The sequence below is a fragment of the Achromobacter sp. ACRQX genome, assembly GCF_022346505.1.
In the GTDB taxonomy this organism is placed as follows: domain Bacteria; phylum Pseudomonadota; class Gammaproteobacteria; order Burkholderiales; family Burkholderiaceae_B; genus Achromobacter; species Achromobacter animicus.
On record NZ_JAKRML010000005.1, the window covers coordinates 1 to 56,296 of the forward strand.

The 56,296-nt window shown below is 65.3% G+C and carries 53 protein-coding genes (1 of these 53 cut by a window edge); 18 read left to right on the forward strand and 35 right to left on the reverse strand.

Annotation, left to right across the window (positions count from 1 at the left end; all coding sequences use genetic code 11):
* The first annotated feature begins 69 nt into the window (after positions 1-69).
* Positions 70-1,002, forward strand: coding sequence for an Hsp33 family molecular chaperone HslO (hslO, locus tag MHZ91_RS06515; RefSeq protein ID WP_175184269.1), 933 nt, complete (start codon positions 70-72; stop codon positions 1,000-1,002).
* A 98-nt stretch (positions 1,003-1,100) separates the two neighbouring features.
* Positions 1,101-1,853, forward strand: a complete 753-nt coding sequence (locus MHZ91_RS06520) for a TadE/TadG family type IV pilus assembly protein (protein ID WP_370647790.1) — start codon at positions 1,101-1,103, stop codon at positions 1,851-1,853.
* Between the two features lie 37 nt (positions 1,854-1,890).
* Here the strand turns inward: MHZ91_RS06520 and ftsB are convergent, their stop codons facing one another.
* From ftsB to MHZ91_RS06540, 4 genes are all read right to left on the reverse strand, one after another.
* Complete coding sequence (ftsB, locus tag MHZ91_RS06525; protein WP_175122908.1) at positions 1,891-2,388, reverse strand: cell division protein FtsB; 498 nt, start codon at positions 2,386-2,388, stop codon at positions 1,891-1,893.
* A gap of 66 nt (positions 2,389-2,454) precedes the next feature.
* A complete protein-coding gene (gene eno, locus MHZ91_RS06530; protein ID WP_054429546.1) occupies positions 2,455-3,741 on the reverse strand; it encodes a phosphopyruvate hydratase in 1,287 nt (428 codons plus the stop codon).
* A gap of 4 nt (positions 3,742-3,745) precedes the next feature.
* Positions 3,746-4,030 carry a DUF1330 domain-containing protein gene (locus tag MHZ91_RS06535; RefSeq protein ID WP_056322046.1) on the reverse strand — a complete coding sequence of 95 codons (285 nt, stop codon included), beginning with the start codon at positions 4,028-4,030 and terminating at the stop codon, positions 3,746-3,748.
* Positions 4,031-4,233: 203 nt separating this feature from the next.
* On the reverse strand, positions 4,234-5,886 hold the full coding sequence (locus MHZ91_RS06540; protein ID WP_175122909.1) for a CTP synthase: 1,653 nt from the start codon (positions 5,884-5,886) through the stop codon (positions 4,234-4,236).
* 220 nt (positions 5,887-6,106) lie between these two features.
* On the opposite strand from MHZ91_RS06540, the gene MHZ91_RS06545 reads away from it, so the two are divergent.
* Positions 6,107-7,105: a hypothetical protein gene (locus MHZ91_RS06545; protein ID WP_175184267.1), complete on the forward strand. Its 999-nt coding sequence runs from the start codon at positions 6,107-6,109 to the stop codon at positions 7,103-7,105.
* A gap of 89 nt (positions 7,106-7,194) precedes the next feature.
* On the opposite strand, the gene MHZ91_RS06550 is transcribed toward MHZ91_RS06545, so the two are convergent.
* From MHZ91_RS06550 to MHZ91_RS06590, 9 genes are all read right to left on the reverse strand, one after another.
* Positions 7,195-8,985 carry an aminopeptidase P family protein gene (locus MHZ91_RS06550; RefSeq protein WP_239213019.1) on the reverse strand — a complete coding sequence of 597 codons (1,791 nt, stop codon included), beginning with the start codon at positions 8,983-8,985 and terminating at the stop codon, positions 7,195-7,197.
* Positions 8,986-8,999: 14 nt separating this feature from the next.
* Complete coding sequence (locus tag MHZ91_RS06555) at positions 9,000-9,833, reverse strand: M55 family metallopeptidase (protein ID WP_175122912.1); 834 nt, start codon at positions 9,831-9,833, stop codon at positions 9,000-9,002.
* Positions 9,834-9,852: 19 nt separating this feature from the next.
* Positions 9,853-10,947: a P1 family peptidase gene (locus tag MHZ91_RS06560; RefSeq protein ID WP_175122913.1), complete on the reverse strand. Its 1,095-nt coding sequence runs from the start codon at positions 10,945-10,947 to the stop codon at positions 9,853-9,855.
* 145 nt (positions 10,948-11,092) lie between these two features.
* On the reverse strand, positions 11,093-11,992 hold the full coding sequence (gsiD, locus tag MHZ91_RS06565; RefSeq protein ID WP_239213021.1) for a glutathione ABC transporter permease GsiD: 900 nt from the start codon (positions 11,990-11,992) through the stop codon (positions 11,093-11,095).
* Between the two features lie 7 nt (positions 11,993-11,999).
* Positions 12,000-12,920 carry a glutathione ABC transporter permease GsiC gene (gsiC, locus tag MHZ91_RS06570; RefSeq protein WP_056322028.1) on the reverse strand — a complete coding sequence of 307 codons (921 nt, stop codon included), beginning with the start codon at positions 12,918-12,920 and terminating at the stop codon, positions 12,000-12,002.
* An 89-nt stretch (positions 12,921-13,009) separates the two neighbouring features.
* Positions 13,010-14,563, reverse strand: coding sequence for a glutathione ABC transporter substrate-binding protein GsiB (gene gsiB / locus MHZ91_RS06575; RefSeq protein ID WP_191576724.1), 1,554 nt, complete (start codon positions 14,561-14,563; stop codon positions 13,010-13,012).
* Between the two features lie 37 nt (positions 14,564-14,600).
* On the reverse strand, positions 14,601-16,487 hold the full coding sequence (locus MHZ91_RS06580) for a dipeptide ABC transporter ATP-binding protein (protein WP_175122916.1): 1,887 nt from the start codon (positions 16,485-16,487) through the stop codon (positions 14,601-14,603).
* A 44-nt stretch (positions 16,488-16,531) separates the two neighbouring features.
* Positions 16,532-17,512 carry an isoaspartyl peptidase/L-asparaginase family protein gene (locus MHZ91_RS06585; protein ID WP_175122917.1) on the reverse strand — a complete coding sequence of 327 codons (981 nt, stop codon included), beginning with the start codon at positions 17,510-17,512 and terminating at the stop codon, positions 16,532-16,534.
* Complete coding sequence (locus MHZ91_RS06590) at positions 17,509-18,384, reverse strand: MurR/RpiR family transcriptional regulator (RefSeq protein ID WP_175122918.1); 876 nt, start codon at positions 18,382-18,384, stop codon at positions 17,509-17,511. The genes MHZ91_RS06585 and MHZ91_RS06590 overlap by 4 nt, the downstream gene beginning before the upstream one ends.
* Positions 18,385-18,586: 202 nt before the next feature.
* Between MHZ91_RS06590 and MHZ91_RS06595 the strand changes: the two genes are divergently transcribed.
* Positions 18,587-19,048 carry a GNAT family N-acetyltransferase gene (locus tag MHZ91_RS06595; protein ID WP_175122919.1) on the forward strand — a complete coding sequence of 154 codons (462 nt, stop codon included), beginning with the start codon at positions 18,587-18,589 and terminating at the stop codon, positions 19,046-19,048.
* Positions 19,049-19,078: 30 nt separating this feature from the next.
* On the opposite strand, the gene MHZ91_RS06600 is transcribed toward MHZ91_RS06595, so the two are convergent.
* From MHZ91_RS06600 to MHZ91_RS06620, 5 genes are all read right to left on the reverse strand, one after another.
* Positions 19,079-19,486, reverse strand: coding sequence for a hypothetical protein (locus MHZ91_RS06600; protein ID WP_175122920.1), 408 nt, complete (start codon positions 19,484-19,486; stop codon positions 19,079-19,081).
* Entirely contained in the window at positions 19,462-20,478 is a 1,017-nt protein-coding gene (locus MHZ91_RS06605) for a PAAR domain-containing protein (RefSeq protein ID WP_239213023.1), read from the reverse strand. The genes MHZ91_RS06600 and MHZ91_RS06605 overlap by 25 nt, the downstream gene beginning before the upstream one ends.
* A gap of 216 nt (positions 20,479-20,694) precedes the next feature.
* Positions 20,695-21,348, reverse strand: a complete 654-nt coding sequence (locus MHZ91_RS06610; protein WP_056567942.1) for a CoA transferase subunit B — start codon at positions 21,346-21,348, stop codon at positions 20,695-20,697.
* Positions 21,349-21,360: 12 nt separating this feature from the next.
* Complete coding sequence (locus MHZ91_RS06615) at positions 21,361-22,059, reverse strand: CoA transferase subunit A (RefSeq protein WP_175122922.1); 699 nt, start codon at positions 22,057-22,059, stop codon at positions 21,361-21,363.
* Positions 22,060-22,344: 285 nt separating this feature from the next.
* On the reverse strand, positions 22,345-22,797 hold the full coding sequence (locus MHZ91_RS06620; RefSeq protein ID WP_255596284.1) for a thioesterase family protein: 453 nt from the start codon (positions 22,795-22,797) through the stop codon (positions 22,345-22,347).
* Positions 22,798-22,906: 109 nt separating this feature from the next.
* On the opposite strand from MHZ91_RS06620, the gene MHZ91_RS06625 reads away from it, so the two are divergent.
* From MHZ91_RS06625 to MHZ91_RS06635, 3 genes are all read left to right on the forward strand, one after another.
* Complete coding sequence (locus MHZ91_RS06625; RefSeq protein WP_239213024.1) at positions 22,907-24,553, forward strand: electron transfer flavoprotein-ubiquinone oxidoreductase; 1,647 nt, start codon at positions 22,907-22,909, stop codon at positions 24,551-24,553.
* A gap of 76 nt (positions 24,554-24,629) precedes the next feature.
* A complete protein-coding gene (locus MHZ91_RS06630; RefSeq protein WP_239213025.1) occupies positions 24,630-25,481 on the forward strand; it encodes an NAD-dependent epimerase/dehydratase family protein in 852 nt (283 codons plus the stop codon).
* Between the two features lie 193 nt (positions 25,482-25,674).
* The gene (locus MHZ91_RS06635) at positions 25,675-26,019 is read left to right on the forward strand and encodes an antibiotic biosynthesis monooxygenase (protein WP_239213026.1); all 345 of its coding nucleotides are present in this window, start codon (positions 25,675-25,677) and stop codon (positions 26,017-26,019) included.
* A gap of 38 nt (positions 26,020-26,057) precedes the next feature.
* Here the strand turns inward: MHZ91_RS06635 and ltaE are convergent, their stop codons facing one another.
* The 6 genes from ltaE to MHZ91_RS06665 all read right to left on the reverse strand — a co-directional run bounded on the left by ltaE (position 26,058) and on the right by MHZ91_RS06665 (position 34,064).
* Positions 26,058-27,068 (reverse strand): low-specificity L-threonine aldolase, encoded by a 1,011-nt coding sequence (ltaE, locus tag MHZ91_RS06640; RefSeq protein ID WP_239213027.1) that lies wholly within the window; start codon positions 27,066-27,068, stop codon positions 26,058-26,060.
* 42 nt (positions 27,069-27,110) lie between these two features.
* Entirely contained in the window at positions 27,111-27,959 is an 849-nt protein-coding gene (locus tag MHZ91_RS06645) for a DMT family transporter (RefSeq protein ID WP_239213130.1), read from the reverse strand.
* Between the two features lie 167 nt (positions 27,960-28,126).
* A complete protein-coding gene (gene acs, locus MHZ91_RS06650; protein ID WP_175122928.1) occupies positions 28,127-30,106 on the reverse strand; it encodes an acetate--CoA ligase in 1,980 nt (659 codons plus the stop codon).
* A gap of 327 nt (positions 30,107-30,433) precedes the next feature.
* Positions 30,434-31,774, reverse strand: a complete 1,341-nt coding sequence (locus tag MHZ91_RS06655; protein WP_175122929.1) for an MFS transporter — start codon at positions 31,772-31,774, stop codon at positions 30,434-30,436.
* The gene (locus MHZ91_RS06660) at positions 31,771-32,178 is read right to left on the reverse strand and encodes a heme-binding protein (protein ID WP_056567970.1); all 408 of its coding nucleotides are present in this window, start codon (positions 32,176-32,178) and stop codon (positions 31,771-31,773) included. The genes MHZ91_RS06655 and MHZ91_RS06660 overlap by 4 nt, the downstream gene beginning before the upstream one ends.
* Positions 32,175-34,064 carry a propionate--CoA ligase gene (locus tag MHZ91_RS06665; protein WP_239213028.1) on the reverse strand — a complete coding sequence of 630 codons (1,890 nt, stop codon included), beginning with the start codon at positions 34,062-34,064 and terminating at the stop codon, positions 32,175-32,177. The genes MHZ91_RS06660 and MHZ91_RS06665 overlap by 4 nt, the downstream gene beginning before the upstream one ends.
* 287 nt (positions 34,065-34,351) lie before the next feature.
* On the opposite strand from MHZ91_RS06665, the gene MHZ91_RS06670 reads away from it, so the two are divergent.
* Positions 34,352-35,011, forward strand: coding sequence for a C40 family peptidase (locus MHZ91_RS06670; protein WP_175122931.1), 660 nt, complete (start codon positions 34,352-34,354; stop codon positions 35,009-35,011).
* Positions 35,012-35,200: 189 nt separating this feature from the next.
* On the opposite strand, the gene MHZ91_RS06675 is transcribed toward MHZ91_RS06670, so the two are convergent.
* The 4 genes from MHZ91_RS06675 to MHZ91_RS06690 form a co-directional block, all read right to left on the reverse strand.
* Positions 35,201-35,524 (reverse strand): DUF2325 domain-containing protein, encoded by a 324-nt coding sequence (locus MHZ91_RS06675; RefSeq protein WP_035212827.1) that lies wholly within the window; start codon positions 35,522-35,524, stop codon positions 35,201-35,203.
* 219 nt (positions 35,525-35,743) lie between these two features.
* A complete protein-coding gene (locus tag MHZ91_RS06680) occupies positions 35,744-36,688 on the reverse strand; it encodes a CysB family HTH-type transcriptional regulator (protein ID WP_008161940.1) in 945 nt (314 codons plus the stop codon).
* Between the two features lie 95 nt (positions 36,689-36,783).
* Positions 36,784-38,277 (reverse strand): CoA-acylating methylmalonate-semialdehyde dehydrogenase, encoded by a 1,494-nt coding sequence (locus MHZ91_RS06685; protein WP_218345215.1) that lies wholly within the window; start codon positions 38,275-38,277, stop codon positions 36,784-36,786.
* A 93-nt stretch (positions 38,278-38,370) separates the two neighbouring features.
* Positions 38,371-39,588 carry an ABC transporter substrate-binding protein gene (locus MHZ91_RS06690; RefSeq protein WP_175137348.1) on the reverse strand — a complete coding sequence of 406 codons (1,218 nt, stop codon included), beginning with the start codon at positions 39,586-39,588 and terminating at the stop codon, positions 38,371-38,373.
* 214 nt (positions 39,589-39,802) lie between these two features.
* Here MHZ91_RS06690 and MHZ91_RS06695 point away from each other — a divergent pair, with 214 nt between their 5' ends.
* Positions 39,803-40,723 carry a LysR family transcriptional regulator gene (locus tag MHZ91_RS06695; RefSeq protein ID WP_175122934.1) on the forward strand — a complete coding sequence of 307 codons (921 nt, stop codon included), beginning with the start codon at positions 39,803-39,805 and terminating at the stop codon, positions 40,721-40,723.
* A 27-nt stretch (positions 40,724-40,750) separates the two neighbouring features.
* Here the strand turns inward: MHZ91_RS06695 and lptF are convergent, their stop codons facing one another.
* Positions 40,751-41,854 (reverse strand): LPS export ABC transporter permease LptF, encoded by a 1,104-nt coding sequence (gene lptF, locus MHZ91_RS06700; protein WP_175122935.1) that lies wholly within the window; start codon positions 41,852-41,854, stop codon positions 40,751-40,753.
* 57 nt (positions 41,855-41,911) lie between these two features.
* Between lptF and MHZ91_RS06705 the strand changes: the two genes are divergently transcribed.
* The 9 genes from MHZ91_RS06705 to MHZ91_RS06745 all read left to right on the forward strand — a co-directional run bounded on the left by MHZ91_RS06705 (position 41,912) and on the right by MHZ91_RS06745 (position 50,794).
* Complete coding sequence (locus MHZ91_RS06705; protein WP_218345216.1) at positions 41,912-43,420, forward strand: leucyl aminopeptidase; 1,509 nt, start codon at positions 41,912-41,914, stop codon at positions 43,418-43,420.
* Positions 43,421-43,442: 22 nt separating this feature from the next.
* Positions 43,443-43,904: a DNA polymerase III subunit chi gene (locus MHZ91_RS06710; protein ID WP_191576738.1), complete on the forward strand. Its 462-nt coding sequence runs from the start codon at positions 43,443-43,445 to the stop codon at positions 43,902-43,904.
* A gap of 52 nt (positions 43,905-43,956) precedes the next feature.
* Entirely contained in the window at positions 43,957-44,424 is a 468-nt protein-coding gene (locus tag MHZ91_RS06715; RefSeq protein ID WP_239213029.1) for a hypothetical protein, read from the forward strand.
* Between the two features lie 145 nt (positions 44,425-44,569).
* Positions 44,570-45,280, forward strand: coding sequence for a Bax inhibitor-1/YccA family protein (locus MHZ91_RS06720; protein WP_175122939.1), 711 nt, complete (start codon positions 44,570-44,572; stop codon positions 45,278-45,280).
* Between the two features lie 130 nt (positions 45,281-45,410).
* A complete protein-coding gene (locus MHZ91_RS06725; protein ID WP_218345219.1) occupies positions 45,411-46,328 on the forward strand; it encodes an aldo/keto reductase in 918 nt (305 codons plus the stop codon).
* 4 nt (positions 46,329-46,332) lie between these two features.
* Positions 46,333-47,622, forward strand: a complete 1,290-nt coding sequence (locus MHZ91_RS06730; RefSeq protein WP_239213030.1) for an NTP/NDP exchange transporter — start codon at positions 46,333-46,335, stop codon at positions 47,620-47,622.
* A gap of 90 nt (positions 47,623-47,712) precedes the next feature.
* The gene (locus tag MHZ91_RS06735) at positions 47,713-48,669 is read left to right on the forward strand and encodes a tripartite tricarboxylate transporter substrate binding protein (RefSeq protein ID WP_239213031.1); all 957 of its coding nucleotides are present in this window, start codon (positions 47,713-47,715) and stop codon (positions 48,667-48,669) included.
* 31 nt (positions 48,670-48,700) lie between these two features.
* Complete coding sequence (locus tag MHZ91_RS06740) at positions 48,701-49,690, forward strand: succinylglutamate desuccinylase/aspartoacylase family protein (RefSeq protein WP_239213032.1); 990 nt, start codon at positions 48,701-48,703, stop codon at positions 49,688-49,690.
* Positions 49,691-49,693: 3 nt separating this feature from the next.
* Positions 49,694-50,794: a pyridoxal-phosphate dependent enzyme gene (locus tag MHZ91_RS06745; protein WP_239213033.1), complete on the forward strand. Its 1,101-nt coding sequence runs from the start codon at positions 49,694-49,696 to the stop codon at positions 50,792-50,794.
* Positions 50,795-50,802: 8 nt separating this feature from the next.
* On the opposite strand, the gene MHZ91_RS06750 is transcribed toward MHZ91_RS06745, so the two are convergent.
* The 6 genes in view from MHZ91_RS06750 to lepA are tightly spaced (at most 22 nt apart) and all read right to left on the reverse strand, a layout consistent with a single transcriptional unit that may run on beyond the window.
* Positions 50,803-51,711: a LysR family transcriptional regulator gene (locus MHZ91_RS06750; protein WP_175184247.1), complete on the reverse strand. Its 909-nt coding sequence runs from the start codon at positions 51,709-51,711 to the stop codon at positions 50,803-50,805.
* A 16-nt stretch (positions 51,712-51,727) separates the two neighbouring features.
* Complete coding sequence (recO, locus tag MHZ91_RS06755; protein WP_239213034.1) at positions 51,728-52,315, reverse strand: DNA repair protein RecO; 588 nt, start codon at positions 52,313-52,315, stop codon at positions 51,728-51,730.
* On the reverse strand, positions 52,308-53,198 hold the full coding sequence (gene era, locus MHZ91_RS06760; RefSeq protein WP_056321933.1) for a GTPase Era: 891 nt from the start codon (positions 53,196-53,198) through the stop codon (positions 52,308-52,310). The genes recO and era overlap by 8 nt, the downstream gene beginning before the upstream one ends.
* On the reverse strand, positions 53,195-53,956 hold the full coding sequence (rnc, locus tag MHZ91_RS06765; RefSeq protein WP_175122947.1) for a ribonuclease III: 762 nt from the start codon (positions 53,954-53,956) through the stop codon (positions 53,195-53,197). The genes era and rnc overlap by 4 nt, the downstream gene beginning before the upstream one ends.
* Before the next feature lie 2 nt (positions 53,957-53,958).
* Complete coding sequence (gene lepB / locus MHZ91_RS06770; RefSeq protein WP_175122948.1) at positions 53,959-54,846, reverse strand: signal peptidase I; 888 nt, start codon at positions 54,844-54,846, stop codon at positions 53,959-53,961.
* A 22-nt stretch (positions 54,847-54,868) separates the two neighbouring features.
* Positions 54,869-56,296: the 3' portion of a translation elongation factor 4 gene (gene lepA, locus MHZ91_RS06775; protein WP_175122949.1), read on the reverse strand. Its footprint extends 366 nt past the window's final position; the window shows 1,428 of its 1,794 coding nt (coding positions 367-1,794); its start codon lies off the right edge, out of view — the gene reads right to left on this strand; the stop codon is at positions 54,869-54,871.

The window sequence follows — 56,296 nt, forward strand, 5'->3', positions numbered from 1 at the left end:
CCCCGCAAGTGCCCCAACCCCTGCTGCCAGCAGGGGGAATACCCCCCCACGATCGGCTAACATTCCGCTATGACCGATCAGCTCAAAAAATACCTTACCGAAGACCGCAGCGTCCGCGTCCAAGCGGTGCGCCTGTCTGACACGTGGAAGGCCGTCCAGGCCAACCACGATTACCCGCCCGCCATCACCGACCTGCTGGGTGAATTGGTGGCGGCATCCACCCTGCTCGCCGCCAACATCAAGTTCGATGGCTCGCTGGTGCTGCAGATCCAGGGCGACGGCCCCATCGCCCTGCTGGTGGTGGAATGCCGCTCGGACCTCAGCCTGCGCGCCACCGTCAAGATGCGCGAAGGCCACGAGGTACCCAGCACCGGCGACATGCAAAGCCTGTTGAACCCCGGCGGCAATGGACGCTTCATCGTGGTGCTGGACCCGCAGCGCAAGCTGCCCGGCCAGCAGGCCTACCAAGGCATCGTGCCGCTCGAAGGCGAGACCGTCGCCGAAGCCCTGCAACACTACATGAAGGCCTCGGAGCAGCTGGATACGCGCCTGTGGCTGTCGGCCGACGCCGACCACGCGGCCGGCATGCTGCTGCAGCGCCTGCCGCACCACGGCGGCGGCGAAACCGACCGCGCCCTGACCGAACAGGTAGCCGCCGAGACCTGGGAACGCATCAACGCCCTGGCCGGCACGCTTAAGCGCGACGAGATCCTGGCCACCGACATCGACACGCTCATCCATCGCCTGTTCTGGGAAGAAACGCTCATCGCCTTCGACCCCCAGCCGGTGAGCTGGCACTGTCCCTGCACTCGCGAGCGCGTGGCGAACATGCTGCGTTCGCTGGGCGAAGCAGAGGTCAACAGCATCCTGGAAGAGCGCGGCCAGGTCGACGTGGCCTGCGATTTCTGCGGCAAGCCTTACAAGTTCGATACGGTCGACTGCGCGGCGCTGTTCTCGGCGAGCCAGACGTCTTCCGGAGATGAGCCTCCCACCGTGCATTGATGATTGATGCGTCCCGGCGGCAAGCCCGCCGGAACGTTTTTGTCACGCCGGATTGTCCTTATCGACAGGCGGTCATGGGCGCGCCACACTGCGCAGCCATGACCGCCTTAATTTTTTCTTGCGACTTACGCGCCGTACGCCGGCAACACGGTGCCGCCGCCCTCGAGTTCGCCGTGGCAGGCGCCATCGTGCTGCTGCTGGGCCTGCTGTGCGTCGAGGCCGCGCGGTGGCACGGCGCGCGCCAGATGGCGCACCTGGCGCTGATGGAAGCGGCGCGCGCCGGCGCCACGGGCCATGGCGACCCGGCCCGGCTGCGAGCTGCCTTTCTGCAGGCGCTGCTGCCGCTGCATGCGAGCGCCAGCGGCCCGGCCGGCGCCATTGAACGGCGGGATGGCGCGATGGCAGCACTGAAGGCATTGATGGGGGCCCCGCCCTGGCGCATTGAAGTGCTGCGGCCCGACGACCAGTCGTTCCGCGAGCACGGGCGGCCGGACCTGCAGGTGGCTGGCGCGCCGGGCCTACGGACCATCGATAACGGCTACCAGGATCTGCAGCATGCCCGCCGCCCGCCACGCCCGGGCGGCCAGGACATCTTCCTGGCCAACACGCTCAAGCTGCGCCTGACGTATCTGCACAAGCCACTGCTGCCGCCGTTGCGGGCGCTGCTTGCCTTGCTGGACCGGCAGGATGGCACGTATATCGGCCACGCGCTGACCCAGGGCCTTCTGCCCATCGTGGTCGAACTGGAACACGAAATGCACACGCATCCGGTCGACTGGGCGCGCAAGCGGCCCCATCCGGAAGGCGTGGTGTACGGGGAGTGCAGGCAGTTGCGCTGCGGCTCAGGATAGGCGGGGACGCCGCGCGGTCAAAAAAAACCGCCGGGCATCACTGCCGGGCGGTGGAGTTGGAATTGTTGGCGCCGGTCGTGGCGGCGGGTCTGGCAGGCGTTGCCGACGCGGGCCGGGGGGTGGCCGTCGTCGAAGCAGGCCGGGTCGTGGGCGCGGCCGACGCAGGCCGGGCAGCCGGCGCATTTGCGCGCGCCGGGGTGCCGGTTACGGCAGGTTTGGGCGGCGCTTCGGCGGAAAGCGAGGCGCCGGCGGGCGGCTGGGTATTCTGGGGCAGGATGTGCACGAACACTTCGCCGTCCCGCATCATGCCCAGCTCTCCGCGCGCCCGCTCCTCGATGGCTCCCGATCCGCCTTCCAGATCGCGCACTTCGGCCTCAAGCGCGGCATTGCGCGCGCGCAGGCCTTCGTTGGTCTCGCGCTGCTCCGCCACCTGGCGTTGCAGATCCCAGACCTTGAACCAGCCGCCCTTACCCAGCCACAGCGGGTATTGGATCAAGCCTAGCAGCACGAACAGCACCAGGAACAACAGGCGCATACGCGGGAACCTCAACTGTCGTGGCGTGGATGCGGCCCTGGCAAGACGCCGGGGCCGCGCTTCTTATCAACGCAGGTTGTAGAAAGCTTCCAGGCCGGGGTACGACGCCACTTCAGCCAGCTCTTCTTCGATGCGCAGGAGCTGGTTGTACTTGGCCATGCGATCCGAGCGCGACAGCGAGCCGGTCTTGATCTGCATCGCGTTGGTCGCCACGGCGATGTCGGCGATGGTCGAGTCTTCGGTTTCGCCCGAACGGTGCGAGACGACGGCGGTGTAACCGGCGCGCTTGGCCATTTCGATGGCGGCAAACGTTTCGGTCAGCGTGCCGATCTGGTTGATCTTGATGAGGATCGAGTTGGCGACGCCCTTCTGGATGCCTTCACGCAGGATCTTGGTGTTGGTGACGAACAGGTCGTCGCCCACCAGCTGAACCTTCTTGCCGAGCTGGTCGGTCAGGAGCTTCCAGCCTTCCCAGTCGTTTTCGGCCATGCCGTCTTCGATTGAGATGATCGGGTACTTGTCGCACCACGTGGCCAGCAGGTTCGTGAACTCTTGCGAGGACAGCGAGATGCCGCCTTCGCCGGCCAGCGTGTACTTGCCGTCGCGGTAGAACTCGGAGCTGGCGCAGTCCAGACCCAGGGCGATCTGCGTGCCCGGCTCGTAGCCGGCTTCGGTGATGGCCTTCAGGATGAGCTGGATGGCGGCTTCGTGGCTGGGAACGTTGGGCGCGAAACCGCCCTCGTCGCCCACGGCGGTGGACATGCCCTGGCCGTGGATCAGCTTCTTGAGCATGTGGAAGACTTCAGCGCCCCAGCGCAGGGCTTCGCGGAAGCTGCCGGCGCCCACCGGCAGGATCATCAGTTCCTGCAGGTCCAGCGTGTTGTTGGCGTGCGCGCCGCCGTTGATGACGTTCATCATCGGGACGGGCATGCTCATGGGGCCGCTGCCGCCGAAATAGCGGTACAGGGACAGGCCCGATTCGTCGGCGGCGGCGCGGGCCACGGCCATGCTGGCTGCCAGGATGGCGTTGGCGCCCAGGCGCTCCTTGGACTCGGTGCCATCCAGTTCGATCAGGGTGCGATCGACGAACGTCTGTTCCTGCGCGTCCAGGCCCATCAGGGCTTCGGAGATTTCGGTATTGAGGTTTTCAACGGCGCGCAGCACGCCCTTGCCCAGATAACGGCCCTTGTCGCCGTCACGAAGTTCGATGGCTTCGCGGGCGCCGGTGGACGCGCCCGACGGCACGGCCGCACGGCCCATGGCGCCGGATTCCAGCAGCACATCGCATTCCACGGTGGGGTTGCCGCGCGAATCCAGAATCTCGCGGCCGATGATGTCGACGATTGCACTCATGACTTTACATTCCCTGAACGATAAACATATTCATGACGGCCGCGCCTTCGCGGGCATTGCGGGCACGGCGGTACTGCCAGGAATCGTAGAACGCCTGCGCCGCGGCCATGGACGGAAATTCCATGACGACGGTACGGCCGGGTTCACGCCCCTCAAGGTGCTTGGATTCGCCGCCGCGCACCAGGATCTTGGCATCGTACGCGCGCATCGCGAGCGTGGACAGACGCTTGTAGTCCTCGTACTGCGCAGGCTTGGTCACTTTGACGTCGGCGATGAGATAAGCACTCATGGGGTTCCTTCAGAGCAGTTGCGTTGGTTGGGGGCTGACGCCGGATACAACGCCGCCGCCAGTGTCGCGCAAGGCGCACGGGCGACGCATATCCGATGCTAATCGGTTGTATCCGAAAGAAGCGCCGCCGTATAGGGCGGCGCTGGGGAAACGGCCCGCGGCCCCGAGGATCCGCTTACGGAACTCAGGACCGCGGACGCGCATCAGGCCTCCTGGCCGCGGCGAGCCTTCTGCTCGATGGCGGCGCGGATGTAGCTGGAGAACAGCGGATGGCCGTCGCGCGGGGTGGACGTGAACTCCGGGTGGAACTGGACGCCGACGAACCACGGGTGGTTGGGCAGTTCCATCATTTCGGGCAGGTTCTCGGTCGGCGTGCGGGCGCTGATCACCATGCCGGCTTCTTCCAGGCGCGGCACGTAGACGTTGTTGACCTCGTAGCGGTGACGGTGACGTTCGTTCACTTCGTCGCCATAGATGGTCTGCGCGCGGGTGCCGGCCTTGATCGGCACGCGTTGCGCGCCCTTGCGCATGGTGCCGCCCAGGTCGGACGAGTTGTCGCGCTTTTCGACCTTGCCTTCGCGGTCCATCCATTCGGTGATGAGTGCAACCACCGGGTGCGGTGCGGAGGGATCGAATTCGGTGCTGTTGGCGCCGCCCAGGCCGGCGACGTGACGCGCAAATTCGATGACCGCCAGCTGCATGCCCAGGCAGATGCCCAGGTACGGCACGCCGTTTTCACGGGCGTAGCGGATGGCGGCGATCTTGCCTTCGGTGCCGCGCTTGCCGAAGCCGCCCGGAACCAGAATGGCGTCCAGGTGCTTCAACTGGTCGGTGCCGCGGGTTTCGATGTCTTCCGAGTCGATGTACTCGATGTTGATCTTCGAGCGCGTGTGGATGCCGGCGTGAACCAGGGCTTCCGTCAGCGACTTGTACGACTCGGTCAGGTCGACGTACTTGCCGACCATGCCGATGGTGAGCTGGTGCTCGGGGTGTTCCAGCGCTTCGACCAGGTTGTCCCACATGGACAGGTCGGCCGGCGGCGGGGTCAGGCCCAAGGCTTCGCAGACGATGTTGTCCACGCCTTGCTTGTGCAGCATGGCGGGGATCTTGTAGATGGAATCGGCGTCCCAGACGGAAATGACCGCGTCCAAGGGCACGTTCGAGAACATCGAGATCTTGGCGCGCTCGTCGTCCGGAATGCGGCGGTCGGCGCGGCACAGCAGCGCGTTCGGGTAGATGCCGATTTCGCGCAGTTTCTGCACCGAGTGCTGCGTGGGCTTGGTCTTCAATTCGCCGGCGGAGGCGATGAAGGGCACCAGCGTCAGGTGCACGAAGGCCGCGTTGTTGCGGCCCATGCGCAGGCTCATCTGGCGGGCGGCCTCGAGGAACGGCAGCGACTCGATGTCGCCGACCGTGCCGCCGATTTCGACGATGGCAACATCGGTGTTGCCATTCCAGCCGGCTTCGGCGCCACGGGCGATGAAGTCCTGGATTTCGTTCGTGATGTGGGGAATCACCTGGACGGTCTTGCCCAGGTAGTCGCCACGGCGCTCCTTGCGCAGCACGGATTCGTAGATCTGGCCGGTGGTGAAGTTGTTCACCTTGTGCATGCGAGCGGAAATGAAGCGCTCGTAGTGGCCCAGGTCCAGATCGGTTTCGGCGCCGTCTTCAGTGACGAACACTTCACCGTGCTGGAAGGGGCTCATCGTGCCCGGATCGACGTTGATGTAGGGGTCGAGCTTCAGCATGGTGACCTGCAAACCACGCGACTCGAGAATGGCAGCAAGCGACGCAGCGGCGATGCCCTTGCCCAGGGAAGACACCACACCGCCGGTGACAAATACGTATTTGGTCATCGTAATGAGCACCCGGGACGAGCGGGCGCGTGCGGGAAATTTGGATTATAGCCGGGCGACGCGACTTGTTTGGGTTTTCCCCTAGCGCCGTGCGGGTAACAATTGGCTGCACTCGGCAAGGCAACGCTGCGAGCCGCGCCGCGCGCACGTGCTATGGTCGCTCCCTATTTTTCGACCGCCGCCTTCCCGGCAGCGCCCTCCGTTCTTCACCCTCGCGCTGATGACCGACTCCACCCGTCCTGCCTATTCCCTTGCCTGGCGCATCGCTGTCGCCGCCGTTCTGCTGCGGCTGGCTTATTCCGTGCTGGTGCAGGCCTACACGTTGATGACGCCGTTGCCCTACGGCGACCAGATCCGCGCGAGCTACATGCAGCCGCCGGTGCTGGCCCCGCTGCTGGCCACCCTGGTGTCGACCCTGCTGGTCGTGGGCCTGACCGCCTGGTGCACGACGCGCCAGTGGCTCGCCCGGCACGATGCCGCGACCGTGAATCAGCCCGGCAGGATGCTGGCTACGTTCCTGGCCCTGCAGGCGCTCTACACGCTGTGCCTGTCCAGCGGCGTCGGCATTGCACAGAACGTGCTCATGATCGGCACGTTCAAGAGCGGCTCCTGGCTCGAGGAAGTGTTTGGTCTGGGCATCGTGGGCCGGTCCATCGCGATCAACCTGATGATCCGCGCCGTCACGATCGTGCTGGAGGTCGTCGGCATCTGGGTGGCGTTGCGCATTGCCGCGTGGACGGCAGGGCCCACCGGCCCCGGCGCCGGCCTCACGCTGACGCGGCGGCATGTGGCATGGATTTGCGGCCTGACCGTCCTGATCTGGCAGACCAGCTTCTCCATCATGCTCGGCGGCTTTCTGCAGATGCAGACGCTGGAAGCGGGATGGGCCGAGTACGCGCTGGGCTATTGGGTATTGCCAGTCGCGCTGCTGGCGCTGGTCACGATCGTGTGCCTGAAGCTGCTACCCCGCGCCTTTGAATACGCCGGCACCGGCCGGGCCGTGGCGCTGGGCAGCCTTGCGTTCTGGTTCGCGCAGGTACTGGGCCTGGGCGCCGGTCTCATCATCCTCAAGTCCATGACCTGGGAGCAGTTGGCATGGGCCGCCCAATCACCGGCGTCCGCCGCGCTGGTGCTGCTGGCCTACGGCGCATTGCTGTCGCTGGGTTGCCTGGTGGCCACGCGCCTGCTCTACCGCAATCAAGGCGGGTCCGTGCGATAGCCTCAACCGCGCGCCATGAAAAAAGGCCACGGCGTCATGCGTCGTGGCCTTTCTGCTTTGCGCCGGGCGCCGCCGGCATCAATGCAACGTCAGATCGCTGCGCAACGCAGCGTCAACCACGCCAGCGCATCACCCTCGACCAGCGGCGACAGGCGTTCGAACACCGTCTTGTGATAGTCGTTCAGCCAGTCGATCTCGTCCTCGCGCATCAGCGAAGGCTCGATGCAGCGCGTGTCGATCGGGCACATCGTCAGCGTTTCGAAGCACAGGAATTCGCCCAGCTCCGAGGTCAGCCAGCTGCGGTTGGCGACCAGGTTCTCGATGCGCACGCCCCAGCGGCCCGGACGGTAGATGCCCGGCTCGTTGGATGTGATCATGCCGGGTTCCATGGCTGTGTGCGGGCCCGGCATCGCGCGGTACGAGATGACCTGCGGGCCTTCGTGCACGTTCAGGAAATAGCCCACGCCGTGACCCGTGCCGTGTCCGTACTCCGCGCCGCCTTCCCAGATGGGCGCACGCGCGATGGCATCCAGCATGGGCGACGGCGTGCCACGCGGGAACGATGCGCGCGACAGCGCGATCATGCCCTTGAGCACCAGCGTGAAGTCGACCTTCTGGTCCGCGCTGGGCGTACCAACCGCCACCACGCGCGTGATGTCGGTGGTGCCGCCCCGGTACTGGCCGCCCGAGTCGATGAGCAACAGGCCGTCGCCCTCGATCGTGGCGTGCGATTCGGGCGTAGCGCGGTAATGCGGCATCGCGCCGTTGGCGTTGAAGCCCGCGATGGTGGCGAAGCTGGGGCAGACGTAGGCGGGACGGCGCGCGCGGGCGGCCGTGATCTGCTCGTCGATGGTCAGTTCGGTAATGGTTTCTTTGCCCAGCGCGCCTTCGAACCAGGCGAAGAATTCGCACAGCGCGGCGCCGTCCTGCGCCATCGCCTGGCGCACGTTGGCCAGCTCTGCGTCGGTCTTGCGCGACTTGAGCAGCGTGGACGGGTTGATGGCTTCCACGCGCGGCACAGCCGGGTCCATGGCATGGAACACGCCGCAGGTGACGCGGGCCGGATCGATCAGCAGCTTCTGATCCTGTTCCAGCGAAGCCAGCGCATCCGCCGCCTGGGCATAGTCCGCCACTTCGACGCCGTCCGCGGCCAGGATGGCGCGCAGGTCGTCGTCAATCTTGCCATCGGCCACGAACAGCGTGGCGTGATCCAGGCCCACCAGCGCATGGCCGACGAAGACGGGGTTGTAATCCACGTCCGCGCCGCGCAGGTTGAACAGCCAGGCGATGTCGTCGAGCGTGCAGATGAAATGCACGTCCGCGCCGTGCTTGCGCATCGCGTCGCGCACCTGCGCCAGCTTGTCGGCGCGCGTCACGCAGGCTTCGGGCGCCACGTGTTCATAAATTTTGGCGTCGGGCAGGCCGGCGCGGTCGTTCCAGACTTCGTCCAGGAGGTCTTCGCGGATTTCCAGCACGGCGCCGGACGTTGCCGCTGCAGCCGACAAGGCGCGGAAGGCGCCCAGGCCCAGCACCGCGCCGTCCACGCCGATAACGTCGCCCGCGCCGGTATTGGCGGCCAGCCAGTCGACATGGCCAGGCGTCGATGCCAGCGCAATCTTCATCAGCTGCACGCCGGTGCCGGAGAGCTGCGCTTCGGCCTGCACCCAGTAGCGGCTGTCCACCCACAGACCAGCGAAGTCCGCTGTGACCACCAGCGTGCCCACCGAGCCCGTGAAACCCGACAGCCAGCGCCGCCCTTGCCAGCGGGCCGGCAGGTATTCGGACAGGTGCGGGTCCGAGGAAGGTACGACGTAGGCGGTCAGACCGCGGCGGCTCATGGCCTGCCGCAATTGGGCAATACGGGCGTCGGTGCTAGACATGGGAGATGGGATCCTTAGCGCAACATGAAAGACATGGCGCCCAGGCTGTTCAGCGTACGGATGGCGGACTGCATGCTATCCGTGGTGAATCGCAAGGTGACGCCGTCCACGCGTTCGAGCGTGGGCCACATGCAGAACAGGTCGGCCAGTGCCGCGCTCTGCGTCTGCAACCGGCATTCTATAGGCGCGGGAATGACGAAAGGAACGGCTTTCTTGTCGCCGCCGCGCTTGAAGTTGCGCACGGCGGTTTCGGCGGCCGCGGCAATCGCGCGGCGTGACGCGGCGGGCGACAGCGTTACGCCGCTGCCCTGCCCGTGCGCGACTTTGGTCTGCACCCATTCGGCGCCGGGGAACGTATCGCGGGTTTCCGCGATAAACACATCGTCGCCGGTGCCCAGGATGACGGGCACGCCCAGTTCGCCGGCCAGCGCGCCGTACAGGCCCGCTTCGCCCAGCTCCATGCCGTTGATGACGACGCGGGCGAACGCGAAGCTGTTGATGGTGTGGGCCAGGATGCCGCGCCCCTGCGAGCGCGAGTGGTAGCCGATCATGAAGACGGCGTCGCACGCTTCTTCCAGCCCGCCCATCATGCCCAGGTAGCGCGGCTTGCCCAGCACCAGTCGGGCGCGCTCGTCCAGGCCGTCGGGCAGCAGGTTGCGAAAGCCGCCGTGCGAATCGTTGACCAGAATCTCTTCGGCGCCGCCCGCAATGGCGCCCTGCACGGCCGCGTTGGCCTCGGCGGTCATCCAGGCGCGCGCGCGCTCGTATTCGCCATTGCCGGCGCGGACCTGCTCGGGATGGAAGACGCCGGCGACGCCTTCGATATCGGTGGAAATCAGGATCTTCATGAGTTGGCCTTCAGGATATTCAGAATTCGGTAGCGGACAGCCACTGGCGCCAATCGGGCGCGGCATGGCGGATGGAATCGCGGTGATGGCCGTCGCGGCCGGTCACGCTTTCTGCGTGCCACAGCGCGGCAATGATGGCTTGCTCGCAGGACTCGGCGGCGGCTTCGAACAGCGGATCGATGCGGGCCTCATGCAGCATGGCAATCGCGGGCATGGGCGACTCGGCCAATTGCGGAATCGTGTATGCCGTGGAAAACGCCAGCGCGATGTCGCCGCTGCCGTGCCCGAACACCGAGCCGGTTCGCGCCAGGCCGGCGCCGGCGCGCAGCGACAGACGGCGCAACTGGCGCGAATCCAGCGGCGCGTCGGTGGCCACCAGCAGGATGATCGAGCCCTTCTCGGGCGCGATCACGGCGTTCTCGCCCTGCTGCGCAAGCCCTTGGTCAAGCTGGCTCGCCAGACGGCGGCCGAACGGCCTGCCCGCGACCGTCAGGTTGGGCAGGCGGCCGAAGTTCGACAGCACCAGCGCGCCCACGGTGTACTGCGGCCCGTCCTTGATCTGCGCCACGCGCGAGGCCGAGCCGATGCCGCCCTTGAACGAGAAACTGGACATGCCGCGGCCGGCGCCCACGGCGCCCTGCGCGAACTGCTTGCCGGCGGCGGCCAGCGCCGCGGCGTAATGGGATTCCTGGACTGCCAGCGCCTGGATGTCGTTCAGATAGCCGTCGTTGCACTCGAAGACCAACGGATTGACCGTGGCCATGCCGCGGCCGATGCCCGGGTTGGCGGCGACCGCCGCGCGGATCTGCGCATTGGCCACGGTGCCCACGCCGAACGTGTTGGTCAGCCCGATCGGCGTTTCCAGCACGCCCAGTTCCTGCACCTGAACCAGGCCGGTGCTTTTGCCGAAGCCGTTCAGCACGGTGGCCGCGGCCGGCGTCTTGTCCAGAAAGGCGTCGCCGCCATGCGTGCGCACGACGGTCACGCCGGTCTGCAGCGGGCCCTCGGCCAGCGTGCAATGGCCAACGGTGACGTCGCCCACGTCGCAGATCGAGTCCAGCGGCCCCGACGGCAGTACGCCGATACGCGGAATGTCCAGCGCTTGTTTGTCCATGTTCGTCTACGTGTCGCCACGCTCCAGAATGCAAAACGCCGCCACCCTGGGTCCGGGGCACGCGCTGGCAGGCGCGTGGCGGACGGAGGCGGCGGCGGAAAAATCGCCCTCCACGCCGGCCCTCGCAAGAGGCCCGGCGGCAGGTTTACTTGCGGTCGATCTTGGGATCGAGCGCGTCGCGCAGGCCGTCGCCCAGCAGGTTGAACGCCAGCACCGTCAGGAAGATCGCCAGCGCCGGGAAGATCGCGACGTGCGGTGCGATGACCATGTCGGCGCGCGCTTCGTTCAGCATTGCGCCCCACTCCGGCGTGGGAGGCGAAGCGCCCATGCCCAGGAACGACAGGCTGGCGGCCGTGATGATCGAGGTGCCGATCCGCATCGTGCCGTACACCACGATCGGCGAGATCGTGCCGGGCAGGATGTGGCGCATGATGATCGTCCAGTCGGACGCGCCCACGCTCTTGACGGCTTCGACGTACGTCATCTGCTTGATCGACAGCGTGTTGCCGCGCACCAGGCGGGCAAACGCGGGCACGCTGAACACGGCCACGGCCACGATCACGTTGACCATGCTGGAACCCAGGATGGCGACCACGCCGATGGCCAGCAGCATGCCGGGGAACGCCAGCAGCACGTCGGAGATACGCATCGTGATGCGTTCCCACCAGCCTTCGTAGTAGCCGGCCATCAGGCCCATGAAGGTGCCGACGATGGCGCCCATGGCGACCGACAGGAAACCTGCGGCCAGCGAGATGCGCGCGCCCATGACGATGCGGCTGAAGATGTCGCGGCCCAGCGAATCCACGCCCAGCCAGTGCGTCAGCGACGGACCGGCGTTCAGCGCGTCGTAGTCGAAGAAGTTCTCCGGGTCGTACGGCACGATCCACGGCGCGAAGACCGCGACGATGACCAGCAGCAGGACGAAGAGGCCCGCGCCGACGGCAAGCTTCTGCTTCTTGAATTTGCGCCAGAACTCGGTGGCAGGCGTGCGCACGTCGTTCTTGGGAACGGCGGCGATGGTTGCGGCGGGTGTCGTATTGCTCATGGCCGCCTCACTTGTAACGGATGCTGGGATTGATGACGCCATACAGCACGTCGACAATCAGGTTGATCAGGATGAATTCCAGCGAGAACAGCAGCACGAGGCCCTGGATCACCGGATAGTCGCGCTGGGTCACGGCGTCCACCAGCAGGCGGCCAAGGCCGGGCCAGTTGAACACGGTCTCGACCACAATCGAGCCGCCCAGCAGGAAGCCGAACTGCAGGCCCATCATGGTCACGACGGGAATCAGCGCATTGCGCAGCGCGTGCTTGATGATCACGCGGCGCTCGGACAAGCCCTTGGCGCGGGCGGTGCGCACGAAGTCTTCCTGTACGACTTCGACGAACGAGGCCCGCGTGAAACGCGCCATCACGGCAGCCACCGCGGCGCCCAGCGTGATGGAAGGAAGAATGTAGTGTTGCCAGGTCGATGCGCCCACGGTGGGGAGCCAGCCCAGGTTCACCGAGAAGATCTGCATCAGCATCATGCCCAGCGCGAACGCGGGGAACGAGATGCCGGACACCGCCAGCGTCATGCCGAGACGGTCAGGCCAGCGATTGCGCCATACCGCCGACACGATGCCGATGATCATGCCGAAGCCGACTGACCACACCATGCTCGCAAGGGTGAGCCACAGGGTGGGCATGAAACGGTCGGCGATTTCGGTCGAGACGGGGCGCTTGGTGCGCAGCGAGGTCCCGAGGTCGCCCTGCAGCATGTGGCTGAAGTAGCGCACGAACTGCTGCGGCAGGGGCAGATCCAGCCCAAGTTCCTTGCGCACGAGCTCGACGGTTTGCTGGTCGGCCTCGGGGCCAGCGGCCAGCCGTGCCGGGTCGCCCGGAAGCATGTGCACAAACAGGAACACGACCACCGCTACCAGCAGCAGCGTGGGGATCATGCCCAGAAGACGTTTGACGATGTAGGTCAGCATTGAAATTCCTGCAACATCGGCGGGGACACCGCGTCCCCGCCGTATGTGGCCTTACAAGGGCCCGAAGGCCCCAAGAGTTACTGCTTGGTTTACTGCTTCAGGTCGATGTCGCCGAACCAGAACGAGGTGTCCGGCTCAACGTACACGCCCGACAGGTTCTTCGACTTGACGTACAGGTTGTTCTGGGTCACCAGGAAGGCCCACGGGGCGTCCTTCCAGATGGTTTCCTGAACGTTCTTGTAGATCTCGGTCTTCTTCTCGCGGTCCGTGGTGGCCAGCGCTTGCTGGACGCCTTCGTCAACCGACTTGTTCGAGTAGTACGACACGTTGTTCAGCACCGGCGGGAACGCGGCGGTGGTCAGCAGCGGACGCAGGCCCCAGTCGGCTTCACCGGTCGAGGACGACCAGCCGGCGTAGTACATGCGGACCTTGGCGTCTTCAGGCTTTTGCACCTGTTGGACGCGCTGCACGCGCTGGCCGGATTCCAGGACTTCCACGGAAACCTTGATGCCGACCTGGGCGAGCTGCTGCTGCAGGAACTGAACGACCTTCACCGAGGTGCCGTCGTTATAGGCGGACCACAGCGTGCTTTCGAAGCCGTTGGGGTAGCCGGCTTCGGCCAGCAGGGCCTTGGCCTTCTTGATGTCGTAGGGCCATGCGCCGATCTTGTGCGCGTAGTCCACGCCTTGCGGCACGACGCCGTCGATGACGGTGGCGTAGCCCGAGAACGCGACCTTGGCCAGGGCGTCCTTGTTGATGGCGTAGTTGATGGCTTCACGCACCTTGACGTTGTCGAACGGCTTTTGCTGCGTGTTCATCGACAGGTAGCGGGCCATGATCGAGTTCTTGTGATCGACCACGTCCAGCTTGTCGTTCTTCTTCAGCACGGCGGCCTGCTCGAACGGCACCGGGAAGGCGAAGTGCGCTTCACCCGTCTGCACCACGGCGGCGCGGGTGTTGTTGTCGGTCACGGTGCGGAAGGTCAGCGTGTCGACCTTCGGGTAGCCTTGCTTCCAGTAGCCGGCGAACTTCTTGACCTTCAGGTACTCGGCCGGCTTCCATTCGACGAATTCGAACGGGCCCGTGCCGACCGGGTGGAAGCCGATTTCCTTGCCGTACTTGGCCAGGGCGGCCGGCGAGATCATCATGGCGGCCGGGTGAGCCAGCGCGTTGATGAAGGCCGAGAACGGCTTCTTCAGCGTGATCTTGACGGTCATCGGGTCGACCACTTCGGTCTTTTCGATAACGCTGAACTGGATGTAGCGCGACAGGCGGTTGTCCGGATTGGCCGGACGGTCGAAGTTGACCTTGACCGCTTCGGCGTTGAAGTCGGTGCCGTCATGGAACTTCACGCCGGGACGCAGCTTGAAGGTGTAGACCAGGCCGTCTTCGCTGACCGTGTAATCGGTCGCCAGCACCTTCTGAACCTTCAGGTCCTTGTCGAATTCGAACAGGCCTTCGTAGTAGGCCTTGCCAGCCGCCTGGTTCAGCGTGCTGTTCGTGTTGTACGGGTCCAGCGTTTCCAGCGCGATGGAAACGGCAAACGTCACGTCCTTGGCGGCGTGGGCCATCGGCGCGGTGAGCACGCCGAAGGCCAGCGCGGCAGCGGCCATCAGCTTGGTGGGGCGCAGAACTTTCATCATTGCAACTCCTGGTTCCAAAAAAAGGTCAACTACTGAGTCAATACGCGCCGCCGACGGGATGGCGGGCTACAAAATGATCCGTACCGACCTGAACCAGCGGCTGCACCACCGGTTCGTCGTTCAGTTTGCGGATCGGGCTGGGGATTTCATCGGACAGCAAGGTGCGCTTCAGGTGACGGCGCGCCGGATCGGCGATCGGCACGGCGGACATCAGCTTCTTGGTGTACGGGTGCTGCGGATTCTCGAAGATGGCACGGCGCGGGCCGATTTCAACGATCTGGCCCAGGTACATCACGGCCACGCGGTGGCTGACGCGTTCGACCACGGCCATGTCGTGCGAGATGAACAGGAACGAAATGCCCATGTCGCGCTGCAGGTCGATCAGCAGGTTCACGATCTGCGCCTGGATCGACACATCGAGTGCCGACACCGATTCGTCCGCGATCACGACCTTCGGGTTCAGGGCCAGGGCGCGCGCGATGCAGATGCGCTGGCGCTGGCCGCCGGAGAATTCGTGCGGATAGCGCTGCGCCATTTCCGGCGGCAGGCCCACGCGCTCGAGCAGTTCGGCGACGCGGCGCTCGGCATCCTTGCCCTTGGCCACGCCGTGCACGAGCAGCGGCTCCATGATCGAGAAGCCCACGGTCACGCGCGGATCCAGCGACGCAAACGGGTCCTGGAACACGAACTGGATGTCGCGGCGCAGGGATTGCAGTTCGTTGTTCTTCAGGCGCACGATGTCGCGGCCGCCGAAGCGGATCTCGCCGCCCTGGCTTTCCACCAGGCGCAGCAGCGAGCGGCCCGTCGTGGACTTGCCGCAGCCGGACTCGCCGACCAGCGACAGCGTCTCGCCCGGATACAGGTCGAAGCTGACCTTTTCCACGGCGTGCACGCGGCGCTGCACGCGGCTCATGATGCCGCCGCGCAGGTCAAAACGCGTCACCAGGTTGCGCACGCTCAGGATGGGTTCGCGTTTGGCGTTGGGCACTTCCTGCGTGCTGACGGCGCCGGGCTCGGCCACCGGCTGGGCCTGGCCTTCCACCTGCAGCAGCGGGAAGCGCGCGGGCAGGTCCGTGCCCTGCATGGCGCCCAGCTTCGGCACGGCCGACAGCAGCGCCTTGGTGTAGCTGTGCTGGGGCGCGGCGAACACTTGGTCCGACGGGCCTTCCTCGACCTTGTCGCCGCGGAACATCACCAGCACGCGGTCGGCCACTTCGGCCACCACGCCCATGTCGTGGGTGATGAACACCACGCCCATGTGCATCTCTTCCTGGAGCTGACGGATCAGTTGCAGGATCTGCGCCTGGATGGTCACGTCCAGTGCGGTGGTCGGCTCGTCGGCGATCAACAGCGCCGGCTTGCAGGCCAGCGCCATGGCGATCATGACGCGCTGGCGCATGCCGCCCGACAGTTGATGCGGGTAGCGGTCCAGCACCGATTTGGCTTCGGGAATGCGGACCTGTTCCAGCATGCGCAGCGCTTCGGCGCGCGCCGAGGCGCCGTCCATGCCCTGGTGCTCGCGGATCGATTCGGCGATCTGGTCGCCGGCCGTGAACACCGGGTTCAAGGAGGTCATCGGCTCCTGGAAAATCATCGCCATGTCGGCGCCGCGCACGTCACGCATGACGCGCTGGCTGGAATTGGCCAGGTCGATCACGGAACCGTTGCGGCGGCGCAGGGCCATGCGCCCCTGGGCGATGCGGCCGCCGCCGTGTTCCACCAGACGCATCAGCGCCAGCGACGTCACCGATTTGCCCGAACCCGATTCGCCCACGATGGCCAGGGTTTCGCCCCGGTCCACATGGAACGACAGGTTGCGCACGGCTTCGACCGTGCGCTCGGAGCCCACGAAGCGCACCGTCAGGTCGTCGACCTGGACCACGCGGTTATCCGGCAGCGCCAGGCTGTTTGCGCGATCAACCATCTCTTCTCATTCCCAAAATAAACCTACTGATCCAAACCCGCCGCTCATCGGTAGATGGCGGTCACCGGCTTTTCGCCAACGCGGGCGTAACCCCGGTACATGCCTTCCGTGTTGAACGGCAAGGCCACATTGCCCTGGGCGTCGACGGCCACGAGGCCGCCCTTGCCGCCGATGGTGGGCAGTTTTTCCATCACGACGCGGTCCGCCGCCGTTTCCAGCGAGGCTCCGCAATACTCCATCTGGGCCGCCACGTCGTACGCGGCAACCATGCGGATGAACATTTCGCCCGTGCCCGTCGTGGACACGGCGCAGGTCTTGTTGCTGGCGTAGGTGCCGGCGCCGATCAGCGGCGCATCGCCCACGCGGCCGACCTGTTTGTTGGTGATGCCGCCGGTGGAGGTGGCAGCCGCCAGGTTGCCCTGCGCATCGACGGCCACGGCGCCCACGGTGCCGAACTTCTTGTCGGCGTCCAGCGGATCGGCCGGTGCAGGCTGGCCGCGCGCGACCATGGCCTGGCCGTCGTGATCCAGCACGGCGGCGTCCGGCGTTTCGCGCTGCACGCGCAGCAGCTGCTCGCGGCGGGCTTCGGTCGAAAAATACGACGGGTCGACGAGTTCCACGCCTTCCTGAGTGGCGAAGGCTTCGGCGCCCTCGCCCACGAAGAAGACGTGCTTGCTGTTTTCCATGACCTTGCGCGCGGCAAAGATCGGATTGCGCACGCGGTTCACATTGGCGATGGCGCCGGAACGCAGCGTCGCGCCGTCCATGATGGCGGCGTCCAGCTCATGGGTGCCGGCGCTGGTGAACACGGCGCCGTGGCCGGCGTTGAACAGCGGGCAATCCTCGAGCAGGCGCACGGCCTCGGTGACGGCGTCCAGGGCGCTGCCGCCCTTGGCCAGCACGGCTTGGCCGGCGGTCAGGATGGACTCCAGGGCCGCCAGGTATTCCTGTTCTTTCTCGGGAGACATGGCCGCGCGGGACATCGCGCCGGCGCCGCCGTGAATGGCAATCACGGGCTGAATCATCGTTTACCTACTCCATGTATGAGCCACGGCATGACGGACTGGGTCACCCCAGCGGCGGCCGCGACGGAATTTTTGGCGCGATAGGCCACCGCCGCGGACAAGGCTTCAATGAGCCCGAGCGCGGCGGTTTCGGAATTGGGAATGAGCTGGCGTGCCGAGAAGGCATACAGCACGACGGAGGCCGTGGGCGCCAGCGGCGACGTGGGCTTGTCCGTCAGCACCAGCACCGGGACGCCGGCCTGCTTGGCCGCGCCGGCCAGCGTCACGGTGTCGGCCAGATAGCGCGGAAAACCGATGGCGATCACCAGGTCTTTGCTGGTCATGCGCGACATCTGCCGCGCCGCGTGCGACACGCCGCCGGGACCGGCCAGCGACTCGACGGAATGCAGGTGCATGCACAGGCCGCGCTGCAAGAGGCCCGCGAGGAACCCGCTGGCGCCGAAACCGATGATGAAAACGCGTTCGGCGGCCAGGATCGTGTCGACCGCCTTTTCACAGGCGTCCGAATCCAGGGCCTGCAGGTTGCGCTGCGCGTTGCGGATATCTTCTTCGAGCGTCGCGGCGAAGATCTGGACGGCGCTGGCCGAGTGGGCCAGTTCGGTGCGCAGCTTCTCGACCGGTTCCAGCGCGGCTTCAAAGCCGCGCGCCAGCTCGGCACGGAATTGCGGGTAACCCGGCAGATCCAGGGCACGCGCAAACCGGTTGGCGGTGGCCACCGACACGCCCACTGCCACTGCGAACTCGTCGATGGTCATGGTGGCGACGCGGAATTGATGCGCCAACACGTACTCGGCCATCTTGTGCTGGGTCCGGCTCAGCGCGGGCTGGGCCCGGGCGATCCGATCAGCGATCGTAATGGCGGACTTGGTCATCGAACAGCGTGGTGGAAATCAGGCGGCGGGTTTATGTAAATCTGTTTACACACAAATTTTAGTTAAGAAAATAGATTTTCATACTAAGGGTATACCCGTGAATAGATGTAACAGTCCGGCTCTAAAAATCGGGGCCGGGTTGCGTTACGCTTGGAGCCCTTACAGAATTGCCCACCTTGTCCCGATATCTGGAATGACCCGCATGACGCCCGCCTGGACCTGCAAGCCCCACGCCGATCTGACCCCCGCCGAGCTTTACGCCATCCTGCGGCTACGTTCCGAGGTATTCGTGGTGGAACAGAACTGCGTGTTTCTGGACATGGACGGCAAGGATCTCAAGGGGCAGACCGAACACCTCATGGCGTGGCACGAGGGCGAACTGGTCGCCTATTGCCGCCTGCTGGAGCCGGCCCTGAATGACGGCCGCGCCATTATCGGCCGCGTGATCACCGCCCCGGCCGCGCGTGGAACAGGATTGGGGCATGAGCTGATGCGCCGCGCAAAGGAAGAAGTGCAGCGGTTGTGGCCGGGTCAGCCGGTTTATTTGGGCGCGCAGGCGCGGCTCAAAGGCTATTACGGCGGCCACGGCTTTGTGCCGGTGACTGAGGAATACATGGAGGACGGCATCCCGCATGTGGGGATGCTGCTGAGCGAATCGGCCTGAACCGCCGAAACACATTCTGCGGTCATCGCATCAGCCGCCGGGCTCAAGAAACCGCGCAAAGAAGCCATGGCGAATTTCCGTACGATCGATTTTTCCGCCCGTGGCGAAGTAAACGTCGATTCTGCTAAACGGTTTGGTGATCTCCAGGGTGTCGCCCTTCTCGCGTGGGGTTGAGATCAGCATCCACATATCAGATGCCGGGAACATCGCGGTCGGTGATGACACAGACTGCCCGGGAGCCAGGAGAAATCGGGTCGTGTCGTGATTGTCATTGAAAAAGACAAGAAGGTCGGCCTGGGCATCCTCCGCGTAGTGCAAAGCGACCACGGGCCTGCAAAAGTACAGGAAAAGCACCCAGAAAATCGGCGCTGCACACAGAAGTATTGCAGCCAATCTGACGCCACGGGGCGCCGTTAATTTTTTGGCTCTCTTCTGCATGTGTGCGGTTCTTTGGCGACATCCTTTCCATACCCCCAGGGTAGAGGCACGGCGCTGACACGGTGGAGAAGCATGTTGGCCGTCAGTTCATGAGGCTTGGCTGCCCCATATAGATCGATTCCCAGCTTGATGGAAATGTGATCCGTCACGTCGTCCGCGCTCGCCGGCCACGGGCCATTCTGCGGGTGATTCTGTTGCGGTTTCCGCTTCCAGGCATCAAGTGCGGCCTGCGCCAAGCCCGCCCCCTTGATCAGCTCGGCAGCGGTAAATCCTAGTGCAATTCCCACGTATCCGAAGTGGATGTTGGACCAGATGTCAAAGTAGTAGTCGAAGTCGCCGTACTTTTGCCAGCCGATATTGAAGTGTTCGCCCAGCATTTGCCGCAGTACAGGCTTGTGGTCCCAGGGGCGGTTCGGCCCGATGATATCCGCGAAAAGCGCGTAAGCGTGCAGCTTCTTCTCGGCCAGCATTTGCGCGTAGGTATTCCGTCCTGAGAGCTTCGTGTACCACGCAGCACGCTCCCAGTCTTCGTTGTACGCCTTGAAGTCGTAGTGGTTGGCATCATGGATCTCGCGTCCCTGCCTGGAGAAGGGATTGGTCTTCATCTCCCGTACGATGAACTCGGCCAGCGGCACAGCCGTGTCGGCATGGGTGCAGCCGGGCTCGCGCAGGCTATTGGCCAACAGACCGGTATTGGACGATGTCCGCGCGACATCACCCGGTCCGGGATCCAGCACCGCTATGTCCTGACTGGCGATCAGCGTGGCACCGCAGGCTGTCTTCATGCCTTCAATTGCCACAAGACCATCATCGACGATGAAGCTGGAAACACCTTCGACGATGGGATACGTGCCCTTGCACTGCGGACAGGCCACCAGGTGGCCCATTCCCGCAGCGGCCCTGCCCTCGATCGTGTACTGGGGGAACCCCTGCGTCACGGTCCCCCCGTGCGATGTCTTGTCGCCGATTCGAACAACGGCGCGTCCTGCCATGCTGCGGCTCCTGACATTTTTCGGGTGCGCTTGAGTCTACGTATCGCAGACCACCAATCAATCAGAAAAGTCGGAAACCACAGTCGTGAAATAGCCCAGCCTTTGACGGTGCGGGGAGATTGGCGGACAGTCGCCTCGCCACGCAAAAAGACCCCCGAAGGCCGGATCTCGTCCAACCTTCGGGGGTCAATTCATGCAAGGTGAAGCGGGTGCGGCCTACTGCACCGCCGACACGTCCAGCTTCGCCGCCGTCTTGGACTTGATCTCGTCCACCGTCACGCCGGGCGCCGTTTCCAGCAGCTTCAGGCCGTTTTCGGTGACTTCCATCACGCCCAGGTCGGTGATGATGAGGTCAACCACGCCCACGCCGGTCAACGGGAGGTTGCATTCGGGCAGCAGCTTGATGTCTTCCGAGCCGTCCTTCTTCTTGGCGACGTGCTCCATCAGCACGACCACGCGGCCGACGCCGGCCACCAGGTCCATTGCGCCGCCCATGCCCTTGACCATCTTGCCCGGGATCATCCAGTTGGCCAGATCGCCTTTTTCGGAGACCTGCATCGCGCCCAGGATCGCCAGGTTGATCTTGCCGCCGCGGATCATCGCGAACGAGTCGGCCGACGAGAAGATCGACGAGCCGGGCAGCGTCGTGACCGTCTGCTTGCCGGCGTTGATGAGGTCGGCGTCGACCTGATCGTCGGTGGGGAACGGGCCGATGCCCAGCAGGCCGTTTTCGGATTGCAGCCACACTTCCACGCCTGCGGGGACGTGGTTGGCGACCAGCGTGGGCAGGCCGATGCCCAGGTTCACATAAAAGCCGTCTTGCAGCTCGCGCGCGGCGCGTGCCGCCATTTCATCGCGGGACCATGCCATGTCGTCTTCTCCTTAGGCCGGGCGAGTGGTGCGTTGTTCGATGCGCTTTTCGGGCGTGGCGTTCACCACGATCCGTTGCACATAGATGCCGGGCAGATGGATCTGATCCGGGTCCAGGCTGCCGGTGTCGACGATCTGTTCGACCTCGACGACCGTGAACTTGCCCGCCATGGCGACGTTCGGATTGAAGTTACGCGCGGTCTTGCGGAACACCAGGTTGCCGCTGCGGTCGGCGATGTGCGCCTTGACCAGCGACACGTCCGGCACCAGCGAACGCTCCATCACGTACTGATGGCCGTCGAACTCGCGGATTTCCTTGCCCTCGGCCACGATGGTGCCCACGCCGGTGCGGGTGAAGAACGCCGGAATGCCGGCGCCGCCGGCGCGCAGCTTTTCAGCCAGCGTGCCCTGCGGCGTGAATTCAAGCTCGAGTTCGCCCGACAGATACTGGCGTTCGAATTCCTTGTTCTCGCCGACATAGGACGCGATCATCTTGCGCACCTGGCGCGTGTTGAGCAGCTGGCCCAGGCCAAAGCCGTCGACGCCCGCGTTGTTGCTGATGCAGGTGAGATCCTTGACGCCCGAATCGCGCAGTGCGGCGATCAGCGCCTCGGGAATACCGCACAGGCCGAAACCGCCCACGGCGATCATCTGACCGTCCTTGACGATGCCTGCCAGCGCCTCCTGGGCGCTTGCATAAACCTTGTCCATCGCTCCAACTCCTAGTTAAGGTCTAACCAAAGTGAGCCCGCCCCGCCGCTACCCGCGCACGGGTCCCGGAAAAATTGGGGAATCGGGACAAGCCCAGTCGTTCCTTGGGGCGCGGCTGTTGGCGCAGGCTACGCGGGCATCGCGGCGAGGCCCGATTTCCGTGAAGCAGTGGCGCCGAGGGTGGCGCGCCCTCATTGCTTTTCTGATTTTGCGCTAGATTTTACCGACATGACCGGTCAAAGCACGCGCTATTTTGGCCGGTATGCGGCCCGCGGCCGCGCGTGCTCATTGGGCCGGCGTGAACTGCGTGGCCATTTGGGCCAGGACTTCGGGCGGCCACGGCGCGGACGTATTGGCTACGTAATCCATCCATACCAGCACATTCCGGCCGCGCGCATAGGGGCCCGCGTCGTCACCGACCTTCTCGAGCAGCAGCTCGAATTCGGCGCTGGAGCGGCCGATGCGCGTCACCTTATGCGTCACGCGGACGGTGGCTGGATACGTCAGCGGACGCAGGAAATCGCACGACGCGTGCGCCAGGATCGCGCCATCGTCGGCCGGCAGCTTGAAGCCCGCGTTATACAGAATCTGCATGCGAGCCTCTTCCATGAGGCGGAAATACAGCGTGTTGTTCAGATGGTTCAAGGCGTCTGAATCGCCCCAGCGCAAGGGCAATTCGAGCTGATGGGTGTCGCCCACCGAAAGCAGCCGCGCAGACAGGTTGTCCGGGTTCACCAATAACTCCTGAAGGCTAAAAGAAATGCGAAGGGGTACAGGACCCTCGCCTGCAATACAATCGCCGATAATACTTCCAGCCATATATGGAATACATACGGGGAGCTTTGCAATGTCTGAACGCGAGTCGATGGAATATGACGTGGTCGTGGTTGGCGGTGGTCCCGCCGGCCTGGCCACAGCAATCCGTCTGAAGCAGCTAGCCGCTGAGAAGAATCAGGAGATCGGCGTCTGCGTACTGGAAAAAGGCGCGGAACTTGGCGCGCACATCCTGTCCGGCGCCGTCATGGACCCGCTGGCGCTGACTGAACTCATCCCCGACTGGAAAGAGAAAGGCGCGCCGCTGAACGTGCCCGTCACGCAGGACAAGTTCCTGTTCCTGTCCGAGACCGGCGCGCGCGCCACGCCGAACTGGCTGCTGCCCCCGTGCTTCCACAACGAAGGCAACTACATCGTCCGTCTGGGCGACGTCGTCAAGTGGATGGGCGAACAGGCCGAAGCGCTGGGCGTGGACATCTTCCCCGGCTTTGCGGCCGTTGAAGTGCTGTACGACGAAAACGGCGCCGTCCGCGGCGTGGCCACGGGCGACATGGGCGTGGCCCGCGACGGCAGCCACACCGACCACTACCAGCCCGGCATGGAACTGCATGCCCGCTACACGGTGTTCAGCGAAGGCTCGCGCGGCCAATTGGGCCGCCAGCTCATCGAACGCTTCAAGCTGGACGACGGCCGCAACCCCCAGTCCTACGGCATCGGCATCAAGGAAATGTGGGAAGTCGATCCGGCCCAATCCAAACCCGGCCTGGTGATCCACACCGCCGGCTGGCCGCTGGATGCCGACACCTACGGCGGCTCGTTCCTTTATCACCTGGACAACAATCTGGTGGCCGTGGGCATGATCGTCGGTCTGGACTACGCCAATCCGTGGCTGTCGCCCTTCGACGAATTCCAGCGCTACAAGACCCACCCGGCCATCCGCGGCACGTTCGAAGGCGGCAAGCGCATCGCCTACGGCGCGCGCGCGATCACCGCCGGCGGCCTGCTGGCGCTGCCCAAGCTCACGTTCCCGGGCGGCGTGCTGGTCGGCTGCGAAGCCGGTTTCCTGAACGCCTCGCGCATCAAGGGCAGCCACGCCGCCATCAAGTCGGGCAAGCTGGCCGCCGAAGCCGCCTTCGACGCCCTCGTTGCCGACCGCCGCCAGGACGAACTGACCGCCTACCCCAAGGCCTTCGAAGCCTCCTGGCTGCACGAAGAACTGAACAAGGCGCGCAACTTCAAGCAGTGGTTCAAGAAGGGCCGCACGGTCGCCACGCTGATGACCGGCATCGAACAGCTGCTGCTCAAGGGCAAGATGCCCTGGACACTGCGTCACAACAAGCCCGACCACGCCTGTCTGCAACCGGCGTCGCAATGCGCGCGCATCGACTACCCCAAGCCTGACGGCAAGCTCACGTTCGACAAGTTGAGCTCGGTGTTCATTTCCAACACCAACCACGACGAGAACGAGCCCGTCCACCTGACCCTCAAGGATCCGTCCGTGCCGGTGAAGGTGAACCTGGCCAAGTACGGCGGCCCCGAGTCGCGCTACTGCCCGGCCGGCGTGTACGAGTTCGTCAAGGACGACCACGGCGAGGACCGCTTGCAGATCAACGCGCAGAACTGTGTGCACTGCAAGACCTGCGACATCAAGGACCCCACGCAGAATATCGTCTGGGTGGCGCCGCAAGGCGGCGAAGGACCGGTCTACAGCGGCATGTGACACTAAGGGCGCACCGCGCCCGCCCGGAAGGCGCCCCGCGGGGCGCCTTTTTTTTCCGACTGCCTGGAGCGACAACATGAGCGAACGCGTACTTCTGATCGGCTGCGGTGACCTGGGCCTGCGCGCGGCACAGCGCTTTCTGGCGCGCGGCGACGAGGTCCATGCGCTGCGCCGCCACCCGCCCGCCGGCGATGCCAGCGGCGTTCAATGGCTGCAGGGCGATATCACGCGCCCGGACACGCTTGCCTCGCTACCGCGAGGCGTCACGCGGCTCATTCACCTGCCCTCGCCCGGCGCGCGCGATCCGCAGGCGTACCGCGGCGTGTTTGTGGATGGCCTGGCCAACGTGTTGCAAGCGATGGATAGATCCGCCTTGAAGCGCATCGTGTTCGTATCTTCCAGCGCTGTGTACGGCGAACATCACGGCGGCTGGGTGGACGAAGACACGCCGCCCGCGCCGCAAGGTTTCAATGGGAAAGTGCTGCTCGAAGCCGAGGCCGCGCTCGCCGCACAGCCGGTTTCCTCGGCGGCGCTGCGGCTCGCGGGCCTGTACGGGCCAGGCCGAATGCAGCTCATCGAGCGCCTGCGCAGCGGCGCGGCAGGGGCGCCCGTGCAGCCCGAGCATTGGGCCAACCGCATCCACATCGACGACGCGGCCGCCGCGGTGGTGCACCTGGCGCTGCTGCCAGAGGTTGCGCCGGTGTACATCGGCTGCGACGACACGCCCCTGCCTTTGCACGTCCTGTATGCCGAGCTGGCCCGGATGATCGGCGCCCCGGCCCCGCGCGAGGCGCCTGCGCCCGCCAACGTGGGCAGCAAGAAGCTCAGCAATGCGCGCCTGCGCGCCAGCGGCCTGTCGCTGCAATGGCCCGATTCACGGCAGGGCTACGCGGCGTTGCTGGCCGACGGCGACGCGGCGCAGGCATAGTTCGGCTCACACCGAATCGTTGCCTGCGGGGCTGGCGGATACTGGCGGCCGAATCCCGCATCGGTCACCGCCCACCCGCCATGCCGCCCCCCATCCCCTGGACGCCGTCACGCATCCAGACCCACGCGATTGCGCTATCGCGCGCTCCCCAACGCGCGCATGCCCAGTTTGATTATCAAAAGGACAGCAACCCATGATTGCCGTGATATTCGAAGTCGAGCCCGCCCATGGCGACCCCGCCCCGTATCTGGAGATCGCCGCCGGCCTGATCGACGAACTGCGCACCATCGACGGATTCATCTCCGTCGAACGCTTTCAAAGCCTGTCCACGCCCGGCAAGCTGCTGTCGCTGTCATTCTGGCGCGACGAGGCCGCGGTGCTGCGCTGGCGCTCGCTGGAATCGCACCGCCGCGCGCAAGAGGCCGGGCGCGGCGGCGTGTTCCAGAACTACCGTCTGCGCGTGGCCCAGGTGCTGCGCGACTACGGCATGCAGGAGCGCGACGAGGCGCCCGCGGACAGCCGCGCGCACCACGGCTGAGCTCGCGGCGACGGCGCGATTGCGATCGCCGAGGCGGCTCAACGCAAATGCCGCCCCACGGCCTCGACCACGCGCCGCACGTCGTCGGCCGACACGTTCAGATGCGTGACCAGGCGCGTCGGACCGCCATAGACGGCGCGCATCAGGATGTCTTCCTTGCCCAGCGCCGCCGTCAGCGCATCGCAGCGTGACGGCTCGAATTCCACGAACACCATGTTGGTGTCCTGGCTCAGCACCTTGACGCCGGCAATGCCCCGCAGGCCTTCGGCCAACAGGCGTGCGTTCTCGTGGTCCTGCGCCAGCCGCTCCACGTTGTGTTCCAGCGCGTACAGGCAGGCGGCCGCCAGCACGCCGGACTGGCGCAGGCCGCCGCCCAGCATCTTGCGCCAGCGATGCGCGCGGCCGATCAATTCCTCGCTGCCGACCAGCACCGACCCGACCGGCGCGCCCAAACCCTTTGAAAAGCAGATGGACACCGAGTCGAAGGGCTGGCAAAGCTCGGCCACGGGTTTGCCGCTGGCGACGGCCGCATTGAATACGCGCGCCCCGTCCAGGTGCGTGGCAAGGCCCTGCTCGCGCGCCCAGGACGTCGCGGCCTGGATGTACGCGGCCGGAATCAGCTTGCCGTGGAAGGTGTTTTCCAGCGCCAGCAGGCGCGTGCGCGCGAAGTGCGGGTCGCCCTTGGGCTTGAGCGCCGCGGCAAGTTTTTCCAGCGGCAACGATCCATCCGGCGCGTGTTCGATGGGCTGGGGCTGGATGCTGCCCAGCACCGCTGCGCCGCCGCCCTCGTATTTGTAGGTGTGCGCAAGCTGGCCGACAAGGTACTCGTCGCCGCGGTCGCAATGCGCCATGAGCGCGGCCAGGTTGCTTTGCGTGCCCGACGGGAAGAACAGGCCGGCAGCCTTGCCGGTGCGCTCGGCCAACGTCTTTTGCAGGCGGATCACGGTGGGATCGTCGCCCATCACGTCATCGCCCAGCGGGGCATTGGCCATCGCCTGCAGCATGGCCGCATCGGGACGGGTGACGGTATCGCTACGCAGATCAATCATGAAAGTTTCCAGGGGATTGGAGAGGACAGGAATTCGGAAAGGTCATTCGGCGCGCGCGGCCGGCGCGGCACGGCTCACCACAAAGATGCCAGCCAGGATCAGCACCATCCCGCCTGCCTCGACGGGCGTGGGACGCTCGGACAGGATGGCCCATGCCAGCAGCATGGCCACCACGGGTACGCCCAGGCTCGACAGTCCCGCGATCGACGCGGGCACGCGGCGCACGACCTGCAGCCACAGCAGCCAGCCCGCCGCAGTGGCGATCAGCACAATGTAGGTCATGCCGGTCCAGAGCGGCCAGCCCCATTGGGCGGTCATCTGCGGCACCAGATAGGCGATGGGCACCATGACCAGGCCGCCGAACAGCATCTGCCACGCGGTGAACGTCATCACGTCCGGCGCATGGCGGTCAAACATGCGCTTGGACAGCACCGTGCCCACGCCCCAGCACAGGCCGCTTCCCAGGCCCAGCAACACGGGGCGGATGTCGCCCAGCCCGTTCCAGGGTTCGACGAAACAGATCAGGCCGACGGCGGCGAGCGCGATGCCGGCCGCGTGCCGGGCCGTGGGCCGCTCGCCCAGCAACCACCACGCGAACAACACGACCCAGAACGGCATGGTGTAGGCCATGAGGGACACCTTGCCCACGCCCCCGTCCACCAGCGCGGTCTGGACGAAGCCCTGAAAGCCCGCCGTCTGGGTCAGGCCGATCAAGAGGGTCAGTTTCCAGGGCGGCATTGCCAGCGGCCGGCGCGTGGCGAACGCGAGCGCGAAAAGCACCAGGCTGCCCGTCACGTAGCGCAGGGCCACGAAGTCGAACGGTCCGATGTAGGGCACGATCAGCTTCATCGCGATCCAGCTTCCCGCCCAGACCAGGATGGTGCTGAACATCAGGGCAAGCCCTGCGCGATCGAAACTGCTGCTCACGGGTGCGGCTCCATGCGAAGAAATTTGGCAATCCAGGAATGACGACGCCCGTGCCGCTACATGCCGGCACGGGCGTCGTCATTATGCGCCTGTCGCGCTGCAAACGGCCGGTGTAATCCGGCCGGTTGCATTTACAGCGGCTTGGCGAGCTGCTCCAGGATGGCGGGGTTTTCCAGCGTGGACACGTCCTGCGTCACTTCCTCGCCCTTGGCGACCACGCGCAGCAGGCGGCGCATGATCTTGCCCGAACGGGTCTTGGGCAGGTTGTCGCCGAAACGGATGTCCTTGGGCTTGGCGATGGGACCGATCTCGCGGGCCACCCAGTCGCGCAACTGCTTGGCGATGGCCTGGGCCTCTTCGCCTTCCGGACGCGAGCGCTTGAGCACGACGAAGGCCACAACGGCCTCGCCGGTCGTGTCGTCGGGACGGCCCACGACGGCGGCCTCGGCCACCATTTCGTGCGCCACCAGCGCCGACTCGACTTCCATCGTGCCCAGGCGGTGACCCGAGACATTCAGCACGTCGTCGATACGGCCCATGATCCAGAAGTAGCCGTCGGCGTCGCGCTGCGCACCGTCGCCCGCAAGGTAATAGCCACGCAGTTCAGACGGGAAGTAGCTCTTCTTGAAGCGTTCCGGATCGCCCCAGATGTTGCGGATCATGGCGGGCCACGGACGCTTGATGACCAGGAAGCCGCCATTGCCCTTGTCCACGTCGCCGCCGGTCTCGTCGACGATGGCAGCGGCAATGCCCGGCAGGGGCAGCGTGCACGAACCCGGCTTGGTGGGCGTGGCGCCCGGCAGCGGCGTGATCATGTGCCCGCCGGTTTCGGTCTGCCACCAGGTATCCACAATGGGGCAGCGCTCGCGGCCGACGTTCTTGTGATACCACATCCAGGCTTCGGGGTTGATGGGCTCGCCCACCGTGCCGATGATGCGCAGCGAGTCCAGATCGTAGTTCTTGGGATGCGCGTCGGGTGTGGCTTCAGACGCCTTGATCAGCGAGCGGATCGCGGTCGGCGCCGTATAGAACGTGGTGACCTTGTGGCGCGCGATCATGTCCCAGAAGCGGCCGGCGTTGGGGAACGTGGGCACGCCTTCGAAGACGATCTGCGTCAGGCCAGCAGCAAGCGGGCCGTAGGTGATGTACGTGTGACCGGTAACCCAGCCCACGTCGGCGGTGCACCAGTAGACGTCGTCCTTGCGCGCGTCGAAGGTCCACTTGACGGTCAGGAGCGCCCACAACAGGTAGCCGGCGGACGAATGCTGCACGCCCTTGGGCTTGCCCGTGGAACCTGAGGTGTACAGGATAAAGAGCGGGTGTTCGGCGTTGACGGGCACCGGCTCGCAGGTGTCCGGCTGGCCGGCCTCGACGTCCTGCATCCAGAGATCGCGGCCTTCGTTCCACTGCACCTTGCCGCCCGTGCGGCGGTACACGACGACCTTGGTGACGGCTTCGCAGCCGCCCATCGCGATGGCTTCTTCAACGGCGGGCTTGAGCGGAATGGTCTTGCCGCCGCGCACCTGTTCGTCGGCGGTGATGATGAGCGATGCGCCCACGTCGACGATGCGTTCCTGCAGGCTCTTGGCCGAGAAACCGCCGAACACCACCGAGTGCGTCACGCCCAGGCGCGCGCAGGCCTGCATGGCGACCACGGCTTCGATGGACATGGGCATGTAGATGATGGCGCGATCGCCCTTCTTGTAGCCCAGCGCCGCCAGCCCATTGGCGAAGCGGCAGACGCGCGCCAGCAGTTCGCGATAGGTGACCTTGTCGACCTTGCCATCGTCGGATTCGAAGATGATGGCGGTCTTGTCGGCGTTGCCGTTGGTCAGGTGTACGTCCAGGCAATTGGCCGAGACGTTCAGTTCGCCGTCGCCGAACCAGCGGTAGAACGGGGCATCGGACTCGTCCAGCACCTGCGTGAAGGGCTTGGTCCACTGCAGATTGTCGCGGGCCTGTCCGGCCCAGAATCCGTCGAAGTCGTTCTCGACCTGCGCGCACAGCGCGTTGTAGGCGTCCATGCTGGAAATCGCGGCGCCCTGCGCGGCGCGCTCGGGCGGCGGAAACACGCGGTTTTCCACCAGTACGGACTCAATAGCGTTCGACATGATCTTGTCTCCAATCGGTGATTCTGTTGTTTATGCTGCTTTTTTATTACCCACCTGCAACCGTATCGCCGCGCTCTTACGGGCACCTTACGCAAAATGCGGGCCGGAGCCCGCAGATTGACGAGGCCCAAGGCGATGCGTCTGCGCCGGATCCGGGCAGGAAGACGCCGCAAGGCGCCAACCGGGCAGCATGCACAAGCCAACGACGCGCCGCACTGCGGCGCGCCAACAATGCCAAGCAATCAGCATATGCCGCCGCATCGGGACGCGGCGGCACAAGGCAGTCCATAAGGATAGCAGCCGCTTCCCGCTTGGCGTATACCGCATTCAGGCGGCCTGCCGGGCGAGGCCGCGCTTCATGTCCACCCGCGACAACAGGACCAGTCCGCCGACGAAGAACAGCCCCGTCACGAGGATGGCCAGCCGATGATTGCCTTCCGTGGCCCACGTCACCAGCCCGTACGTCAACGGGCCGATCACGGCGGCCAACTGCACGGAAAAGGTCCACAGCGAATAGAACTCGGCCAGCCGGCCCGCCGGCGCCAGCGCGCCGGTCATGGCGCGGCCCGCGCTCTGCGTCGTGCCCATGCACAGGCCGGCCAGCACCGCCGCCACCCAGAACACCGGCGCGGTCACGGCCGCGTAAGCCGTCAGCACCATCACGATCCATCCGACCAGCGTGATGGCCAGCGCCGGCTTGTGGCCGATGCGGTCTTGCACGTAGCCGAACGAAAACGCCCCGGCCGCCGCGCCGATGTTCACGGTGAACACCAGCAGCATGATCTGCGGCGTAGTGAAACCCATGACTTCCGAGGCATACACCGCGGCCAGCGTGATCACGACCGAGATGCCGGCCTGGTAGCAGGCAATGCACATCAACAGGCGGCGAAATTCCGGGAAGTGCAGGCCCGTTTCGCGCCAGGCATAGGCCAGCCGCTTGAGCATGTGCAGTGCGGGCGGATTGCCCTGCTGCGGCTTGGCGCGCTCGCGCAGCATGAAGAACGACGGCAGCGCGGCCAGCGCAAATACCGAGGCTGTCACCACAATGACCCAGGGCACGAACTGCTCGGCGGTCTCGCCTCGCCCTTCGGCCAGCGTCACCACGACAAGCGACAACCCCAGCGTCAGCATGCCGCCGAAATAGCCAAAGCTCCATCCCCAACCCGAGACGCGGCCCAACGCCTGCGGCTTGGCCAGTTCAGGCAGGAACGCCGCGACCACGGATTCGCCAACGCAATAGCAGTAGTTGGACACGACGATGGCGGCCAGCGCCAGCCAGACGTCGCCCGGCCCCGCTTGCGTCAGGACCAGCGTGCCCGCCACGCAGCCGGCCGTGCTGGTGTAGAGCAGCCGCCGCTTGCTGGCCCGGGCATCGGCGCGAGCGCCCAGCGTAGGCATGGTCAGCATGATGACGAGGTACGACAGCGACAGCGCGGACGTCCACGCGAGCGTGGCCCATGTGGCACGCCCGGCGACGACACCGACGAAATAGGTGCTGAAAACCGCCGTGAGGATCACGGTGGTGTATCCGGAGTTCGCGAAGTCGTACATGGCCCAGGCCCAGACTTCGCGCCGTTTCACGCCGGGGTTCAGCGGACCGCTGTCCGCCCCCCGGGTGTCCTGCGCGGAAACGCCAGCCGGCGTTTCCGGCGGCAGCGCCTGGCTCATAGGCCCAGCGCGGCGATGCCTGCTTGCGCGATCTGCACGTCTTCGGTCGACTTGACGCCCGAGACGCCCACCGCGCCGACGACCTGGCCGTCAACGACGACCGGCACGCCGCCCTCGAGCATGCCTTCGATCAGCGGCGCCGACAGGAACGAGTAGCGGCCGTTGTTGATCAGTTCTTCGTAGATGCGCGATTCGCGGCGGCCCAGCGCGGCCGTCTTGGCCTTGGCGGGCGCGATGTGCGACGAGATCGGCGCCGCATCGTCCAGGCGCAGCATGCCCAGCAGATGGCCGCCATCGTCGGTCACGGCGATGGTGACGGCCCACTTGTTCTGCAAGGCGTGTGCTTCGGCCGCGGCCAGGATCTTTTTGACGTCGTCGGCGCTCAGCACGGGTTTGGTTTTCATTGCAGTGACTCCTTGATCTGTTCGAGGGCGTTAGGGTCTTCCATGGTGGTCAGGTCGCCGGGATCGCGCGACTCGCATACCGCGACGATCGCGCGGCGCAGCACCTTGCCGGAACGGGTTTTGGGCAGGGCGCCCACGAACCGGATCCTGGCCGGCCTTGCCACCGCCCCAAGCTGTTCTTCCACCAGCCGCATGATATCCGCTTCCAGCGCCTTTGCCGCTTCCGGCGTGTCGGCGCCGGCGGGATTCTTCAGCACGGCAAACGCCATGGCGACCTGCCCCTTGAGGGGGTCGGACACACCCACCACCGCGCATTCCGCGATGCCGGTGTGGCTGTTGACCGACTCCTCGATCTCGCGCGTGCCCAACCGGTGGCCCGCTACATTGATCACGTCGTCCGTGCGGCCCAGGATGAACCAGTAGCCATCGGCGTCCACCCGCCCCCAGTCGAAGGTCGAATACACCTGCCGGCCAGGAATCGACGTGAAGTAGGTTTCGACGAAGCGCGCGTCGTCGCCCCAGATGGTGGACATGGCGCCGGGCGGCAGCGGCGGCACGATGGCGACCACGCCCTTCTCGTCCGGACCCAGGTCTTCGCCGGTGGATTCGCTGACGATGCGCGCGTCAAAGCCGTAGACCGGGAACGACGGGCTGCCGAACCGGGTGGCGACCTTTTCCACGCCCGGCTGCGCCGACAGGATCGGCCAGCCGGATTCCGTCTGCCAGTAGTTGTCGATGATGGGTTTGCCCAGGCCTTCCGAGATCCATTGCGCCGTGGGCTCGTCGAGCGGTTCGCCGGCCAGATAGACGGCGCGCAGCGTGGACAGATCGTGCCGCCGCAAGAGATCGGGATCCTGGCGCTTGAGCACGCGCACCGCCGTCGGCGCCGAAAACAGCGTGTTCACGCCGAATTGCTCGACCAGCTTCCAGAGAATCGCGCCGTCCGGGCGCACGGGTGTTCCCTCGTACAGGATGGTCGATTGCCCGCCGATGAGCGGTCCGTAGACGATGTAGGAATGCCCCACCACCCAGCCGATGTCGCTGGTGCAGAAATAGGTGTCGCCGGGCTTGCCATCGAACAGGTATTCCATGGACGACGCCAGCGCCACGGCGTATCCGCCCGTGTCGCGCTGCACGCCCTTGGGGCGGCCGGTGGTTCCGGAGGTGTAGAGGATGTAGCTGGGCTCGGACGATTCCAGCCACTCGACGGGCACCCGCGCGCCGCGGTGGCGTTCACGCAGCGTCGCGTAATCCAGGTCGCGACCCGCCACCGGTTCGAACGGGGCCAGGCCGCGGTCGAACACCACCACCGAGGCCGGCGGCGACTTGGTCAGGCTCAAGGCGCGATCCAGGAGCGGCTTGTACGGCACGACCTTGCCGGCCCGCGAGCCGCCGTCCGTGCACACCACTACCTTGGGCGACGCATCGTCGATGCGCTGCGCGAGGTTCACGGATGCAAACCCGCCGAACACCACCGAATGCACTGCCCCGATGCGCGCGCAGGCGAGCATGGTGAACACGGCTTCCGGCACCATCGGCATGTAAAGCAGCACCCGGTCGCCGCGTTCCACGCCCAACTCGCGCAGCATGGCGGCTGCCGCGTTCACTTCCTCGAAGACGTCCTGCCGCGTGTAGACCTGCTCACGGTCCACCTCGGTGGACACCCAGATCAGCGCCGGCTTGTCCGCCTGAGTCGGCAGCCAGCGGTCCACGGCGTTGTAGCAAAGATTGGTGCGCCCGCCCACGAACCACCTGGCGAAAGGCGGACGCGAGAAGTCCAGCACATTGTCAAAAGGCGTTTCCCAGTGGATGCGCGTGGCCTCTTCACGCCAGAAGGCGTCGCGGTCATTCACCGAGCGATAGTGGAAATCCCGGGTTCTTTGCATGTCTGTCTCCTGGTATTGTTCATAGGCCTTAAGGCTGATTGATTTTTTGTCTAATCATTTCGGTCATTCTGGTAGGCAAACCTTGCACGAGACTTGCCGCACGTCAAAAAATTCTTCCAGATGTCCACGCTGCATGGATATTTAGGGCCGATACGTAACGAACCGGCACTAAAAGTTTGGTAGAATCCCCGCGAAGTTGCACATAATTGTTGAATTTGCTGACATCTCGGCCCCAACCGCGGCTAATGCGCGGTTTTTGCTGTGTTCAGTGAATCATCCCCAGGCGAATGCATCGACACTCCATACCCGCGCGATTCAATTCAACCACTGGCCTTGCAAAGCGCGGTCTGCGCATGCTCGCGTTGGTTGCATGCTTTGCGGGTCTGGCGGGTTGTGCAAGCACTAGCCAAAAGTCAACCGCCCATACGTCCGAGATCGATCCTTACGAAACGGAGTGGGTTGCCACCGCCGATGATCCCATCGGCATGCTGGTGGTCCAGAAATTCAAGCGTGAACGCCAGCGCACCCATTCGGGTGTCGGCACCGACAACGGCATGGTCAGCGAAGCCCTGAATCACCTGGGCATCCGCTACCGCTTCGGCGGCAGCTCCCCCGACACCGGCTTTGACTGCAGCGGCCTCGTCGCTTACTCGGCCGAACGTGGCCTGGGGCTCAAGCTTCCCCGCAATGCCGCCGAAATCGCCCAGCAAGGCGTGGCCGTCGCCAAGAACGAACTGCAGGCCGGCGACCTCGTCTTCTTCAACACCATGGGCCGCCGTTACTCCCACGTTGGCATCTACCTGGGCGACGACCGCTTCGTGCATTCCCCCAGCGCCGGCGGCGTGGTGCGTGTCGAAAACATGACCATGGCCTACTGGTCCAAGCGCTACAACGGCGCCCGCCGCCTCGACAACACCCTGATGGCATCGGCCCGCGCGGCAAACTGACCGCCCTGCCCTGTCCGCACTCAAGGCAACATAGTCGCACGCAGGCCTACCCGCCGCCATCGTCCAAAATGCAAAACGCCGCCAGACTTTCGTCCGGCGGCGTTTTTGTTTGTTCTCTTCGCGGCGTTCAGACCGCAGGCCGTATCGGCCTCCCCAGTTTGTCGTGGATGCGCGGCAAGACGCGTCCCATCAATGAACGGTACCGGCGCGCGGGCACAGGCCGCATTGCTGCAGCGCCTGCTGCATGCTGCACACGGAACGGCGACAAGCGACGACCCGGATGCCACCGCGCTGCGCGGCGTTGCGGAACGTCTTCATGACGTTGTGGCCAAGAAAATCGGTAAGCAGGATGACCAGTTGCGTGCCCGAGGGCAGTTGCAGGGTCTTCTTCTGATGTGAAGGATCGCGCCCGCTGATGTGGTGCGTGATCGAGATGTTGTGTCCTTTGAGCAGATCGGGAATATTGCCGAGGCGGTCGGCGCCCACTACCACTGCACTAAGTCCTGCCGTCATGATTTACCTCACTGGGTCGTTGAGCCTGGATGTAATGATAATGATTCCTATTTTTTCGTCAACTCAAATGAGATCGGTTCTTATTTAATTATTTTTATGAGCTTATGGAAAGGGATAGCCGTCTCACGCTTTCCCCAAGGTCATCGGGCAAAAAAAAAAACGCGACGTCGTGAGGACGTCGCGCGTTGTCGAGGCAGGCGCCGGGAGCCGGCAGAGAGGCTATTTCGGCGCGCCCTGCACCGCATCGGTCACCACCGCCCGGGTCAGCGAAGGCGCCAGCATTTCCAGGAAGGTGTAGACGTAATCGCGCAGGAACACGCCCGCCTTCACGCCCACGCGGGTCGTATGCGTGCCGAACAGGTGTCCCACCGGCAGGCCGACCAGATTGGAATCACGTCGCGGGTCATAGGCGACGCCCGCGATGATGCCGATGCCCAGGCCCACGTCCACATACGTCTTGATCACGTCGGCGTCGATGGCTTCGAGCACGATGTCCGGATGAATGCCCTGGTTGGCAAAGATCTCATCGATCGTGCTGCGGCCGGTGAAGGCGCGATCGTAGGTCACGATGGGGTATTCAGCCAGTTGCGCCAGCGACAGGCGCTTGGCGGCGCTGGAGGTCAGTTCGGCCAGCGGATGATCGGGCCGCACCACTACGGTGTGTTCCCACGCATAGACCGGCAAGGTGGCCAGGCCCGGCGTCAACGCCAGCGATTCGGTGGCCAGCGCCAGATCAGCCTGTTCATGCAGGACCATTTCGGCAAGCTGGGCGGGGCTGCCCTCGGCCAGCGACAGGTGAACTTTGGGGAATTGCTTGCGGAACGCGGGAATGACGCGCGGCAGCAGATAGCGCGCCTGCGTGTGGGTGCAGGCAATGACCAGGCCGCCTTCATCGCGGCGCGCGAATTCGTCGCTGACTTTCTTCAGGTTGTCGACTTCGCGCATGATGCGGTCGATCACCTGCGACACAGCAAGACCCGGCTTGGTCAGCCCCTTGATGCGCTTGCCGTGGCGTTCGAAGATCTTGATGCCCAGCTCGTCTTCGAACTCGATGATGGCCTTGGAAACGCCGGGCTGCGACGTGTAGAGCATCCGGGCGGCTTCGGTCAGGTTGAAGTCGCGCCGGATGGTTTCACGCACGAAACGAAATTGCTGGAGGTTCATTAATTGGCCCCTGATAGACGGGCCAATTATAAGTAATAAGAACGCCTTGCTATATGAATTATTCGTATAAGCTTAGGAGCAAGGCGTCCCCTCTTTTAGCGCATCGAGATCGTGGTGTTGACGGTCTTGGCGTGCGCCGACCAGCGTGCGGTGACCGTCTTGGTCTGCGTCCAGAACTGCACAGCCTGCTTGCCGTTGGGGCCCAGGTCGCCCAGCTTGGAACCGCGCGAACCCGTGAAGCTGAACCACGCCACCGGCACCGGAATCGGCACGTTGATGCCGACCTGGCCCACGTCGATGTTGTTCTGGAAGTAGCGCGCGGCGCCCCCGTCCTGCGTGAACAGGGCGACGCCGTTGCCGTTGGGGTTGCGGTTGATGAATTCCACCGCGTCTTCCAGCGTCTCGACGCCAACGCAGCACAGGACCGGCCCGAAGATCTCCTCGGTGTAGATCGTCATGTTCTCGGCAACGCCGTCGAACACGGTGGGGCCGACGAAGTTGCCTTCCTCGAAACCCGCCACCTTCAGGTTGCGGCCGTCGAGCAGCAGCTTGGCGCCTTCGTCCACGCCCTTCTGGATCAGGCTTTCCACGCGCTTTTTCGCATTGGGCGACACCAGCGGACCCAGGTCGGCCTGGCGGTCCGTGCCGGCGTTGACCTTGAGCTTCTTGGCGCGTTCGACGAAATCGGGCAGCCAGTTGCGGGCCTCGCCCACCAGCACGGCCACGGACGACGCCATGCAGCGTTGGCCGGCCGCACCGAAGGCGGCCCCGAGCAGTTGGTTCAATGCGACTTCCGGATCAGCGTCCGGCAGAACCACGCAGTGGTTCTTGGCGCCCATCATCGACTGGCAGCGCTTGCCGGCGGCCGATGCGCGGTTGTAGATCTCGGTGCCCACGCGGGTCGAGCCGATGAACGACACCGCCTTGATGTCCGGATGCTCGCACAGGCCGTTGGCCGTTTCCGGGCCGCCGTGCACCACGTTGAGCACACCGGGCGGCAGGCCGGCTTCCAGCGCCAGTTCCGCCAGGAACAGCGACGAGGTCGGATCCTGCTCGGAGGGCTTGAGCACGAACGTATTGCCGCAGGCCACGGCGATGGGGAACATGAAGCACGGCAGCATCACCGGGAAATTGAACGCAGTGATGCCCGCGCACACGCCCAGCGGCTGGATCAGCGTGTAGACGTCGATCCCGGACGCCGCGTTTTCCGCGTATTCGCCCAATTGCAGGTTGGCGATCGAGCAGGCGTGCTCGACCACTTCCAGACCGCGGCCGACTTCACCCTCGGCGTCCGGCAGCGTCTTGCCGTGTTCGCGGGTAATCATCTCGGCCAGCTTGCCGGTATTGGCACGCAGCAGCTCCTGGAACTTGAGCATGACGCGCATGCGTGCGCCCTGCCCGGCGTTGCGCCAGGTCTTGAAAGCCTCCTTGGCGTTGGAGACGGCCAGGTCCAATTCTTCGCGCGTGGCGAAGGGCACCTTGGCGACGACCTCCTGGGTGGCGGGGTTGATCACGTCTCGCCATTCGGTGGTTTTGGACTGCACAAGCTTGCCGCCGATCAGTAGCGGAACGCGCGGGACTTCACTCATTTTGATGCTCCTCACACTGCGTAGTCGATGCGGATGGTCATCCGCGTTCTTGGATCGAACCGGGCCCGCGGGACAACGCCCGCGGGCCTCGGATTATTTCTTCACCAGCGGGCAGCTCGAATCGGCCAGGGGCTGGAAGGCTTCGGCCGCCGGAATGGTGGCCACCAGCTTCGAATAGTCCCAGCCGCCCTTGGAGTCCGCGGGCTTCTTGACTTCGTACAGGTACATATCGTGGATCACGCGGCCGTCCGGGCGGATGGACGCGTTGCGCATGATGGGATCCTTGATGGGAATCTCGCGCATCTTGTCGGCCACGACCTTGCCATCCGTGCTGTTGGCGGCGGCCACGGCGCGCAGGTAATGCAGCACGCTGGAATACACGCCGGCCTGCGTCATGGTGGGCTTCAGGCCGCGGAAGGCCTTCTCGAAACGGCCGGACCACTCGCGCGTGGCGTCGTCGTAGTCCCAGTAAAAGCCGTCCACGTAGGACAACCCTTGGGCGTTCTCCAGGCCGAGCGCACGCAGGTCGGACAGGAAGATCAGCAGCGAAACCAGGCGCTGGCCGCCGGCCACGATGCCGAACTCGCGCGCCTGCTTGACCGCGTTGACGGTGTCCTGGCCGCCGTTGGCCAGCGCCACCACCTGCGCCTTGGAGCTTTGCGCCTGCAAGAGATAGGACGCGAAGTCGGGTGCGTTCAGCGGATGCCGCACGCTGCCGGCCACCGTGCCGCCCAACGCTTTCACCGCCTTGGCCGTGTCGGCCTCCAGCGAGTGGCCGAACGCATAGTCGACGGTGATGAAGAACCAGGACTTGCCGCCCTCGCGCACGGTGGCTTTGGCGCCGCCCGCCGACTGCGAGTAGGTGTCGAACATCCAGTGAAAGCCGACCGGCGAGCATTCCTTGTTGGTCAGGGCCGTGGTGGCCGGACCGGAGAACATCACGACCTTGTTCTTTTCGCGGGCGATGCCCTGCACGGCCAGCGCCACGGCGGAATTGGTGAGGTCGGCGATCGCGGTGACGCCGTCGCGGTCGAACCATTCACGGGCGCGCGCGGCGCCGACGTCCGCCTTGTTCTGGTTGTCCGCGGACACCAGGTCGATCTTCATGCCTTTGCATTCCGCCGCAAGGCAGTCGTCGATAGCCAACTGCGCCGCGGCGACCGAACCTGCGCCCCCCATGCCGGCATAGGTGCCGGACATATCCGTCAGAATGCCGATCTTCACTGGCGGCTTATCCGCCGCATGGGCCTGCCCAAGCAAACCGGCGCCCAGACACAAGCCTGCGGCGAGCCCGCGTGCGTGCAATTTCATGGATTTGTCTCCTGAGTTTTTATGCGCTGAGTGTTAGCGTTGTGGCGCCGTCTTCGCGGCCTGCGGTCCCAGGGCATAGCCCAAGGCCAGCCGATCCAGTGTAGATGTGTGAAAATCAACAAGCAACACCAGAAATGCACATTCCTTGTGCATTCATGCACACACATAAAAACCCGCGTTGCAGCGTGCTGCCGGGGCCTTGGAGCGATGGATCTTGCTTGATTGGGACAGCCTGCGGTATTTCCTGGAAGTGGCGCGCACGCAGCGCGTCAGCGCAGCGGCGCGCAAGCTGGGCGTGGAACACACCACGGTGTCGCGCCGCATCCGGGCGCTGGAAACGGAACTGGACACCCTGCTCTTTGAAAAATCCCGCAGCGCGGGCTTCGTGCTGACGGACGACGGCCAGCGGCTGTTCGTCCATGCCGAGCAGATGGAAAGCGTCGTGCACACCGCGCGCGAGAACCTGTCCGGCATCGGGCAGGCGCTGTCGGGGCATCTGCGCATCGGCGCCACCGAAGGCTTCGGCAGCTATGTGCTCACCCCGCTTGCCGCAGACTTCCAGCGGCGCTATCCGCACATCACGCTGGATATCCTGCCCGTGCCACGCTTTGTCAGCCTGTCCAAGCGCGAGGCCGATCTGGCCATCACCATCGAGCGCCCGCAGCGCGGTCCGTATGTGTGCAGCAAGCTGTGCGACTACACGCTGCGGCTGTACGGCACACCTGGCTATCTGGCGAACCATGCGCCCATCACGCGCCGCGAAGATCTCGCGGATCACACGTTCATTGGCTATGTGGACGAGCTGCTGTTCAGCGAGCGCCTGCGCTATCTGGAAGACGTGCTGCCGGCAAGCAAGGTGGTGTTGCGCAGCACGAGCGTCGTGGCTCAGTACCACGCGGCGCTGCAGGGCCAGTCGCTCGCCATCCTGCCGTGCTTCATCGCGGCGCAGGATCCGCGGCTGAAACCCGTGCTGCAGGACGAGATCGCCATCACGCGCTCGTTCTGGATGTACTGCCACGAAGACCTGCGCAAGCTCAAGCGCGTGACGGTGCTGTGGGAGTTCATCCGCAAATCGGTATTGAAAAACGCCGACCTGTTGGCAGGCCGGCGTGGAACGATGAAGTATCTGCCCTGAGCGCGCCGGCTGGCGGCGCCCGCTACGCTAAGCGCTGTTCTTCGGCGCCTTCACGCGCAGGCGGCGCATCAGCAGGAAGGCGGTCAGCAGCGCGACGGCGCCGTGGATGAGCCACACGCCCAGACCAAAACTGAGCTTGCCGTTGGAGATCCAGGCGCGCGACAGGTTGATCAGGTTCATATAGAGCAGACCGACCAGACCGGCGATGAGCAGGTCGCCCGAACGCCCAAGCCGCGGATTTACCGCGCCCAGCGGAATGGCCAGCAGCGCAAGATTCAGCGCGGCGAGCGGCAGCGAAATCCGCCACATGACCTGCGACCAGCTGCTGTTGGTGTTGTCTTCAACCAGCTGCGGCGTGCTGCGCGCCTTGGAGGACCGCTCTGCCGCCGCACGGGCCTCGGCGACAGGGTCGCCGCCCGACTTGCTTTCGAGGCGCAGGCCGTATTTTTCGAAGTGCACCAGCCGAAGCTCGGGGGTACCCGGCTTCAGGTCGTAACGATGACCCTCTCCCAGCACCAGAAAGCGGTCGCCGTTGGGCAGGGTTTCGCTGTGCGCGCTGCTTGCGGTCAGCACGCTGAGCCATTCAGGACCAATCTCGCGCGCGAAGACATTGCCGAGTTCGTCGCTGGGATTGACGGGGTCTTCAGCAAAGAACACGCGGCTGCCGCCGGAGGATTCAGCAAATTGGCCGGCCGTGACCTTGGACAGGTCGGAGCGTTGTTCGAAGCGTTCGTGGTATTCGCCGATCTGGCGGTAGGCCCAGGGCGACGCCACCAGCGTCAGGCCTGCCACGGCAATCGCGACGGGGACCGCCACGCGCAGCACGGGCTTGAGCCAGTCCGCCAGCGACAGGCCGCTGGCGAACCACACAACCATTTCGGATTCGCGGTAGTTTCGCGTGACCGTGGTCAGCACCGCGATGAAGATCGAGACCGCCAGAATGGTCGGCAGCGCGGTGATGGTCGACAGCGCGGCAAGCACGACCACCACGTCCGCTCCGATGTTGCCTCCCGCGGCTTCACCGAGCAGGCGCACGAGAAGCACGCTGAGCCACACGACGAGCAACGTGGAAAAGACAACGCCAGCGTGACTGGTGATCTCGCTGACGACAGAGCGTTTGAATAGAGACATGGGAGAATATGCGGGATAATCGACCGCATCATACACAGACGCACACGGGAAACCCTCATGGAATTTAGCACACAGACCACTGCTTCCCTGCACCAGGTCAAAACCGCGGCCCTCGCCGTCGGCGTGTTCGCGGACGGCGTGTTGAGCCCCGCCGCCGACATCATCGACCGCGCTTCCAACGGCGCCGTGCGTGCGGTGGTCAAAAGCGAATTCCGCGGCCGCGCCGGCGCGACGCTGACCCTGCGTACGCTGCCGGGTGTCGCCGCGCAGCGTGTGGTCCTGGTCGGTCTGGGCAAGCAGGAAGAATACTCGGCCCGCACCCACGCGTCGGCCGAGCAGGCATTCGCCGCTTCCTGCGTCGCCGCCCAGCTTGCCGAAGGCGTGTCCACGCTGCTCGCCAATCCCATCGCCGACACCGACCTCATTGCGCGTGCCCGCAGCGCCGCGATCGCGGCCGGCAGCGCGGTCTACCACTACGACGCCAGCTTCGGCAAACCCGACCGCGACGCGCGCCCCAAGCTCAAGAAGATCGTGCAGGTCGTCGAGCGCGCCGACGCGGCACAGGCCCAGAAGGGCCTGCGCGAAGGCAGCGCCATCGCCAACGGCATGGAGCTGACCCGCACGCTGGGCAACCTGCCGGGCAATATCTGCACGCCAACCTACCTGGGCGACACCGCCAAGCGCCTGGCGCGCGAATTCAAGTCCCTGAAGGTCGAGGTCCTGGACCGCAAGCAGGTCGAGGCGCTGGGCATGGGCTCGTTCCTGTCGGTTGCGCGCGGCTCCGAGGAGGCGCTGCGCTTCATCGTGCTGCGCCACGCCGGCGCCAAGGCTGCCAAGAAGGGCGCCAAGGCCGCGCAGGGTCCGATCGTGCTGGTCGGCAAGGGCATCACGTTCGACGCGGGCGGCATCTCGCTCAAGCCCGCGGCCACCATGGACGAAATGAAGTACGACATGTGCGGCGCCGCCAGCGTGCTCGGCTCGTTCCGCGCCCTGGCCGAACTGGAACTGCCGCTGGATGTCGTCGGCCTCATTCCCGCATGCGAGAACCTGCCCAGCGGCAAGGCCAACAAGCCGGGCGACGTGGTCACCAGCATGGCTGGCCTGACCATCGAAATCCTGAACACCGACGCCGAAGGCCGACTGGTCCTGTGCGACGCCCTCACCTACGCCGAACGCTTCAAGCCGTCGGCCGTGATCGACATCGCCACGCTGACCGGCGCCTGCGTCGTCGCGCTGGGCAACGTCAACACCGGCCTGTTCTCCAAGGACGACGCGCTGGCGGACGCTCTGGCCTCGGCCGGCCGCCGTTCGCTCGACACCGCATGGCGCATGCCCATGGACGACGCCTACCAGGAACAGCTCAAGTCCAACTTCGCTGACCTCGCCAACATCGGCGGTCCTCCGGCCGGCGCCGTCACGGCGGCTTGCTTCCTGTCCCGCTTCGCCAAGGCATACCCCTGGGCGCACCTGGACATCGCCGGCACCGCCTGGCGCGGCGGCAAGGACAAGGGCGCAACGGGCCGTCCGGTGCCGCTCCTGATGCAATACCTGCTGGACCAGGCTTGAAGCGCTGGACGCCGACAGCGCCATGACGCGCATCGACTTCGCCTTCGGCGCGCCGGACCGCCTGCGCATGGCCTGCCAGGTCGTGCGCAAGCGCGTCCTGGCAGGGCAGCGGCTGGTGGTGTACTGTAAAGACGGTTCGCGCCTGTCCGCCTTCGACCGGATGCTTTGGGCGTTCGACGACACGGCTTTCGTGCCGCACGTGCTGGCAAATGATTCGCTGGCCGCTGAAACTCCGGTGGTGCTCACCGCCGGGGATCCGCTGCAGGCCCTGCAGGCGGCGGGGCAGCCCGACCAGCCCCAGCCCTGGCTGCTGAACCTCGACGACGATTGTCCGCCCGGGTTCGATGCTTTCGAGCGCCTTCTGGAAATCGTCTCGGACGACCCCGACGACAAGCAGGCGGCCCGGCAGCGCTGGCGAACCTACCTGACGGCCGGTCATACGCCGCAAAGCCACGACTTGAGCCGCAAGGCCCAAGGCGGCTGAACCGTCCCACGCGCGCCCGCGCGCCGCGCTCCACCAGACTACGGGAGTTTCCATGCCCGCTCGCCCATCCGACCCCGGCATCCCCACCCTGACCCATCGGGCCGAACCCTCGTTCCACGACCCGGCCGACGACGACGCCGATGCGCCGCTCTTGACCGAACTGGCCGACGAGGCGGGTCCGGTGTACGAAAACGACCCATATGAACATGACCCGTTTCCCCTCCTGACGGACGTGGCCGGCGACGACCAGCCGCCGGTGTTACCGGTCTCGCGGACCTCCGAGCCGGCGGCCCCGGTTGCAGCGCCAACGACCACGCCGGCGGCGCCTTCGCCAGCGGCCGCCCCCGCGCGCCCCGCCCCGCTGCCCGACGCCACCGTGCTCGCCGCGCGCCTGCAGGCCGAGGTCGAACAGCTCATGCAGCAGGCGCTTGCCGATGCGGTCAAGCAGCTTCAGGCGCGCATCGATGCGGAATTGCCTGCTATTGTTTCCCGCGTGCTCAACGAGGTTCGGCGAGGGTGATCCTCCGCCATGCGCAGGATCAATTTGCCCTGCAACGGGCAGTCCTACTTCTTTCTCAAACTGGATTCTTCAGGGAACTGTAAGGTATCCTTCGCATCTAAGCCTTCTAGGCAATCACCATATTTGCCGTATACAGGAGTTCTCCATGAACGAATATCGTCCGTCCCCTTTTAACCGTTCCGGCTCTGTCGCCGGCGCGCCGGGCGAGGTCGCTCGCAACCAGGTCCTGCGCAACACGTACTGGCTTCTGGCCCTGTCGCTGATCCCGACGGTGCTGGGCGCGGCGGTCGGCCTCTACACCGGCATCAACCGCGTCATGGGCGCCAGCCCCGGCCTGTCGGCCATCGTCTTCCTGGTCGGCGCCTTCGGCCTGATGTTCGCCATTGAAAAGAACAAGAACAGCTCGCTGGGCGTCGTCCTGCTGCTGGCCTTCACGTTCTTTATGGGCGTCATGCTGTCGCGCCTGCTTGGCTTCGTGATGGGCATGAGCAACGGCTCGCAACTCGTCATGACGGCGTTCGGCGGCACCGCAATCGTGTTTGGCACCATGGCCACGCTGGCCACGACCATCAAGCGCGATCTGTCGGGTTTGCAGAAATTCCTGTTCATCGGCGCCGTCGTGATCCTGGTTGCCGCGCTGGCCAACATCTTCCTGCAACTGCCGGCCCTGATGCTGACCATCTCGGTGCTCGCCATCGTGATCTTCTCGGCATTCATGCTGGTTGACCTGCAGCGCGTGGTCAACGGCGGCGAGACCAACTACGTCTCCGCCACCCTGGCCATCTACCTGGACGTCTACAACGTCTTCTCGAACCTGCTGATGCTGCTGGGCATCTTCGGCGGCAACCGCGAGTAACGCGCCGTCGCCAGACCAGCACCGAAAGGGCCTGCATGCACAACATGTAGGCCCTTTTTCTTTGGCCAGCTTTGTTTGGCCATCTTCCTTTGGCCCGCCTGTTCACCTTTTTCCTGCCCGGAGCTACGCCATGCCCGATCGCCGCCGCTTCCTCCAGACCACCGCCAGCGCCGCCTTCCTCGGAACCGTGTGGCCGGCATGGGCGGCTGAGCCGGCGCAAGCCATGCTCAAACGCCCGATCCCGTCGACGGGCGAAATGCTGCCCGTCGTGGGACTGGGCACCGCGGACACCTTCAACGTATCGCCGAGCGACGCGTCGGCCATGGCGCCGCTGGCCCAGGTGCTTGAAACGATGCTGAAGGCGGGCGGCACGCTGATCGACACGGCGCCCAGCTACGGCGAGGCCGAGGCTGTCACAGGCGCGTTGCTGGCTCGCGAGGGCGGCCTGCGCAAGCGCGTGTTCCTGGCCACCAAGATCAGCACGCGCGGCCACGAATCCGCGATGCGCCAGGTGCGGCAGTCGCAAGAGGCGCTGCGCAGCGACAAGCTGGACCTGATCCAGGTGCACAATCTGATCGACACGCGCAACCAGCTCGCGCTGCTGCGCGACCTGAAACAGCAGGGCGTGACGCGCTACATCGGCATCACGCATTACACGGACCATGCCCACGACGATCTGACCGAGCTGGTTGAAAAGGAAAAGCCCGACTTCCTGCAGGTGAACCTGTCGATCGCCTCGCGTAGCGCTGAAAAGCGGCTGCTGCCCGCGTGCCAGGCCAATGGCGTCGCCGTGCTGATCAACCGGCCGTTCGAGGACGGCGCGCTGTTCCGCCAGGTCAAGGGGGTGGCGCTGCCCAAACTGGCCGCCGAGATCGACTGCACTTCCTGGGCGCAGATCTTCCTGAAGTTCATCATCGGCCACCCCGCCGTCACGGCCGTCATCCCCGCCACGTCCAAGCCCGCCAACATGGCGGACAACGCGCGCGCCGGCTTTGGCCGACAGCCCGATGCCGCGCTGCGCGACCGCATTGCTGCGCTGCTCGCCTGACGCCATGGCGCCCGCCCCCCTGTCCTGGCGCGCCCGCATGTCGCGGGCGCTGGGCATCCAGGAGGACGAACTCGCTCCCGCCGCCTGCGGCTTCGCGTTTTTCTTCTTCCTCTTTTGCGGCTATTTCATGCTGCGCCCGATCCGCGAGACGATGGGGATCCAGGCGGGCGTAAACCAGTTGCAATGGCTGTTCACCGCCACTTTTCTTGCCACCATCGCCGTCGTGCCCCTGTTTGGCTGGATCTCCACCCGCGTGCCGCGCGCGACGCTGGTGACCTGGGTCTATGCCATCTTCGCGCTGACCATGGTGGGCTTTGCCGCCCTGCTCCACCAGCAGCCCGCTAGCGTCTGGGCGGCGCGCGCGTTCTATGTCTGGCTGTCGGTGTTCAACCTGTTCGTAGTGTCCATCGCCTGGAGCCTGATGGCCGATGTGTTTCGCATGGAATCGGCCAAGCGGCTCTTCGCGCTGATCGCGGCGGGCGCCAGCGCGGGCGGCCTGTGCGGCCCCCTGCTCGGCGCGCTGCTCGCTGGCGTGTTGGGTCCGGCGGGCCTGCTGGTCTTGTCGGCCCTGCTGCTGACCGCCACGCTACCGCTCAAGCAATGGCTGCTGGCGTGGCGCGCCGCTTCCCGGCCGGAAGTGGGCTTGCAGGACATGCAGCGTCCCATCGAAGGCGGCATTCTCGCCGGGCTGGCGCGCATCTTCCAGTCCCGCTACCTGTTGGGTATTTCGCTGCTGGTCGTGCTGCTAGCCACGCTGAACACGTTTCTGTACATGGAACAGGCGCGGCTGGTTGCCGATGCGTTCCCCGACACCGCCCAGCGCATCCGGGTCTTCAGCGCCCTGGATTTCACCGTGCAGACGCTGGCATTGCTGTCGCAGATCTTCATCACCGGGCGCGTGGCCGCACGCCTGGGTTTGCGGTTCCTGCTGACCGCGGTGCCGCTTGCGGTGGCGCTGGCGTTCCTGGCGCTGGCCGCGTTCCCCGTGTTCGCCGTGCTGGCGGCCGCCATGATCCTGCGCCGCGCCGGCGAGTACGCGCTGATCCGACCCGGTCGCGAAATGCTGTTCACGGCCGTCACGCCGGAAGACAAGTACAAGACGAAGAACGTCATCGACACCGTGGTCTACCGCGGCGGCGATGCCGCCAGCGGTTGGGTGAAGGCGGGCATCGACATGCTGGGTTACGGCGCGGCGTTGATCGCACTGCTGGGCGCCGTGGTGGCGTTGGGTGCGGCCGCCGTCGGCTATGGACTGGGCAAGCAGGCTGATCGGCGCAACGGCGACTTGCCTTAACTTTTTTTGAATAACCATCTTAGTCAGCCAAACGGAAACGCCGATTCCCGGACGCACAATGGCGCAGCCCTCAACGCCTCGGGAATCGTCATGAAACGCTCTGCCTGCCTTGCCGCCCTGTTGCTTTGCCTTGCCGCGCCGCACGCGCAAGCCGATTACCCCGAACGCGCCATCACGCTGATCGTGCCGGCCGCCGCGGGCGGCAATGCCGACATCACCGCCCGCCTGATCGGTCAGGCGATGAGCCGGCTGCTCGGCCAGCCAGTCGTCGTCGAAAACCGCGTGGGCGCCGGCGGCCGCATCGGCACGCAGGCCGTGGTCCGGGCCCCCGCGGACGGCTACACCATCGGTTATGCCCACGTCGGCACGCTGGTGCTGCATCGGTACCTGTTCAAGCAGCAGCTCTACGACCTTGACCGTGACCTCAAGCCCATCGGCCTGGTCGCCGAGACCCCGAATGTGATCGTCGTGAATGCCGCGTCGCCCTACCGCGATCTGAAAGGATTCATCGAAGCCAGCCGGGCGCAGCCGGACCGCCTGACCATGACCTCGGCCGATCCGGGCACGACCAGCGAAGTCGGCGTCAAGCTGTTCATCGCCCAGACCGGCGCCGCGGTTCGGCAGATCCCCTACAAGGCCACGGCCGCGCAGCTCTCGGACCTGCTGGGCGGCCACGTGGACTCCATGATGGAAAACCTGCCGCCCTTGATTGGCAACCTGAAGGACGGCCGCCTGCGCGCGCTCGCCGTCACCACCCGCAAGCGCGCCGCGTCCAACCCGGACGTGCCGACGGTGGCCGAACAAGGCTATCCGGAGTACGAGCAGTCCGCGTGGAGCGCCCTGGTTGCACCGGCAGGCACGCCCGTTGCCGCGATCTCGCGGTTGAACGCCGCGATGAATCAGGCGTTGCGCTCGGACGCGGTGAGCCGCGAGTTGCGCAGCCGGTCGCAGGAACCCCTGGGGGGCACGCCGCAGGATGTCCAGGCCCAGATCAAAAAGGAGCTGCCCAAGTGGGAAAGCATCATCAAGGCCGCCACGCTGGATTGAACCGCGCCCGAACACCCAACGGAGCCTGCGCATGGCCAACGTAACCCGCGAGGATTTCTCCGTGGCCGCCGCCACCAACGCGTCGGCTTACCGGCGCGTCGCGATCCCGGTGTTGCGGATCGAGGCGGGCCCGGGGCCTGCCGTCGCGCTCATTGCAGGCGTGCACGGCGACGAATGGGAAGGCCAGGCCGCGATTCTGGATCTGTGGCAGCAGTTGCCGGAGATTCTGCAACGCGGCACGGTCTATCTGCTTCCCGCCGTCAATGCGGAAGCGTCGCTGGCCGGCACGCGGCTGTCGCCATCTGATGGCGGCAACCTGAACCGCGCTTTCCTGGGCGAACCGGCGCGCGGCTACACCGAAAGCATCGCGGCGGCCTTGGAGGCTCGGCTGCTTCCCCGGGTGCAGGCCATGGTGGACGTGCACAGCGGCGGCGCGTCGCTGCGCTACCTGCCGTCATCGGTCATCACCCGCTACGGCAACGATGCGTATGACGAGCGTCTGCCGGCGCTCGCGCGGGCATTCGGACTGCCCGACTGCGTGTTCTTTCGCGGCGGCGAGGCCGGTTCCATGCCGGCGGCGGCCAGCCGTCACGGCGTGCTGCGGCTTTCGGCCGAGATCGGCGGCGGCCGGGAAACCAGCCAATCGCTGGCGGACCGCTGCCGCGACGGACTGCTGGGCTGCCTGGCAGAGTTGGGATTGCTGTCCCGTCCCGCTACTGCACACCCCGCCCAGGACGCGCAGGTCCGCCTCTACGACCTGGACGCCCCCGCCGCGACGCTGCGTGCCCGCGAGTCCGGCGTGTTCGTTCCCGCCGTGGAGCTGGGACAATCCGTGGCCGCGCAGCAGCCCATCGGCCGCCTGATCGAGCCGGCACGGCCCGACGTCCCTCCGCGCCCATTGCTCAGCCGACAGGCGGGCACCGTGGTCTGCCTGCGTCCCATCGCGCGCAGTGACGACGGCGATTGCCTGCTGCAGGTCGCGCCCGCTCTTCCCTTGGAATCTCTTGCTTCAAGATACTGACCCATGCAGATGAACCCCAGATTGACCGGCCTGCGCTGCATCCGCTGCGCAACCCTCTGGCCCGCGGGCGACTATCCCGAAGGCTGCCCTTCGTGCCTGGCGGCTGGGCACCCCGCCACCCTGGAGTGCCAGTACGACGCGCCGTCGCAGGACGGCGCCATACCCCTGCCTGTGCTGTCGGCCGTGACGTTGGGCGAAGGCGGCACTCCATGCCTGTCCCCGCCCGACTTGGCACGCGAAGAAGGCGTGGGCGCGCTATGGCTCAAGTGCGAAAGCGCCAATCCCACCGGCAGCCACAAGGACCGCATGTCGGCGCAACTGGTCTCGCGTGCGCGCCTGGCCGGCGCCACGCGCGTCGCGGCGGCCTCCAGCGGCAATGCGGGCGTGTCGCTGGCCGCCTACTGCGCGGCGGCCGGTTTGCAGGCCGACATCGCCATCACCCACAACTGCCCCCCGCTGCAGCGCGAGGCCATGGAGCGCTTCGGCGCACGGCTGCGCGCCTTCGAAGACAGTCTGGGCCGCTGGCCGTACGTGGCCGACCTGTGCCGCAACCACGGCGCGTTCGCGGGCACCAATTACCTGAATCCGCCGGTGGGCACGCATCCGTACGGCGTCGAGGGCTACAAGCCGATCGCTCAGGAAATCCTGGACGACTGCGGTCTGCCCACGGACATCGTCGTCCCGACCGCGCGCGGCGACCTGCTGTGGGGCATCTTCCTGGGCTGGCAGCACCTGCTTCAGACCGGACGCATCGCCCGACTGCCCCGGCTGCACGCCGTGGAACCCTACGCCCGCCTGTCGCGCGCGCTGGAAACCGGCGATGCCCGTGGCCAATGGGAAAGCGCGACGCAGCAGTATTCCATTGCGGGCGGCACGTGCACGCTGCAAGCATTGGAAGCCCTGTCGCGGTCGGAAGGCATGCCGGTGGAGACCTCCGACGCGCAAGCCGGGCAGGCTCGGCAACGCCTGGAGCGCATGGGACTGGGCGCGGAACTGTCGTCGGCCGCCGCGCTGGCGGCCGTCGCGCGGCTCAGGCGGGCCGGCAAGCTCGATGCGGAATCTAACGTGGTGCTGATGCTGACGTCCGACGGCCGCCGGGGCTGATTCCCGGGCTACACACCAAACCGATCGACCAGCGGCGCCAGTGCGCCGCGCAGGCACGTCGCCCAGAACTTACCGGCTTCGGACAACGGGCGGCTGCCGTGCACGATCATGTGGCATTCGAAATGCACGGGCGCCTCGAGCGGCCGGTAGGTGAGGCCCATGGCCTCCATGCCCAGCGCCGTGGCCGGGTTGGCGATACCCACCCCGTGCCCGGCCAGGGCAAGCTGGCATACGGTGCTGGAATACGGCGTCTCGATCCCCACGCGCAAACTTTGACCGGCCTGACGCAAGAGCGCGTCCAGCCGCTTGCGCGAACCGTCTTCGGCATTCAGCGCAATCACGTCGACCTCGGCCAGATGGGAGAAATTCACCGATTCCAGGCGCGCCAGCGCATGGCTGGCGGGGAACACTGCAACCGCGCGCAAGCTGGCCAGACGATGCCCGCGCAGCCCTTCGAGTTCGGATTCATCGGCCACCGCCGCCAGATCCAATTCCCCGGACACCACCATATCGCGCAGGGTGTTGGAATCGCGGATCTGCAGGTAGAGCGGCGTATCCGGATAGCGCACGCGAAAACGCGATATCGCATCGCTGACGATTGCGCCGCTGTAGGCGTGGATGCAGCCGATGCGCAGCCGCGGCTGCGCCGCCCCGCGGATCGCCCGGATCTTGCGTCCCAGGCTTTCCAGGCCCACATTCAAGCGGCGGATCTCTTCATACAGCAGCGTGGCCTCGGGCGTGCGCTGCATGCGCTGGCGCACGCGCTCGAACAGGCGCAGCTCGATGCTGGCTTCCAGCGCGGCCAGCGTTGCGCTGACGGTTGCAGGCGACACGTCCAGGCGCCGTGCGGCGGCGGTGACGCTTTCCGTCTCGTAGACGGTGCGGAAGGTTTCGACCTGTTTGAGCGTGAACGTCATGAGGCCGGCGGGGGGATCAGATGCGTTGTAGGTCCAGCAGCACGCGCCGCGTGGACAGCGGACGGCCCGCCAGAATCTCGGCCAGTCGCGCGCGCAAGTCGGTGCGCAAGGCGGGCTCGATGGCAGGATCGTCGAAATCGGGCGGCGCCTCGTCGACGCCGTAACCCGTTTCGCGCAGCAAGGTCCATTCGAAGCGGCGCAGCGCCCCGGCCGCGCGGTTGCCGGCAGACAGTTGCTGCAAGGCCATGTCGTATGCGTCGAACAACAGCGGATGCGCGTCCTCGCGCGGCAGCAGGCGCAGCAGCAGTTCGTTCATGTACCAGGCGGACATGAGCGCGGCCCCGGCCAGCGGCCGGATGCCGGCGATCTCGGCGCGCGTCAGCGTCTTGACCTCGCCATTGCCCGTCCAGGACAGCAGCAGCGGCTGGAAAGCCGACAACACGGGCCGCAAAACGGAATAAGGGCGCTTGGCGCCCTTGGCGACCATGGCCACGCAGCCATGATCGCGAGAAAAAGTCTGGACAATCAGGGAGGTTTCACGCCACGCGGTGGCGTGAAGCATGAACCCCGGTCGATCCTGGACGCGTGGCGCCCGTCTACTCATAACCCAAGTCGCGCAGCGCACCCTCGCGGTCGGACCAGCCCTTGCGCACCTTGATGTAGACCTCCAGATGCACGGGTTTGTCCAGCAGCTTGGCAATGTCCTGCCGCGCCTCGGTGGCGATCCGCTTCATGTGCATGCCGCCCGTGCCCAGCAGGATGGGCTTGTGGCTGTCGCGCTCGACGACGACACAGGCGTTGATGGTGGCGCCCTTGGCGGTCTCTTCCCATTGCTCGATGACGACCGTGCAGCCGTACGGCAGCTCGTCGCCCACCAGGCGGAAGATCTTCTCGCGCACCAGTTCGGCCGCGATGAAGCGCATGGGACGGTCGGTCAGCGTGTCTTCCTCGAACATCGGCTCGCCTTCCGGCAGGCGCGATGCGATTTCGTCAAGCAGTTGGTCCAGTTGCTGATTCTTGGTGGCGCTGACCGGCACCACGGCGCCGAACGGATGCTGCGCCATGATCTTGGACACGAACGCGAACAGATCATCGCGGTTCTTCAGCGCATCGATCTTGGAGACGACCAGGATCGTGCGTTCGGGGTTGGGCAACAGCGGCAGCAACTTGGCGTCGCCTTCGGACCACTTGCCGGCTTCAACCACATGCACCACCACGTCCACGTCGGCCAGGGCCTGCGTGACGACGCGGTTCATCATGCGGTTCATCGCGCCACCGTGGCGCGTCTGGAAACCGGGGGTATCGACGAACACGAACTGCTCGTGCTCGCGCGTCAGCACACCGTGGATGCGGTGGCGCGTGGTCTGCGCCTTGCGCGACACGATGGAAATCTTGGAACCGATCAGGGCGTTCGTCAGCGTGGACTTGCCCACGTTGGGGCGGCCGACGATGGCAACGAAGCCGGTACGAAAAGGGGTATCGCTCATTTAGTCTCTTGAGCCACTGCCACGGGCAGCGACAATTGCGCGGTTTTGCGCGCCTTGCCCGACTTGCGGGCAGCCTTGGTGGCCGGGCTGACGGCCAGCGCGGCCTCGAGCGCCAGCTTGGCGGCCGACTGCTCGGCGGCGCGGCGGCTGGCGCCGGGCGCCATTACCTTGATATCGAGCGCCGGAATGGCGCACTCGACTTCGAACTGCTGGCTGTGGGCCGCGCCGTGCGTGGCCACCACCGTATACAGCGGCAGGGCCAGCTTGCGGCCCTGCAAAAATTCCTGCAGCAAGGTCTTGGCGTCCTTGCCGAGTGTTTTGGGATCCACCGATGCCAGCACCGGCTGGTACTGGCGCACGATCACGCGGCGCGCTGCCTCGAAACCCGCATCCAGGAAGACAGCGCCGAAGATCGCTTCGACCGTGTCGGCCAGAATGGACGGGCGGCGGAATCCGCCGCTCTTGAGTTCGCCTTCGCCCAGTCGCAGGTACTGGGACAGTTCCAGCCGCTGGGCGATATCTGCCAGCGACGCCTGCTTGACCAGGTTGGCCCGCAAACGCGACAGATCGCCTTCGTCGATTTTTGAATAGCGTTCGAACAGCATCGCCGCCACGACGAAGTTCAGCACGGAATCCCCAAGGAATTCCAACCGCTCGTTATGGCGCGCGCCGTGGCTACGGTGCGTCAGCGCCTGTTCAAGCAAGGCCGCATCACCGAAGTGGTAATCCAGGCGGTTTTCTAGCGTGGCTAGCGACATAATCAGTTGAATCGGCCGATACGGCTCAGATCGCTGAAGTTCATCCAGATGAAGAAAGCGCGGCCGACGATGTTGGCTTCCGGAACGAAGCCCCAATACCGGCTGTCCGCGCTGTTGTCCCGATTATCGCCCATGGCGAAATAATTGCCCTCGGGTACTTTGCAGCGTACCCCATTGTGGCTGTATTGGCAGTTTTCACGGAACGGAAAAGTCCACCTTTCCGGGGAATACACCTGCGGAACCTTCTCTTCTAGCAGGATCTTGTGTTCAACGTCGCCCAACTTCTCTTTATATTGCGCGATGTACGAAACACGATCCGGCTCGAAATAGTCACCATCACGCACGTGCGGGACCAGTTCGCCATTGACATAAAGCTTCTTGTCGATGTATGCGACTTCGTCGCCCGGCAGGCCAACGACGCGCTTGATGTAGTCGACGTTCGGATCAACGGGGTACCGGAACACAAATACGTCACCACGCTTGGGCTCGCCGACGGGGATGACCTTCTTGTCGATCACGGGCAGGCGCAGACCATAGCTGAACTTGTTCACCAGGATCAGGTCGCCGGACTGTAGCGTGGGCAGCATCGAGCCGGACGGAATGCGGAACGGCTCAACCACGAACGAGCGCAGCATGAACACGAACAGGATGACGGGAAAGAAGCTGACCGCGTATTCGACCCACCAGGGCACGCGCCGCGCGGCGTCGCCGGCCTCGCGCCGCAGGCGCTCGGCCTCTTGCGCATCGCCCACCAGTGCCGCGTCGTATTGCGCCATCGCGGCCTGAGCGCGGCGCTCGCGCCCCTTGCGCAGTACGGCCAGATCGAGCACCCAGATAACGCCGGTAACCACCAGCAGAATAAAAAGGATCAGGGCAAAGTTCCAACTCATCAGCTAATCGCCTTCTGGGGTTCTATTTGTCTTCCACCTGCAGGATGGCAAGGAACGCCTCCTGCGGAATTTCCACGCTACCCACCTGCTTCATGCGCTTCTTGCCCGCCTTCTGCTTTTCCAGCAGCTTCTTCTTGCGCGAGATGTCGCCGCCGTAGCACTTGGCCAGCACGTTCTTGCGCAGCGCCTTCACGTTCTCGCGCGCGATGATTTCGGCGCCGATGGCCGCCTGGATGACTACGTCGAACATCTGGCGCGGGATCAGGCCGCGCATGCGGGTCACCACGTCGCGCGCACGGTGCCGCGCGTTGCTGCGGTGGACGATGACGGCCAGCGCGTCGACGCGGTCGTTGTTGATCAGCAGGTCGACACGCACCACGTCAGCGGAGCGGTATTCCAGGAATTCGTAGTCCATCGAGGCATAGCCGCGCGACACGGACTTCAGCTTGTCGAAGAAGTCCAGCACGATCTCGGCCAGCGGAATCTCGTACACCAGGTGAACCTGGCGGCCGTGATAGCTCATGTTGACCTGCACGCCGCGCTTGTTGTTGCACAGCGTCATGACCGGACCGACGTAGTCCTGCGGCATGAACAGCGTGACCTTCACGATGGGCTCGCGGATGTCCTGGATCTTGCCGATCTCGGGCATGCGCGACGGGCTTTCCACGGTGATCACGGAGCCATCGCGCTGCTCGACTTCGTACACCACCGACGGCGCGGTGGTGATGATGTCCATGTCGAATTCGCGTTCCAGGCGCTCCTGCACGATTTCCATGTGCAAGAGGCCAAGGAAACCGCAGCGGAAACCGAAGCCCAGCGCTTGCGAGACTTCGGGTTCGAACATCAGCGCGGCGTCGTTGAGCTTGAGCTTTTCGAGCGAATCACGCAGTTGGTCGTATTCGGAGCTTTCGACCGGATACAGCCCGGCGAACACCTGCGGCTTGACTTCCTTGAAGCCCGGCAACGGGTTGGCGGCGGGCTTGTTGGCCAGCGTGACGGTGTCGCCGACCTTGGCGTCTTCAAGCTGCTTGATGCCGGCGATGATGAAGCCCACCTCGCCCGCCGACAGATGCGGACGCTGCTGCGACTTGGGCGTGAACACGCCGGTCTGCTCGCACAGGTGGGTGGCGCCGGACGCCATCAGCAGGATCTTGTCCTTGGGCTTGAGCACGCCATTGATGATGCGCACCAGCATGACCACGCCGACGTAGTTGTCGAACCACGAATCAATGATCAGCGCCTGCAGCGGCGCTTCGGGATCGCCTTCCGGGGCGGGCACGCGGGCCACGATGGTTTCGAGGATTTCGTCGATGCCCATGCCGGTCTTGGCGCTGGCCAGCACGGCGTCCGAGGCGTCGATGCCGATCACGTCCTCGACTTCCTGGCGGGCGCCTTCAGGATCAGCCTGCGGCAGGTCCATCTTGTTCAGCACCGGCACGACTTCCACGCC

Excerpts from the sequence above, each read along its gene's own strand:
- MHZ91_RS06740 (WP_239213032.1), top strand. The coding sequence starts at position 48,701 with ATGGCCAACGTAACCCGCGAGGATTTCTCCGTGGCCGCCGCCACCAAC.
- MHZ91_RS06585 (WP_175122917.1), bottom strand. The coding sequence starts at position 17,512 with ATGATTCAGCCCGTGATTGCCATTCACGGCGGCGCCGGCGCGATGTCC.
- MHZ91_RS06600 (WP_175122920.1), bottom strand. The coding sequence starts at position 19,486 with ATGCAGAAGAGAGCCAAAAAATTAACGGCGCCCCGTGGCGTCAGATTG.
- gsiD (WP_239213021.1), bottom strand. The coding sequence starts at position 11,992 with ATGAGCAATACGACACCCGCCGCAACCATCGCCGCCGTTCCCAAGAAC.
- MHZ91_RS06605 (WP_239213023.1), bottom strand. The coding sequence starts at position 20,478 with ATGGCAGGACGCGCCGTTGTTCGAATCGGCGACAAGACATCGCACGGG.
- MHZ91_RS06745 (WP_239213033.1), top strand. The coding sequence starts at position 49,694 with ATGCAGATGAACCCCAGATTGACCGGCCTGCGCTGCATCCGCTGCGCA.
- acs (WP_175122928.1), bottom strand. The coding sequence starts at position 30,106 with ATGTCGAACGCTATTGAGTCCGTACTGGTGGAAAACCGCGTGTTTCCG.
- MHZ91_RS06660 (WP_056567970.1), bottom strand. The coding sequence starts at position 32,178 with ATGAAAACCAAACCCGTGCTGAGCGCCGACGACGTCAAAAAGATCCTG.
- MHZ91_RS06615 (WP_175122922.1), bottom strand. The coding sequence starts at position 22,059 with ATGGACAAGGTTTATGCAAGCGCCCAGGAGGCGCTGGCAGGCATCGTC.
- MHZ91_RS06705 (WP_218345216.1), top strand. The coding sequence starts at position 41,912 with ATGGAATTTAGCACACAGACCACTGCTTCCCTGCACCAGGTCAAAACC.
- MHZ91_RS06560 (WP_175122913.1), bottom strand. The coding sequence starts at position 10,947 with ATGGACAAACAAGCGCTGGACATTCCGCGTATCGGCGTACTGCCGTCG.
- MHZ91_RS06595 (WP_175122919.1), top strand. The coding sequence starts at position 18,587 with ATGACGCCCGCCTGGACCTGCAAGCCCCACGCCGATCTGACCCCCGCC.
- MHZ91_RS06735 (WP_239213031.1), top strand. The coding sequence starts at position 47,713 with ATGAAACGCTCTGCCTGCCTTGCCGCCCTGTTGCTTTGCCTTGCCGCG.
- MHZ91_RS06715 (WP_239213029.1), top strand. The coding sequence starts at position 43,957 with ATGCCCGCTCGCCCATCCGACCCCGGCATCCCCACCCTGACCCATCGG.
- era (WP_056321933.1), bottom strand. The coding sequence starts at position 53,198 with ATGAGCGATACCCCTTTTCGTACCGGCTTCGTTGCCATCGTCGGCCGC.
- eno (WP_054429546.1), bottom strand. The coding sequence starts at position 3,741 with ATGAGTGCAATCGTCGACATCATCGGCCGCGAGATTCTGGATTCGCGC.
- MHZ91_RS06540 (WP_175122909.1), bottom strand. The coding sequence starts at position 5,886 with ATGACCAAATACGTATTTGTCACCGGCGGTGTGGTGTCTTCCCTGGGC.
- MHZ91_RS06725 (WP_218345219.1), top strand. The coding sequence starts at position 45,411 with ATGCCCGATCGCCGCCGCTTCCTCCAGACCACCGCCAGCGCCGCCTTC.
- MHZ91_RS06720 (WP_175122939.1), top strand. The coding sequence starts at position 44,570 with ATGAACGAATATCGTCCGTCCCCTTTTAACCGTTCCGGCTCTGTCGCC.
- hslO (WP_175184269.1), top strand. The coding sequence starts at position 70 with ATGACCGATCAGCTCAAAAAATACCTTACCGAAGACCGCAGCGTCCGC.
- MHZ91_RS06630 (WP_239213025.1), top strand. The coding sequence starts at position 24,630 with ATGAGCGAACGCGTACTTCTGATCGGCTGCGGTGACCTGGGCCTGCGC.
- MHZ91_RS06545 (WP_175184267.1), top strand. The coding sequence starts at position 6,107 with ATGACCGACTCCACCCGTCCTGCCTATTCCCTTGCCTGGCGCATCGCT.
- MHZ91_RS06520 (WP_370647790.1), top strand. The coding sequence starts at position 1,101 with ATGACCGCCTTAATTTTTTCTTGCGACTTACGCGCCGTACGCCGGCAA.
- ftsB (WP_175122908.1), bottom strand. The coding sequence starts at position 2,388 with ATGCGCCTGTTGTTCCTGGTGCTGTTCGTGCTGCTAGGCTTGATCCAA.
- MHZ91_RS06665 (WP_239213028.1), bottom strand. The coding sequence starts at position 34,064 with ATGCAAAGAACCCGGGATTTCCACTATCGCTCGGTGAATGACCGCGAC.
- MHZ91_RS06655 (WP_175122929.1), bottom strand. The coding sequence starts at position 31,774 with ATGAGCCAGGCGCTGCCGCCGGAAACGCCGGCTGGCGTTTCCGCGCAG.
- lepB (WP_175122948.1), bottom strand. The coding sequence starts at position 54,846 with ATGAGTTGGAACTTTGCCCTGATCCTTTTTATTCTGCTGGTGGTTACC.
- MHZ91_RS06610 (WP_056567942.1), bottom strand. The coding sequence starts at position 21,348 with ATGGCATGGTCCCGCGATGAAATGGCGGCACGCGCCGCGCGCGAGCTG.
- MHZ91_RS06645 (WP_239213130.1), bottom strand. The coding sequence starts at position 27,959 with ATGTTCAGCACCATCCTGGTCTGGGCGGGAAGCTGGATCGCGATGAAG.
- ltaE (WP_239213027.1), bottom strand. The coding sequence starts at position 27,068 with ATGATTGATCTGCGTAGCGATACCGTCACCCGTCCCGATGCGGCCATG.
- MHZ91_RS06535 (WP_056322046.1), bottom strand. The coding sequence starts at position 4,030 with ATGAGTGCTTATCTCATCGCCGACGTCAAAGTGACCAAGCCTGCGCAG.
- recO (WP_239213034.1), bottom strand. The coding sequence starts at position 52,315 with ATGAGTAGACGGGCGCCACGCGTCCAGGATCGACCGGGGTTCATGCTT.
- MHZ91_RS06670 (WP_175122931.1), top strand. The coding sequence starts at position 34,352 with ATGCATCGACACTCCATACCCGCGCGATTCAATTCAACCACTGGCCTT.
- lptF (WP_175122935.1), bottom strand. The coding sequence starts at position 41,854 with ATGTCTCTATTCAAACGCTCTGTCGTCAGCGAGATCACCAGTCACGCT.
- MHZ91_RS06710 (WP_191576738.1), top strand. The coding sequence starts at position 43,443 with ATGACGCGCATCGACTTCGCCTTCGGCGCGCCGGACCGCCTGCGCATG.
- MHZ91_RS06690 (WP_175137348.1), bottom strand. The coding sequence starts at position 39,588 with ATGAAATTGCACGCACGCGGGCTCGCCGCAGGCTTGTGTCTGGGCGCC.
- MHZ91_RS06635 (WP_239213026.1), top strand. The coding sequence starts at position 25,675 with ATGATTGCCGTGATATTCGAAGTCGAGCCCGCCCATGGCGACCCCGCC.
- MHZ91_RS06555 (WP_175122912.1), bottom strand. The coding sequence starts at position 9,833 with ATGAAGATCCTGATTTCCACCGATATCGAAGGCGTCGCCGGCGTCTTC.
- MHZ91_RS06675 (WP_035212827.1), bottom strand. The coding sequence starts at position 35,524 with ATGACGGCAGGACTTAGTGCAGTGGTAGTGGGCGCCGACCGCCTCGGC.
- MHZ91_RS06750 (WP_175184247.1), bottom strand. The coding sequence starts at position 51,711 with ATGACGTTCACGCTCAAACAGGTCGAAACCTTCCGCACCGTCTACGAG.
- MHZ91_RS06580 (WP_175122916.1), bottom strand. The coding sequence starts at position 16,487 with ATGGTTGATCGCGCAAACAGCCTGGCGCTGCCGGATAACCGCGTGGTC.
- MHZ91_RS06685 (WP_218345215.1), bottom strand. The coding sequence starts at position 38,277 with ATGAGTGAAGTCCCGCGCGTTCCGCTACTGATCGGCGGCAAGCTTGTG.
- MHZ91_RS06625 (WP_239213024.1), top strand. The coding sequence starts at position 22,907 with ATGTCTGAACGCGAGTCGATGGAATATGACGTGGTCGTGGTTGGCGGT.
- gsiC (WP_056322028.1), bottom strand. The coding sequence starts at position 12,920 with ATGCTGACCTACATCGTCAAACGTCTTCTGGGCATGATCCCCACGCTG.
- MHZ91_RS06590 (WP_175122918.1), bottom strand. The coding sequence starts at position 18,384 with ATGACCAAGTCCGCCATTACGATCGCTGATCGGATCGCCCGGGCCCAG.
- MHZ91_RS06730 (WP_239213030.1), top strand. The coding sequence starts at position 46,333 with ATGGCGCCCGCCCCCCTGTCCTGGCGCGCCCGCATGTCGCGGGCGCTG.
- rnc (WP_175122947.1), bottom strand. The coding sequence starts at position 53,956 with ATGTCGCTAGCCACGCTAGAAAACCGCCTGGATTACCACTTCGGTGAT.
- MHZ91_RS06550 (WP_239213019.1), bottom strand. The coding sequence starts at position 8,985 with ATGTCTAGCACCGACGCCCGTATTGCCCAATTGCGGCAGGCCATGAGC.
- MHZ91_RS06680 (WP_008161940.1), bottom strand. The coding sequence starts at position 36,688 with ATGAACCTCCAGCAATTTCGTTTCGTGCGTGAAACCATCCGGCGCGAC.
- gsiB (WP_191576724.1), bottom strand. The coding sequence starts at position 14,563 with ATGATGAAAGTTCTGCGCCCCACCAAGCTGATGGCCGCTGCCGCGCTG.